Consider the following 57,671-nt stretch of genomic DNA (forward strand, 5'->3'; position numbering starts at 1 on the left):
AGACCAGCACCAGCTGGCCGGTGGAGGTCGCCTCGAACAGCGTCTCGACGGTGCCGGGGTCGTAGTCGGTGAACTCCCGCCACCAGCGGGCGTAGTCCAGCCTTCGGCCGGGAGGTGCCCCCACGCGCCCCTGGACCGGCCGCCCGAGTGCGCTTCAGCCGACGTCCACGCCGTGGGCGCGGGCCAGGCCGGCCAGGCCGTCGGCCCAGCCCTGGCCCACTGCGCGGACCTTCCACACGGCGGGGCCGCGGGCCGCCCGGTAGCGGTAGACCTCGGCGACCAGCATCGCCGAGACCGCCGGGTCCGACGGCGGACGGAACGACCAGCCGGTGCCGTCCCCGGTGTGCAGCAGCAGTTCGGCGTCGGCGAGGTGGGCACAGGTCAGCGGCGAGTCGGCGTCCATGTTGACCGAGACGGCGACCCGGTGGACATCCGCCGGGAGGTCCGCCAGCCGCAGGACGGCCGACTCGCTGCGCCGCCCGTCCGCGACCGCCTTCTCGCCGAGCAGCACCGCCCCGGCCGCGGCGCCCCGCTGGTGGTAGAAGACGAAGTCCTCGTCGCCGCGCACCAGGCCCTCCGCCGTGAGCAGCAGCAGCGTCAGATCGGCGTCCCCGCCCGCGGAGGAGAAGCGGACGGTCAGCGCACCGAGCGCACTCTCCGGCAGCACCGCGTTCTGCCCGGGCCCGAGCACCGTGGGCTCCGGAAGCACCGCCGGCTCCGGGGTCGCCGCCGCCTGCCGCCTGCCGCCGCGGCCCGCCGCCGGCCGCGTGCCGTCCGTGCCGAGCCGGCCCGGCAGGCCGTGCTCGCGGAGCAGTGCCACCAGCATCGGCCCGTCCACCAGGGTCAGCGGCCGGCCCTCCGCCCAGCGCCGCGACCCGGGGCCGAAGCCCGAGGTGGTGACCAGGATGCCGCGGTTGGCGCCGCACCGGGCCATGGTGGCGTCCAGGTCGCGGACGGCGGCCGGCGGCACGGTGTGCCGGTACCGCTTCGCCTGGATGACGATCTGTCCGCCGGTGATCGGGTCGGGGTCCTCCGCGAGGACGTCCACGCCCTCGTCGCCGCTGCGCGCGGTCGTCCGGGTGCGCAGGCCGCGGCGGCGGAACAGTTCGGCGATCAGCTCCTCGAAGGCGATCGGGTCCATGGCGAACAGGTCCGGGCCCTCGCCGTCCGCCGCCACCGACGGCACCGGTGCGGCGGGTGCGGAGACCGGCTGCGGACGGACGGCCTCCGGCTTGTCGGGACGCGCCGACAGCCGTCCGTGCAGCGCCTCCACCAGGCAGTCCACCGCCGAGACCCGTTCCAGGTCGAGCGCCAGGAAGTCGGCCCGCTCGGCGGCCACCGACACCAGGCAGCGGCTCTCCTCCCGCCCGGTCGCCGGGTCGACGGCCTCCACCACGCCGTGCACCACCGCCGAGGCCAGCAGGCCCTCGGCGTCCGCCCGGAACGCCTCCGCGAGCACCCGCAGCGCGCACTGCGCGAGGACCTCCCGGTACAGGGCGCGCCGCTCGCCCACCGGGCGGGCCACCTCGGCGTCCCGGTCGTCGGTCTTCACGTACCGGTGCCGGGCGACCGCCGGCACCACCGAGAAGTCCGGCAGCGGCCACTCCACCACCAGCTGCCGGGCGCCCGCGTCCCACACCGCCTCCGCCGCGTGCGGGAAGCCCTCCGGCCAGTCGCCGCGCCAGCCGAGCGCCGTCTCGAAGTACTCCGCGACGGCCCCGCCGGAGCCCGAGCGCAGCCCGTCGGCGAGCCGGGCGGCCTGCGTCGCGAGCTGCTGCCGCGAGGCCAGCCAGGCGTCGAACTCCGCCCGGTACTCCGCCAGTTGCCGCAGCCGCTGCTGCTCGGCGTCCTGCGCCGCGTACCAGTCCTGCTCGAACCTGGCGCGGGCCTGCGCCGCCTGCTCGTCCCACTCCCGGCGGGCCGCCGGGTTGAACGCCTGCGGTCCTGTCAGCGGCGGTATCAGGTACCAGGACTGGTCCGGCATCGGCACCGGCACCCCCAGCTGCCCCGGGTCGAAGGGGGCGGTGGGCGCCGTCAGGTCCGCGAGGCGGAAGCCGCGCCCGCGCAGGCCCGTCGCCAGCGTCCCGCGCAGCTCCTCGACCCGCGCCTCCAGCTCCGCCGTCCGCCGCGCCGCATCCGCCTCGCGGCTCTGCCGGTACGCGCGCAGCGCCTCCCGCTGGCCCTGCGCCGCCGCCCGCTCGGCGTCCCGCCGGGCCCGCTCGTACTGCCGCTGCGCGGCCGCGTCGGCCCGGCGCTGCGCCTCCTCCCGGCGGTGCTGTTGGCGCTGCGCCTCCGCCAGCATGGCCAGTACTCCGGAAGTGCGACGCCCTGCCACCGTGGTCCTCTCGTGCGGTCCGACTGATGATCAGTCTGGCACGGTGGGGCTCTGCGGTGGCAGGGCGTGCGGGAGCGCGCTCGTGGGCCTCGGCCCGGGGCGTGTCCTACTCGGCGGGCCGGAGCTTCAGCGAGATGCTGTTGATGCAGTAGCGCTGGTCGGTCGGGGTGTCGTAGCCCTCGCCCTCGAAGACGTGGCCGAGGTGGCTGCCGCAACGGGCGCAGCGCACCTCCACCCGGCGCATCCCGAAGGACGTGTCCTGGATGTACTCGACGCGGTCCTCGGCCAGCGGCGCGTAGTAGGAGGGCCAGCCGCAGTGGCTCTCGAACTTCGTCTCGCTGCTGAAGAGCTCGGCGCCGCACGCCCGGCAGCTGTACACGCCGACCGTCTTGGTGTCGGTGTACTCACCGGTGAAGGCGCGCTCGGTGCCGGCCTCGCGGAGCACGTGGTACTCCTCGGGGCTCAGCTCGGCCCGCCACTCGGCGTCGGTCTTCCGGATCTCGTTGGTCACGACAGTCCTCCCATCAGGCTCCGGGTGCAACGTCCGCGAGGCGGGCGAGAATTTCCGGGCCCAGGTTGGTCACGTCGCCGGCGCCCATGGTGAGCACCAGGTCGCCGGACTTGGCCATGGCGGCGAGGCGGGCCGGGGCGGCGGCGAACTCGTGCTCGGCGGCGACGTCGGCGCCGGCCCGGCGGGCGGCGTCGATGATCAGCTCGCTGGTGACGCCGGGGATCGGGTCCTCGCGGGCCGGGTAGATGTCGAGCACCACGGAGGCGTCGGCCATGGCCAGCGCGTCGCCCATCTCCTCGGCGAGCTGCTGGGTGCGGCTGAACAGGTGGGGCTGGAAGACCACCAGTACCCGGCCGGCGCCCGCGGCCTCGCGGATCGCGTCCAGGTCGGCGGCCATCTCGGTGGGGTGGTGCGCGTAGGAGTCGATCACCTGCACGCCCGCGGCCTCGCCCTTCAGCTGCAGGCGGCGGCGCACGCCGGTGTAGCTGCCGAGCGCCTTCGCGAGGTCGGCCGCGGGGACGCCCAGGGCCACGCCGGCGGCGAGCGCGGCGACCGCGTTGTGCGCGTAGTGGCGGCCGGGGACGGAGACGGTGAACGAGAGCTCCTCGCCGCCCAGCAGGACGGTCACCTCGCTGGACATGCCGCGCGCCCTGACCGAGAGGACCCGCACGTCCGCGTCCTCGGCGGCGCCGACGGTGACGGTGTTCAGGTCGGCCCGGCCGGCGACGCGGCGGGTCAGCTCGCGGGCGCCCTCGTGGTCGGCGGAGATCACCAGGGTGCCGCCCGGCACGATCCGGCCCACGAAGGTCTCGAAGGACTCGTGGATCTCCTCGATCGAGGCGTAGTTGGCGTGGTGGTCCAGTTCCACGTTGAGGACGATCGCCACCTCGGGCGCGTACTTGTGGAAGCTGCGGTCGCTCTCGTCGGCCTCCGCGACGAAGATGTCGCCGGTGCCGTGGTGCGCGTTGGAGCCGGGGGCGTCCAGGTCGCCGCCGATCGCGTACGAGGGGTCGAGGCCCAGCTCGCCGAGGCTCACCGCCAGCATGCTGGTGGTGGTGGTCTTGCCGTGGGTGCCGGCGACGGCGAGCGCGCGGCGGCCGCCCATCAGTGCGGCGAGCGCGTCGGACCGGTGCACGACCGGGATCCCGCGTTCCCGGGCGGCGGCGAGCTCCGGGTTGTCGGCGCGGATCGCACTGGAGACGACGACGCTGCTGGTGCCGGCCGGCAGGTTCTCCGCGGCGTGGCCGACGAAGACCCGCGCGCCGAGGGCGCGCAGCGCCAGCACCGTCTCGGACTCCTTGGCGTCGCTGCCGGAGACCTGGGCACCGCGGACCGCGAGGATCTTGGCCAGTCCGGACATGCCGGCGCCGCCGATGCCGATGAAGTGCGGGGCGTGCAGGTCGTGCGCGGCGTCGTTCAAGGGATGCTCCGTACAGCCGGGGACTGGGAGGACGAGAATCGTCCTCGCGGTGGTTCCGCAAGGACGATTCTGCACCACCGGCGGACGGGCTCAGGACTCGCTGGCGAACAGCTTGAGCACCGGAACGCCGACCTTGTGCCGGGCCCGTGAGGCCCAGTCGCGGTGGAAGAACTCCTCGACGAAGTGCGGCGAGGTGAGCACCAGGACCTCGTCCGCGCCGTGCTCCTCCACCACGTCCTTCAGGCTGTCCAGCGGGTTCTCCTCGACCACCCGGCCGGTGGCCTCGGCGCCGGCCGCGCGCAGGTGGCGCAGGCTGTGCTCCAGCGACTCCCCGGCCACCGTGGGCCCCGCCGCCGCGTCGTGCTCGTGCACCGCTCTGTCGAGATGGCCGAGCGCCACGTCGTCGAGCGCTCTCAGCAACTCGTCCTGTCTTCCGCGGGGCTGCATCAGCACCACGAAGGACACCTTCTCGTCACCGTGCAGGGTGGTGACCAGTTCGACGTCCGCGTCGGACAGCGCCTTTTCGATCATCAGTACGGTCTTGAACACGTGAGTCCCTTCGACGGTGCAGGCCCCCGGGTCCGCTTGCCCTCATCTTGCCCGGCGGAAGCTTTCCTCACGCTGCACACGCACCACACGGGCCACGCCCGGGTCCGGCTCGCCACCGGGGCCGCCTCAGCCGGCCGCCGGACCGGGCTCCGCCCGCAGGTACCGGGTGAAGAGGAAACCGTCCTCCTCGATCAGCGACACCAGCTGCATGGGCCGCAGGTCCGCGACGGGCAGGCCGTACGCGATCCGCGGCGCGTCCCCGGCGGTCAGCAGCGGCGCCATCGACAGGCACAGCTCGTCCAGCAGCCCCTCCGCCGCGAGGCCGCCCAGCAGCCGCGGTCCGCCCTCGGTGAGCTGCCGGGTCCAGCCCCGAGCGGTCAGTGCCGCCAGCGCCGCCGGCAGCTCCACCGACCGCTCCCCGGCCACCACCACGTCCGCGACCTCCGCCAGTGCCCGCCGCGCCTCGGCGGGGGAGTCCTCCGTGGTGATCACCACCGTCCGCACCAGCGGCTCGGTGAACAGCGGCGCCGACAGGTCGAAGGACAGCCCCCGGCTCACCACCGCGATCGCCGGCGCCGGCGCCTGGCCCGCCGCCTTCCTGGCCGCAGCGAACTCGGCCCGCGCCCGGCCCGGCCGGTACCCCTCCGCCCGGACGGTCTCCGCACCCACCAGCACCACGTCCGCCAGCGCCCGCAGCACCCCGAAGATCCGCTTGTCCGCGGCGCTCGACAGCCCCTCCGAGAGCCCCTCCAGCCGGGCGGAGCCGTCCAGGCTGGACACCATGTTGGCGCGCAGCCAGGGGCGGCCCGCGGCCACCTGCTCCGGGTACGCGTACAGCGCGGCCAACGACTCCAGCGACGCCGGGTCCGCGACGGGGGCTGTGAGCGGATTCATCAAGAGGTGCATGGTGGCGAGTCTTCCACGGGGCGTACCCTGTACTACCGTGCCCGCAGCCCCCCACGCCGACGCCACCGCCTCCGAGACGGCCGCCGTGACAGCCCTCACCGACCGCCGCCCCGTGGTCCCCGCCGAGCGACTGGTGGCCGAGATGGTCCCGCCGCCGCGGTTCTCCGGCGTCAGCTTCGGCAGCTACATCCCGGACGGCACCCAGCCCAGCCAGTACGAGGCCGTGCAGGTCCTGGAGCAGTTCGCCGCCTCCCTCAACGGCAGCGGCGCCGCCCCGAAGCGCAGCTGGTTCCGCCGCTCCGCCCCCGCCCCGGCCGGCCCCGCCGGCATCTACCTCGACGGCGGGTACGGCGTCGGCAAGACCCATCTGCTCGCCTCGCTCTGGCACGCCACCCCCGGGCCCAAGGCCTTCGGCACCTTCGTCGAGCTCACCAACCTGGTCGGCGCCCTCACCTTCAAGGGCGCGGTGGAGACCCTCTCCGGGCACCGCCTGCTGTGCATCGACGAGTTCGAACTCGACGACCCGGGCGACACCGTCCTCGTCTCCACCCTGCTCAGCCGCCTCGTCGAGAACGGCGTCAAGCTCGCCGCCACCTCCAACACCCTCCCGGACAAGCTCGGCGAGGGCCGCTTCGCCGCCGCCGACTTCCTCCGCGAGATCCAGGGCCTCTCCGCCCACTTCCGGCCCGTCCGGATCGACGGCCAGGACTACCGCCACCGCGGCCTGCCCGAGGCCCCGCCGCCGTACGGCGACGACGAGGTCGCCGCCCGCGCCGCCGCCACCCCCGGCGCCTCCCTCGACGACTTCGACGCCCTGCTGGAGCACCTGAAGGCCGTCCACCCGAGCCGCTACGGCGCCCTCCTCGACGAGGTCCACTCCGTCTTCCTGCGGGGCGTCCGGCAGGTCGACGACCAGTCCACCGCGCTGCGGCTGGTCGTCCTCGCCGACCGCATGTACGACCGCGAACTCCCGATCACCGCCTCCGGCATCCCCTTCGACCAGGTCTTCCCCGAGGAGATGCTCCGCGGCGGCTACCGCAAGAAGTACCTCCGCGCCATCTCCCGCCTCGTCGCCCTCGCCCGCGACAGCGCCCGCTAGCGACCCACTCCGGGCCGGCCGGCTGCGAATTCCTGCCTCGGTTGTCGGTGGGGGGTCGTACGGTGGACCCGTGCGACCCATCACGAGTATCGAGCGGTCAGTGGCGCCCTTCGAGGTCGTCAGCCCCTTCCAGCCGAGCGGCGACCAGCCGGCGGCGATTGCCGAGCTGGAGCGCCGCATCCGGGCGGGCGAGAAGGACGTCGTCCTCCTCGGCGCCACCGGCACCGGCAAGTCCGCGACGACCGCGTGGATGATCGAGAAGCTCCAGCGCCCCACCCTGGTGATGGCGCCGAACAAGACCCTGGCCGCCCAGCTCGCCAACGAGTTCCGCGAGCTGCTGCCCAACAACGCGGTCGAGTACTTCGTCTCGTACTACGACTACTACCAGCCCGAGGCGTACGTCCCGCAGACGGACACCTACATCGAGAAGGACTCCTCGATCAACGAGGAGGTCGAGCGGCTGCGCCACTCCGCGACCAACTCCCTCCTCACCCGCCGCGACGTGGTCGTGGTCGCCTCGGTCTCCTGCATCTACGGCCTCGGCACCCCGCAGGAGTACGTGGACCGGATGGTCCCGCTCAAGGTCGGCGAGGAGATCGACCGCGACGCGCTGCTCCGCCGCTTCGTCGACATCCAGTACACCCGCAACGACCTGGCGTTCACCCGCGGCACCTTCCGCGTCCGCGGCGACACCATCGAGATCTTCCCGGTGTACGAGGAGCTCGCCGTCCGGATCGAGATGTTCGGCGACGAGATCGAGGCGCTGTACACGCTGCACCCGCTGACCGGCGAGATCATCAGCCAGGACGACCGGATCTACGTCTTCCCGGCCTCGCACTACGTCGCCGGCCCGGAGCGCATGGAGCGCGCGGTCAACGACATCGAGAAGGAGCTCGGCGAGCGCCTCGCGGTGCTGGAGAAGCAGGGCAAGCTGCTGGAGGCCCAGCGGCTGCGGATGCGCACCACGTACGACATCGAGATGCTCCGCCAGATCGGCAGCTGCTCCGGCGTCGAGAACTATTCGATGCACTTCGACGGCCGCGAGCCGGGCACCGCACCGAACACGCTGCTCGACTACTTCCCGGAGGACTTCCTCCTGGTCATCGACGAGTCGCACGTGACCGTGCCGCAGATCGGCGCGATGTACGAGGGCGACGCCTCCCGCAAGCGGACGCTGGTCGACCACGGCTTCCGGCTGCCGTCCGCGATGGACAACCGCCCGCTGAAGTGGGAGGAGTTCCTGGGGCGGATCGGCCAGACCGTCTATCTGTCGGCGACCCCGGGCAAGTACGAGCTGTCCCGCGGCGACGGCACGGTCGAGCAGATCATCCGCCCGACCGGCCTGATCGACCCCGAGGTGGTCGTCAAGCCGACCGAGGGCCAGATCGACGACCTGGTGCACGAGGTCCGCACCCGCGTCGAGCGGGACGAGCGCGTCCTGGTCACCACCCTCACCAAGAAGATGGCCGAGGACCTGACCGACTACATGCTCGGCCTCGACATCCGGGTCCGGTACCTGCACAGCGACATCGACACGCTGCGCCGGGTGGAGCTGCTGCGCGAGCTGCGGGCCGGCGAGTACGACGTGCTGGTCGGCATCAACCTGCTCCGCGAGGGCCTGGACCTGCCCGAGGTGTCGCTGGTGGCGATCCTCGACGCGGACAAGGAGGGCTTCCTGCGCTCGGGCACCTCGCTGATCCAGACGATCGGCCGTGCGGCGCGCAACGTCTCCGGCCAGGTCCACATGTACGCGGACCGGATCACCCCGGCGATGGAGCTCGCCATCGACGAGACCAACCGCCGCCGGGCGGTGCAGCAGGCGTACAACGAGGCGAACGGCATCGACCCGCAGCCGCTGCGCAAGAAGATCGGCGACATCCTGGCCACCATGGCGCGGGAGGACGTGGACACCGAGGAGCTGCTCGCCACCGGGTACCGCGGGGCCGGCGGCGGCAAGGCCCGCACACCCGTCCCTGCGCTCGGCGCGGACCGGAAGCCGGCCAAGAGCCTGCCGGCCGCCGAGCTCGCCCAGCTCATCCAGGACCTCACCGACCGGATGCACGCGGCCGCGGCGGAGCTGCAGTTCGAGGTCGCCGCGCGGCTGCGCGACGAGGTGGGGGAGCTGAAGAAGGAGCTCCGGCAGATGCGCGAGGCCGGGATGGCCTGAGCGCCGCCGCAGCCCGGGAACCGGCCCGGGGTGCACCCTGCATGACATGTGCCCGCAGGCCCTAGGCTGGCCTGCGGGCACTTGCCGCCCGCGGCCCGTACGGGGCCGCCGACGGCGGTGCCGGCCGCAGGGCAAGGGGGCCTCAGCCGGGGGACGGCAAGGGGGTGTTCCGTCGTCGCGCCGCGGTGGGACCGCTCCCGCCGGGCTGAGGAGAGAGGCAAGCACCGTGTCGGTGAATCTGGCCAAGGGGCAGAGCGTCAGCCTGCAGAAGAGCTCGGGGGAGTCGCTGTCGGTGGTCCGGATGGGCCTGGGCTGGCGGGCGGCGCCCCGCAGGGGCCTGTTCGGCACCCGCAGCCGCCAGGTCGACCTGGACGCCTCGGCCCTGCTGTACGCCGAGAAGACCCCCTCCGACGTGGTGTTCTTCCGGCACTTGGCGAGCAACGACGGCTCGGTGCAGCACACCGGGGACAACGTGACCGGCGGGGTCGGCTCGGGCGACGACGACGAGGCGATCCTGGTCGACCTGCTGCACGTCCCGGTGCACATCACCCAGATCGTCTTCACGGTCAGCTCGTACACCGGGCAGAGCTTCACCGAGGTGCAGGACGCGCACTGCAGGCTGGTCGACGAGGCCACCGGGCAGGAACTGGCCCGGTACGAGCTGGCCGCGGGCGGTCGGCACACCGGCCAGATCATGGCCAAGGTGTTCCGGGAGCCGGGCGGCGGCTGGGCGATGCAGGCGATCGGCGCACCGGCCCGGGCCAGGACCTTCCAGGACATGCTGCCCGCCATCGAGCCGTTCCTCTGAGGCGCGATCGCGAGCGATCCCCCTGACGGCCCTTTACCTTCTTTACCTTGTCTTGGTGATTCTGTTAGCCTCGGCGGGAGAGCGGAGGGGAGTACTCCCCCGCAGCAGCCCCGTCATCACGGACGTCCGCCCATCGGGTGTCCCGGGGTGCTGGCCCGCGCGCTCCATCGGTGAGCCGCAGGGTGGAAGAGACCTCCGGCAGTGACGATGCCTGTTCGCCTACCTGCCGGAGGAGCAGACGTGGACGTTTCGCTGAGCCTGTGGATCGGGACGATCGGGGTGCTGATCGCCCTGATCGTCGCCGACTTCTTCATCGGCGGCCGCAAGCCGCACGAGGTCTCGATCAAGGAGGCCGGGATCTGGACGACCGTCTGGGTCATCCTGGCGGTCCTGTTCGGCGGCTTCCTGTGGAAGCAGTACGGCTCGCAGCCCGCGAGCGAGTTCTTCGCCGGTTACATCACCGAGAAGTCGCTGAGCGTCGACAACCTGTTCGTGTTCATCCTGATCATGAGCAAGTTCGCGGTGCCGAAGATCTACCAGCAGCGCGTGCTGATGTTCGGTGTGATCATCGCGCTGGTGCTGCGGGCGATCTTCATCGCCGGCGGCGCGGCCCTGGTCTCCACCTTCTCCTGGGTCTTCTACATCTTCGGCGCGTTCCTCATCTGGACGGCCTGGAAGCTCATCCAGGACGCCCGCTCCGACGAGGAGGAGGAGTTCGAGGAGAACCGCCTGCTCAAGTCGATCGAGAAGCGCTTCCCGGCGACCGACAAGTACCACGGCACCAAGCTGTTCATCGTGGAGAACGGCCGCCGGCTGATGACGCCGATGCTGATCGTCATGCTGGCGATCGGCACCACCGACGTCCTGTTCGCGCTGGACTCCATCCCCGCGATCTTCGGCCTGACCCAGGACCCGTACATCGTCTTCACCGCGAACGCCTTCGCGCTGATGGGTCTGCGCCAGCTGTACTTCCTGATCGGCGGCCTGCTGAAGAAGCTGGTCCACCTCGCCTACGGCCTGTCGGTGATCCTCGGCTTCATCGGCGTGAAGCTGGTGCTGCACGCCCTGCACGAGAGCGGGGTGCACGTGCCGGAGATCAGCATCGGCGTCTCGCTGGGCTTCATCGTGGTGGTGCTGGCCGTGACCACGGTGACCAGCCTGATCGCCTCGCGCCGCCAGGAGCGCGAGGAACTGGCGAAGGCGGACGAGCGCGACGGCGCCGACGTCTGACCCGCCCGATCCCGCACGGCGGGGTGCGACCGAGGGGACCGGTCACACCCCGCCGCTGCGCTGTCGTGGGGCGTGGCCGCCCCGCCCGCCGCTCACCAGCCGCGCTCGCGCCACTCGTCGAGGTGCGGGCGCTCGGTGCCGAGCGTGGTGTCGTTGCCGTGGCCGGGGTAGACCCAGGCCTCGTCCGGCAGCACGTCGAAGATCTTCTCGTTGACGTCGCGGAAGAGGCTGGCGAAGGCCTCCGGGTCCTTCCAGGTGTTGCCGACGCCGCCGGGGAAGAGGCAGTCGCCGGTGAACACGTGCGGGTGGCCCTGGGGGTCGTCGTAGATCAGCACGATCGCGCCCGGAGTGTGCCCGACCAGGGTGCGGACGGTGAGCTCGACCTGGCCGACCCGCAGCACGTCGCCGTCGTCCAGCGGCAGCTCGGTGGGGACGTCGATGCCCTCGGCGTCGATCCGGCCGGCCGCCGTGCGGGCGCCGGTGGCGGCCACGACGTCGGCCAGGGCGGCCCAGTGGTCGCGGTGCCGGTGGGTGGTGACGACGGTGGCCAGGCTCTCGCCCACCGTCTCCAGCAGGACGTGGCCGTCGGCCGCCGCGTCGATCAGCAGCTGCTCGTCGGTGGCGCGGCAGCGCAGCAGGTAGGCGTTGTTGTCGTACGGGCCGACCGCCACCTTGGTGACGATGAGGTGGGCGAGCTCCCGCACGTCGGGCGGACCGCCGACCTTGACCGCTCCGTGGTAGGTCATCGCTCTGCTCCTCGATGGTCGTGGCCGGGTACCGGCTGAAAGTCCGTCACCTGCATCATCGCCTGTTCAGTTCAGCGGCGGAAGCGGGGGCAGCACCGACCGCGGCCCGGGCACGGGGACACCGGCCCGGTGCACCTGCAGCCCGTCGCCGTCCGAGCGGCCGGAGAGCCAGGCGGTGAGCCCCCGGACGGGCCCCTCCACGGTCAGTTCGGTGCCCTCCGGGCCGCCGATCCGGGCGCGGGCGCCGGTGTCCTCGGCGACCAGCAGCACGGCCGGCAGGCCCTCCACGTCGGCGAGCCGCCCGGCGAGCCGGGCCAGCTCGGCGGCGGCGAAGGACTCCGGCCAGTGCGCGGGGGTGTAGCCGGCGTCCAGGTCGACGTGGTGGTACTCGACCTCCATCAGCCGCTTCCAGGGCACCTCGCAGGCCGGGAACACGTAGCCGGTGCGGTGCCGCAGCGGGACGTCCCAGGCGGCGTCGGGCAGGGTGGCGGCGGTGGCGGCGAGCCGCTCGGCGGTCTGCTGCAGGTCGGCGAGCTGGACGTCCAGCGGACGTCCTGCGCCGTCCCGGATGCCCTGCTCGCGGGCCTCGGGACCGGCGTACTGCGGGATGTCGACACCGGTGCGGGCGGTCTCCAGCAGGTTGACCAGGGAGTCGGCGTTGCGCGCCAGGTGGGCCAGCACGTGGCCGCGGGTCCAGCCGGGCAGGGCGGAGGGCGCGGCGACGGCCTCCGGGGCGAGCCCGGCGACCGTGCGCAGCAGGTGCGCGGTGCCGTCGGCGACGGCCTTGAGGCTCTCGGCGGCCCTGGCGGCGGGCGCCTCGGGCGGGATGCCTGCGGACTCGGGGGCGGTCATGGGCGGTCTCCCGGTGGTGCGCGGTGCGGTGGCCGGCGTTTCCCGCGGGGGCCACCGGTCGTTGTCACGGCGACGCTACCGCCCGGCCACGGCGCCGAGCTGGCGCTTTTCCCGTCCTGATGATCAACGTGTCGGGAGCGCGTCACTCATTCGGGTGGTCTCCACTGGACAAGGTCGATATTCGAACGCCTGCGCTATAGGCTGACCGTCCCGAGTCGGAAGAAAACGCCCGTCCCGCCGGTTGGTCCCCCTGGGGCATGCCCGCGGCCGCTGCCGCTGCAGCCGCCGCGGAGCCCGCCCGGGGCCGGGCCGCGGTGGACCGGTGGATCACCGACCGCCCTCACGTCCCACGCCCTCGAACCATGCCCCCCCGAAGCCCACCTCCCCCGGAGAAAGGCGCCAGAAGCAGTGGCCGACCGCCTGATCGTCCGCGGTGCTCGCGAGCACAACCTCAAGAACGTCTCGCTCGACCTGCCCCGCGACTCCCTCATCGTCTTCACCGGCCTCTCCGGGTCCGGCAAGTCCTCGCTGGCCTTCGACACGATCTTCGCCGAGGGCCAGCGCCGCTACGTCGAGTCGCTGTCCTCGTACGCGCGGCAGTTCCTCGGGCAGATGGACAAGCCCGACGTCGACTTCATCGAGGGCCTGTCGCCCGCGGTCTCGATCGACCAGAAGTCCACCAGCCGCAACCCGCGGTCCACCGTCGGCACCATCACCGAGGTCTACGACTACCTCCGCCTGCTGTTCGCCCGGATCGGCAAGCCGCACTGCCCGCACTGCTCGCGGCCGATCGCCCGGCAGTCCCCGCAGGCCATCGTCGACCGGGTGCTGGAGCTCGCCGAGGGCACCCGCTTCCAGGTGCTCAGCCCGGTGGTGCGCGAGCGCAAGGGCGAGTTCGTCGACCTCTTCGCCGACCTGCAGTCCAAGGGCTACGCCCGTGCCCGGGTGGACGGCGCGACCGTCCAGCTGACCGAGCCGCCGACGCTGAAGAAGCAGGAGAAGCACACCATCGAGGTGGTCGTCGACCGCCTCACGGTCAAGGAGAGCGCCAAGCGCCGCCTCACCGACTCGGTCGAGACGGCCCTCAAGCTCTCCGGCGGCATGGTGGTGCTCGACTTCGTCGACCTCCCGGACGACGACCCCGAGCGCGAGCGGATGTACTCCGAGCACCTCTACTGCCCGTACGACGACGTCTCCTTCGAGGAGCTGGAGCCGCGCTCCTTCTCCTTCAACTCGCCGTTCGGCGCCTGCCCGGAGTGCTCCGGCCTCGGCAACCGGATGGAGGTCGACCCCGAGCTGGTGATCCCGGACGAGGAGAAGTCGCTCGACGAGGGCGCCATCCACCCGTGGTCCCAGGGCCACACCAAGGAGTACTTCCAGCGCCTGATCGACGCGCTCGCCGGCGAGCTCGGCTTCCGCACCGACATCCCCTGGGCCGGGCTGCCCGCCCGGGCCCGCAAGGCCCTGCTGTACGGGCACCGCACCCAGGTCGAGGTGAAGTACCGCAACCGGTACGGCCGCGACCGCTCGTACACCACCTCCTTCGAGGGCGCGGTGCCGTTCGTGCAGCGCCGCCACTCCGAGGCGGAGAGCGACTCCAGCCGGGAGCGCTTCGAGGGGTACATGCGCGAGGTGCACTGCCCCGCCTGCAACGGCACCCGGCTCAAGCCCGTGGTCCTCGCGGTCACCGTCCAGGACAGGTCGATCGCCGACGTCTCCGCGATGTCGATCAGCGACTGCGCCGAGTTCCTCGGCGCGATGAAGCTGACCGCCCGCGACAAGAAGATCGCCGAGCGGGTCCTCAAGGAGGTCAACGAGCGGCTGCGCTTCCTGGTCGACGTCGGCCTGGACTACCTCTCCCTCAACCGCGCCGCCGGCACCCTCTCCGGCGGCGAGGCCCAGCGCATCCGGCTCGCCACCCAGATCGGCTCCGGTCTGGTCGGCGTGCTCTACGTGCTGGACGAGCCCTCCATCGGCCTGCACCAGCGCGACAACCACCGGCTGATCGAGACGCTGGTGCGGCTGCGCGACATCGGCAACACCCTGATCGTCGTCGAGCACGACGAGGACACCATCAAGACCGCCGACTGGGTCGTCGACATCGGCCCCGGCGCCGGCGAGCACGGCGGCAAGGTGGTGCACTCCGGCTCGCTGAAGGAGCTGCTGGCCAACGACGAGTCGCTGACCGGCCAGTACCTCTCCGGCCGGCGGAGCATCCCCACCCCGACCGTGCGCCGCCCGCGGGACAAGAAGCGCCAGCTCACCGTGCACGGCGCCCGCGAGCACAACCTGCAGGACGTCACCGTCGGCTTCCCGCTCGGCACCTTCACCGCGGTCACCGGCGTCTCCGGCTCCGGCAAGTCCACGCTGGTCAACGACATCCTCTACACCCACCTCGCCCGGGAGCTGAACGGCGCCCGCAGCGTGCCCGGCCGGCACACCCGGATCACCGGCACCGACCTGGTCGACAAGGTGGTGCACGTCGACCAGTCGCCGATCGGCCGCACCCCGCGCTCCAACCCGGCCACCTACACCGGCGTCTTCGACCACGTCCGCAAGCTCTTCGCGGAGACCCAGGAGGCCAAGGTCCGCGGCTACCTGCCCGGCCGGTTCTCCTTCAACGTCAAGGGCGGCCGCTGCGAGAACTGCTCCGGCGACGGCACCATCAAGATCGAGATGAACTTCCTGCCGGACGTCTACGTCCCCTGCGAGGTCTGCCACGGCGCCCGCTACAACCGGGAGACGCTGGAGGTCCACTACAAGGGCAAGTCCATCGCCGAGGTGCTGGACATGCCGATCGAGGAGGCGCTGGCCTTCTTCGAGGCCGTCCCGGCGATCGCCCGGCACCTGCGCACCCTCAACGACGTCGGCCTCGGCTACGTCCGGCTCGGCCAGTCCGCCCCCACCCTCTCCGGCGGCGAGGCCCAGCGCGTCAAGCTCGCCTCCGAGCTGCAGAAGCGCTCCACCGGCCGCACCGTCTACGTGCTCGACGAGCCCACCACCGGCCTGCACTTCGAGGACATCAGCAAGCTCATCAGGGTGCTGGAGGGCCTGGTCGACAAGGGCAACACGGTGATCGTCATCGAGCACAACCTCGATGTCATCAAGACCGCCGACTGGATCGTCGACATGGGCCCCGAGGGCGGCAGCGGCGGCGGCACCGTCGTCGCCGAGGGCACCCCGGAGGAGATCGCGGCGATCACCGCCAGCCACACCGGCAAGTTCCTGCGCGACATCCTCGCCGAGGTCTCCGACGCGGCCGTCCCGGCCGCCCGGCGCGGCGGCAGCCGCACCACGGCGGCCGGCGGCGCCGCCCGCAAGCGGGCCGCCGCCAAGAAGTAGCGGGGCACACACTCACCGAACCTCCCCGGCCCCGTGCCGGCCGGGGAGGTGGTGTGTCAGTACCGCTCGGGCCAACGGCACGCCCAGGTAAGGGGCATAGACTGCGGCCGGTCCGCCCGTACCCGCGTCCGAGGAGCCGCCCGCATGAACGAGCCCGCCGCCACCGCTTCCGCCGCCGAGACCGACCGGGGCCCCGCCGCCTCCCGCCGCACCCTGCTGTGCGGCGCGGCCGCCGTGCTCGCCGCGGGCGGCACCGTCGCGGTCACCGGCTGCTCCTCCTCGTCCCCCTCGGGTTCGTCCGGCTCCACGGGCGGATCCGGCGGCACCCAGACGCAGAACGCGGCCCCGGTCGACCTCGGCCCGGCCGCCGACATCCCGGTCGGCGGCGGCAAGGTCTTCCGCGAGCAGAAGATCGTGGTCACCCAGCCCGCCGCGGGCGAGTACAAGGCGTTCAGCGCCAAGTGCACCCACGCCGGCTGCGTCGTCGACGCGGTCAAGGACAAGCTGATCGACTGCCCCTGCCACGGCAGCCGGTTCTCGATCACCGACGGCGCCGTCGAGGCCGGCCCGGCGCCCAAGCCGCTGCCCTCCTACAAGGTGGCCGTCGTCAACGACAACGTCCAGGTCACACCTGCCTGACCGGTTCGCGGCAGCACCCCGGGAAAGCGCCACGGGCGGTCCTCGGCAGTCGGTACGGTAGGGGCATGGCAGACCCGTCCACCTACCGTCCGGCGCCCGGTGCGATCCCGCTCTCGCCCGGGGTGTACCGCTTCCGCGACGAGCACGGCCGGGTCATCTACGTCGGCAAGGCGAAGAGCCTGCGCCCGCGGCTCTCCTCGTACTTCCAGGACATCGCCGGCCTGCACCCGCGCACCGCGACGATGGTGACCACCGCCGCCTCCGTGGAGTGGACGGTGGTCGGCACCGAGGTCGAGGCGCTGCAGCTGGAGTACTCCTGGATCAAGGAGTTCGACCCCCGGTTCAACGTCAAGTACCGGGACGACAAGAGCTACCCCGAACTGGCGGTCACCCTCAACGAGGAGTTCCCCCGCGTGCAGGTCATGCGGGGAGCGCACAAGAAGGGCGTTCGCTACTTCGGCCCGTACGGGCACGCCTGGGCGATCCGCGAGACCGTCGACCTGCTGCTGCGGGTCTTCCCCGTCCGCACCTGCTCCAACGGCGTCTTCAAGCGCGCCGGCCAGGTCGGCCGGCCCTGCCTGCTCGGCTACATCGGCAAGTGCGCGGCGCCCTGCGTCGGCAAGGTCACCGCCGAGGAGCACCGCGGGCTCGCCGAGGAGTTCTGCGACTTCATGGCCGGTCGCACCGGCGGGTACCTGCGCCGCCTGGAGCAGCAGATGCAGGAGGCCGCCGCCGACATGGAGTACGAGAAGGCGGCCCGGCTCCGTGACGACCTGGGCGCCCTCCGGCGCGCCATGGAGAAGAACGCGGTCGTCCTCGCCGACGGCACCGACGCCGACGTGCTCGCCCTCGCCGAGGACGAGCTGGAGGCCGCCGTCCAGATCTTCCACGTCCGCGGCGGCCGGGTCCGCGGCCAGCGCGGCTGGGTCACCGACCGAGTCGAGGACGTCGACACCCCCGCCCTGGTCGAGCACGCCCTCCAGCAGCTCTACGGCTCCGGCAGCGAGTCGGTGCCCCGCGAGGTCCTCGTCCCCGCCCTGCCCGAGCCGGCCGGCCCCGTCCGCGAGTGGCTCACCGGCCTGCGCGGCGCCCAGGTCGACCTGCGCGTCCCCCAGCGCGGCGACAAGAAGGACCTGATGGCCACCGTGCAGCGCAACGCCCAGCAGGGCCTCGCACTGCACAAGACCAAGCGCGCCTCCGACCTCACCACCCGCAGCCGCGCCCTGCAGGAGATCGCCGACGCCCTGGAGCTGGACTCCGTCCCGCTGCGGATCGAGTGCTTCGACATCTCCCACCTGCAGGGCGAGGACGTGGTCGCCTCGATGGTCGTCTTCGAGGACGGCCTGGCCCGCAAGAGCGAGTACCGCCGCTTCCAGATCAAGGGCTTCTCCGGGCAGGACGACGTCCGCTCGATGCACGAGGTGATCGGCCGCCGCTTCCGCCGCTACCTCCAGGAGCGCGAGCAGACCGGCGAGTGGGCCGTCCCCGAGGGCGGCGCCGACACCGCCGACGCTCCCGACGGAGCGGCCGGCGGCCCGGTCGACCCGGAGACCGGCCGCCCCCGCCGCTTCGCCTACCCGCCGCAGCTCCTCGTCGTCGACGGCGGCGCCCCGCAGGTCGCCGCCGCCCGCCGCGCCCTCGACGAACTCGGCATCGACGACGTCGCCCTCTGCGGCCTCGCCAAGCGCCTGGAGGAGGTCTGGCTGCCCGGCCAGGACGACCCGGTGGTGCTGCCCCGCACCAGCGAGGGCCTCTACCTGCTGCAGCGCGTGCGCGACGAGGCGCACCGCTTCGCCATCGCCTACCAGCGCTCCAAGCGCTCCAAGCGGCTCACCGCCGGCGGGCTGGACGCGGTGCCGGGGCTCGGCGAGACCCGCCGTCAGGCGCTCCTCAAGCACTTCGGCTCGCTGAAGCGCATGCGGGCCGCCACCGTCGACGAACTGTGCGAGGTGCCCGGCATCGGCCGCCGCACGGCGGAAACCGTTGCGGCGGCGTTGGCCTCCCGGACACCTGCTGCACCCGCCGTGAACACCGCCACCGGCGAGATCATTGACGACAGCGCCGCCCCGGCCGGGGCCGGCGCGTCCCTGGAGACGCCATGACGGCCGACGCCGCCCGTCAGCACCGGCGACCTCGGCCCGCCCCCGCAGGCGGGCCCGGGAAGCACGGCACGGCCCGGGGCGTTCTTCCGAAGCGAATCACCGAGAGCGGGGAACCGAAGTGACTGTGTCCGACGTGGGCGAGAACGCACCGGAGCTGGTGATCATCTCCGGGATGTCCGGCGCCGGCCGGAGCACCGCGGCCAAGTGCCTGGAGGACCTCGGCTGGTTCGTGGTGGACAACCTGCCGCCCGCGCTGATCCCGACCATGGTCGACCTCGGCGCCCGCTCCCAGGGCTCCGTCCGGCGGATCGGTGCCGTGGTCGACGTCCGCGGCCGCAGCTTCTTCGACGACCTGCTGACCTCCCTGGAGGAGCTGGAGAAGCGCGGCGTGCTGCTCCGCGTGGTCTTCCTCGACTCCTCCGACGAGGCGCTGGTGCGCCGATTCGAGTCGGTCCGCCGCCCGCACCCGCTGCAGGGCGACGGCCGGATCGTCGACGGCATCGCCCAGGAGCGCGAGCTGCTGCGCGACCTCCGCGGCGAGGCCGACCTGGTGATCGACACCTCCAACCTCAACGTCCACCAGCTCCGCGCCAAGCTCGACGCCCAGTTCGCCGACCACGACGAGCCGGAGCTGCGCGCCACCGTGATGTCCTTCGGCTTCAAGTACGGCCTGCCGGTCGACGCCGACCTGGTGGTGGACTGCCGCTTCCTGCCGAACCCGCACTGGGTCCCCGAGCTGCGGGCCCACACCGGCACCGACAGCGACGTCGCCGACTACGTCTTCAAGCAGCCCGGAGCCCAGGAGTTCCTGGACGGCTACGCCGAGCTGCTGCGGATCGTGACCGAAGGGTATCGCCGCGAAGGCAAGCGCTACATGACTCTTGCCGTAGGCTGCACCGGTGGCAAGCACCGGAGCGTCGCCATGTCCGAACGGCTGACCAGGCGTCTGATCGCGGACGGCGTCGAAACGGTGCTCGTCCACCGCGACATGGGCAGGGAGTGACCGGCCGGCGCTGACCGGGCCGGCCGTTCCCCGCCCGCCCGAGGGATCACGAGACAGGAACGTGGGGTCGGTGTGACGGGATACTCGCCAGCACGGCAGTTCCAGCAGAGGTCTGGCGAGCGAGCCCCGGCCGGAAGCAGTCCGGCTGCCCAGAAGTCCCGCCCCGGCGCCCCCAAGATCACCGCCCTCGGCGGCGGCCAGGGCCTGTCCGCCTCGCTGTCCGCGCTGCGCCGACTCACCAACGAGCTCACCGCCGTCGTCACCGTCGCCGACGACGGCGGCTCCAGCGGCCGGCTCCGCGCCGAGCTCGGCGTGCTGCCCCCCGGCGACCTCCGCAAGGCGCTCGCCGCGCTCTGCGGGGACGACGAGTGGGGCCGCACCTGGTCCGAGGTCATCCAGCAGCGCTTCACCGGCGACGGCGGGCTCGGCGGCCACGCCGTCGGCAACCTGCTGATCGTCGCCCTCTGGGAGAAGCTCGGCGACCCGGTCGAGGCGCTCAACTGGGTCGGCCGGCTGCTCAACGTCCAGGGCCGGGTGCTGCCGATGTCGGCCGTCCCGCTGGACATCGAGGCCGAGGTCCGCGGCCACGACCCGGCGCACCCGCACGAGCTCACCGCCGTCCGCGGCCAGGCCGACGTCGCCGTCACCCCGGGCACCGTGCAGTCCATCCGGCTGCTCCCCGAGGAGCCGCCGGCCGTCCCCGAAGCGGTCTCCGCCGTCCTGGAGGCGGACTGGGTGGTGCTCGGCCCCGGCTCCTGGTTCACCAGCGTGCTGCCGCACCTGCTGGTGCCCGAGCTCGCCAAGGCGCTGGTCGATACCCGCGCGCGCCGGCTGCTCACCCTCAACCTCGCCCCGCAGCCGGGCGAGACCGAGGGCTTCACCCCGCAGCGGCACCTCGACGTGATCGCCGACCACGCCCCCGACCTGGAGGTCGACGCCGTGCTGGTCGACGAGCGGGCGGTCACCGGCGGGGCCTTCGGCCTGGCCGACCTGGCCGGCCTGGAGAAGGCCGCCGAGCGGATGGGTGCCGCACTGGTGCTCGGCAGGGTGGCACGGGCCGACGGCTCGCCGCGACACGACCCGGAGCTCCTGGCGGCTGCGTACGACCGGATTTTCCGGACACATGGAAGGATCGGCCCATGGCGATGACTCCTGCGGTGAAGGACGAAATCTCCCGGCTCCCGGTCACCCGGGCCTGCTGCCGGAAGGCGGAGGTCTCGGCGATCCTGCGGTTCGCCGGCGGCCTGCACATCGTGAGCGGCCGGATCGTGATCGAGGCGGAGCTGGACACGGCCATCGCGGCCCGGCGCCTGCGCAAGGACCTGCTGGAGATCTTCGGGCACTCCTCCGACCTCGTGGTGATGGCGCCCGGCGGCCTGCGCCGCGGCAGCCGCTACGTGGTGCGCGTGGTCAAGGACGGCGACCTGCTCGCCCGGCAGACCGGCCTGGTGGACGGCCGCGGCCGCCCCATCCGCGGCCTGCCCCCGGCGGTCGTCTCCGGGGCGACCTGCGACGCGGAGGCGGCCTGGCGCGGCGCCTTCCTCGCGCACGGCTCGCTGACCGAGCCCGGCCGCTCCTCCTCCCTGGAGATCACCTGCCCCGGCTCCGAGGCGGCCCTCGCCCTGGTCGGCGCGGCCCGCAGGCTCGGCATCCCGGCCAAGGCCCGCGAGGTCCGCGGCGTGGACCGGGTGGTGATCCGGGACGGCGACGCGATCGGCGCGCTGCTGACCCGCCTGGGGGCGCACGAGGCGGTGCTCGCCTGGGAGGAGCGCCGGATGCGGCGCGAGGTCCGGGCCACCGCGAACCGCCTCGCCAACTTCGACGACGCCAACCTGCGCCGCTCGGCGCGCGCGGCGGTCGCGGCCGGCGCACGCGTGCAGCGCGCGCTGGAGATCCTCGGCGAGGAGGTGCCCGAGCACCTGGCCGCCGCCGGCCAGCTGCGCATGCAGCACAAGCAGGCCTCGCTGGAGGAGCTCGGCGCACTCGCCGACCCGCCGCTGACCAAGGACGCCGTGGCCGGCCGCATCCGCCGACTGCTGGCGATGGCCGACAAGCGCGCCGCAGAGCTCGGCCTGCCCAGCACCGAGGCCAGCCTCACCGACGAGATGGCCCTCAACTAACACCCCTCGAAGGGCCCTCAACTAACACCCCTCGAAGCCGGGGCCCGCCGCCGGGTGCGGTCGGGCTGTTCCGGCGTGCCCGGTGTCCGGAATGCGGTGATCCGGGGCGCGATCTGTGCGCGTCCGGCTCTTGCGCGGACGCCGGGGGGCGGGCAGGGCGGTGTGTCGCCCCTTCCGAGTTGCGCCGTTCCCCGCGCGCCCGTCGCGCCGCCTCCGCCGCCCCGCCGACGGCCCTCCCCGTCGACCCGCTCCGAACGCACCTCTCTGACCAGGCACTATGAGTGGAATTCGGCATTTGTCCCGCCCTGGAACGGCCATGTCCGATTGCTTCTGATCGTTTCCGATCGCTCTCTGTGGCGGGCACAGCCGGAGAGGCGATGTGTCCGGCGGAGCCGCAGGGAGGTAGGGTCATGGGTGGTCGGGGACATCCCATTTCCACCCCCGTCGGCATCAGTCCGGCGTACCTAAGAGGAGATCGGTTCGTGACGATCCGGGTAGGCATCAACGGATTCGGCCGCATCGGCCGCAACTTCTTCCGTGCGGTTCAGGCCCAGGGCGCGGACATCGAGATCGTCGGTGTCAACGACCTGACCGACACCAAGACGCTGGCGCACCTGCTCAAGTACGACTCGATCCTCGGCACCCTCCGGTCCGAGGTCTCCCACACCGCCGACAGCATCACGGTGGACGGCAAGACCTTCAAGGTCATCGCCGAGCGCGACCCGGCCAACCTCCCCTGGGGCGAGCTGGGCGTGGACATCGTGATCGAGTCCACCGGCATCTTCACCAAGGCCGACCAGGCCAAGAAGCACGTCACCGCCGGTGCCAAGAAGGTCATCATCTCGGCGCCCGCCACCGACGAGGACGTCACCATCGTGATGGGCGTCAACGACGACAAGTACGACGCCGCCAAGCACACCGTCATCTCCAACGCCTCCTGCACCACCAACTGCGTGGCCCCGCTGGCGAAGGTGCTGAACGAGAACTTCGGCATCGTCAAGGGTCTGATGACCACCGTGCACGCGTTCACCAACGACCAGGTCACGCTGGACTTCCCGCACAAGGACCTGCGCCGTGCCCGTGCCGCGTCGCTGAACATCATCCCGACCTCGACCGGTGCCGCGAAGGCCACCGCCCTGGTCCTGCCCGAGCTCAAGGGCAAGCTGGACGGCACCTCGCTGCGCGTCCCCGTCCCGACCGGCTCGATCACCGACCTGGTCGTCACCCTGGAGCGCGAGGTCACCGTCGAGGAGGTCAACGCGGCCTTCCAGAAGGCGGCCGAGGGCGACCTCAAGGGCATCCTGCAGTACACCGAGGACCCGATCGTCTCCTCCGACATCGTCAACTCGCCGTTCTCCACCATCTTCGACTCCCTGATGACCATGGCCCAGGGCAACCAGGTCAAGGTCTTCGGCTGGTACGACAACGAGTGGGGCTACTCGAACCGCCTCGTCAACCTGACCACGCTCGTCGGCGGCCAGCTCTGACACCCGGCGGGACCTGATTGGACGTGGGGCGCAGGGTCCGGAAGGCTTCGTGCCGTCCGGGCCCTCGCTTCGCGCCCGGCCCTCGTCCGCCGTGTCGCGGGCGGCCCGCTGCCGTGCCGCCGACATGCACCACCACCTCCCGGGGAGACCCAAGACCGTGAAGACGATCGAAGACCTCCAGGTCGCCGGCAAGCGGGTGTTCGTCCGCGCCGACCTCAACGTGCCGCTGTCCGGCGGCGAGATCACCGACGACGGCCGCATCCGCGCCGTCGCGCCGACCATCGCCAAGCTGGTCCAGGCCGGCGCCAAGGTGGTCGTCGCCTCGCACCTGGGACGCCCCAAGGGCGAGCCCGACCCGCAGTTCTCCCTCGCGCCGGTGGCCGTCCGCCTCGGCGAGATCCTCGGGGTCCCGGTGTCCTTCGCCGCCGACACCGTCGGCGAGAGCGCGAAGGCCACCGTCGCCGCCCTGGCCGACGGCGAGGTCACGCTGCTGGAGAACCTGCGCTTCAACGCCGGCGAGACCGCCAAGGACGACGCCGAGCGCGGCGCCTTCGCCGACGAGCTGGCCGCCCTGGCCGACCTCTACGTCGGCGACGGCTTCGGTGCGGTGCACCGCAAGCACGCCTCGGTCTACGACCTGCCGGCCCGCCTGCCGCACGCCGTCGGCGACCTGATCGCCACCGAGGTGGGCGTGCTGAAGCGCCTCACCGACGAGGTCGCCCGCCCCTACGTGGTGGTGCTCGGCGGTTCGAAGGTCTCCGACAAGGTCGGCGTGATCGACAACCTGCTCGGCAAGGCCGACAAGATCCTCATCGGCGGCGGCATGATGTACACCTTCATCGCGGCCCAGGGCCACGGTGTCGGCGCCTCGCTGCTGCAGGAGGACCAGATCCCGGTCGTCCAGGACTACCTGAAGCGCGGTGCCGAGCAGGGCGTGGAGTTCGTGATCCCGGTGGACACCGCGGTGTCCCACTCGTTCCCGGACGTCAAGAACCAGGCCCCGGTGGACGACTTCGCGGTGGTCGACGCGGACGCCATCCCGGACGGCGCGATCGGCCTGGACATCGGCCCGAGGACCGCGCAGCTGTTCGCGGAGAAGATCGCCGACGCGAGGACCGTGTTCTGGAACGGCCCGATGGGCGTGTTCGAGCACCCGGCGTTCGCCGACGGCACCCGGGCCGTGGCCCAGGCACTGCTGGACAGCGACTCGTTCACCGTGGTCGGCGGCGGCGACTCCGCCGCGGCCGTTCGCATCCTGGGCTTCGACGAGACGGAGTTCGGGCACATCTCGACCGGCGGTGGCGCAAGCCTCGAGTACCTGGAGGGCAAGACCCTCCCCGGTCTCGCCGCCCTGGAAGGCTGAGTACATGACTGAGCGTCTCCCGCTGATGGCGGGCAACTGGAAGATGAACCTCAACCACCTCGAGGCCATCCAGCACACCCAGAAGCTGGCCTTCGCGCTGGCCGACAAGGACTACGAGGCCGTCGAGGTCGCCGTCCTGACGCCCTTCACCGACCTCCGTTCGGTGCAGACCCTGGTCGACGGCGACAAGCTGAAGATCAAGTACGGCTCGCAGGACATCTCGGCGCACGACTCCGGTGCCTACACCGGCGAGATCTCGGGCCCGATGCTCTCCAAGCTGAAGTGCACCTACGCGGTGATCGGCCACTCCGAGCGCCGCCAGTACCACGGCGAGAACGAGGAGATCGTCAACGCCAAGGTGAAGGCCGCGTACCGCAGCGGGATCACCCCGATCCTGTGCATCGGCGAGCCGCTGGACATCCGCAAGGCCGGCACCCACGTCGAGTACACCCTGGCGCAGCTGGACGGCGCGCTGGACGGTGTCCCGGCCTCCGACGCCGAGACCATCGTGGTCGCGTACGAGCCGGTCTGGGCGATCGGCACCGGCGAGGTGGCCACCCCGGAGGACGCCCAGGAGGTCTGCGGTGCCATCCGCGCCCGCCTGGCCGAGCTGTACTCGGCGGAGCTGGCCGACAAGGTCCGCGTCCTGTACGGCGGCTCGGTGAAGTCCTCCAGCGCGGCCGGCCTGATGGCCAAGCCGGACATCGACGGCGGCCTGATCGGCGGCGCGTCGCTGGACGCCGACGAGTTCGTCAAGATCGTGCGGTACCGCGAGCAGGCAGTAGGCTAACGCCGCCGCAGCAACGTAGGCTTTGGGGCCGGACCGCTTCCACGCGGCCCGGCCCCTTCGCCGAAGATACGAGAGAGTTGGTCCCGCCGTGGTTCTCGGGTTCTCGATTGCCCTGATCATCTTCAGCCTGCTGATGATCCTCCTGGTGCTGCTGCACAAGGGGAAGGGCGGCGGCCTGTCCGACATGTTCGGCGGTGGCGCGATGTCCACCGGCGGCGGCTCCGCGGTGGCCGAGCGGAACCTCGACCGCATCACCATCATCGTGGGCCTCGCCTGGTTCGCCTGCATCGTGGTGCTGAGCCTGCTGCTCAAGTACCAGAGCTGATGCCGCCTCCGGGTCCGGCCGTGCAGGTCGGGGCCCGGCTCCGTAGGCGGTGGTGGCAGAGCTTTAACTGCCGCTTACACTAGGACGACTTCGCCACCGTCCGCACAGCCGCGGCCGGGCGGCACCAGCACGCAGGGAGTCCAACCGTGGCAAGTGGCAACGCCATCCGAGGAAGCAGAGTCGGCGCAGGCCCGATGGGCGAGGCGGAGCGCGGCGAGTCCGCCCCCCGGACCCGGATCTCCTTCTGGTGCGCGAACAAGCACGAGACGCGCCCCAGCTTCGCCGCCGAGGCGGCGATCCCGGAGACCTGGGACTGCCCGCGCTGCGGGTTCCCGGCCGGCCAGGACGAGCACAACCCCCCGGCCCCGGCCCGCAACGAGCCGTACAAGACCCACCTCGCGTACGTGCGCGAGCGCCGCACCGACGCCGACGGCGAGGCCATCCTCGCCGAGGCGCTGGCCAAGCTCCGCGGCGAGATCTGAGCGGTCGCCGAGGGCGCTGCGGGGCACCCCCCCCGCGGCGCCCCCGGCGTTTTCGCACCGCGGCCGGGAGCACCCCGGAGACGTGACGAGGCCCGGCCCCCGAGCGGGGGCCGGGCCTCGTGCGTGCCGCGCCTCAGGCGGAGGCGGGCGGGTACAGCTGGGGCGGCAGATCGGCCGCCGCGGAGCGGTCGAGCAGCCAGAGGGTCCGGGCGGTGCCGTACGCGCCGGAGGCGGGCGCCTGGAGCTCCCCGGGGCCGCTCAGGGCGAGGGCGACGGCCCCCGCCTTGTCCTCGCCGGCGGCGAGCAGCCACACCTCGCGGGCCGCCCGGATCGCCGGGAGGGTGAGCGAGATCCGCACGGGCGGCGGCTTGGGCGCCCCGCGGACGCCGATCACCGTGCGCCCGGTCTCCCGGACACCGGGGTGCTCCGGGAAGAGCGAGGCGACGTGGGTGTCCGGGCCGACGCCGAGCAGCAGCACGTCGAAGGCCGGCACACCGGCGTGCTCGCCGGGGCCCGCGGCCTTGGCCAGCTCCTCGGCGTACCGGGCGGCGGCCGCCTCGACGTCCGAGCCGTCCACACCGTCCGCGGCCGGCATCTCGTGCACCCGGGCCGGGTCGACCGGGACGCGGTCGAGCAGCTCCGCGCGGGCCTGCACGGCGTTGCGCTCCGGGTCGTCGGCGGCGAGGAAGCGCTCGTCGCCCCACCAGAGGTCGAGCCGAGCCCAGTCCACCGCGTCGCGCGCCGGGGAGGCGGCGATCGCGGCGAGCAGGGCGTTGCCGTTGCGGCCGCCCGTCAGCACCACCGAGGCGCTGCCGCGGGCGGACTGGGCGTCGACGATGCGGGTGATCAGCCGGGCCGCTGCGGCCTGCGCCATCAGCTCCTTGTCCCGGTGGACCACCAGCTGCGGGGTGGCCGCGGTCACGAGGCGCTCCGCTTCTGCGGGGCGGCCTTCTTCGCGGCGGCCTTGCCGGCGGACGCCTTCTTCGCCGGGGCCCCCTCCTCCGCGGCCGCCTCCGGCAGCTTGGCGGTCACCCGCGCCGGGGCCGCGGCCTCGGCCGGGACGGCCTCCGGGGAGGCCGGCGGCTCGGCCTCGGCGAGCCGCTCGCGCAGCCGGTCCACGGGGGTGCGGACGGCGTTCGCGTAGATGTCGTCCGGGTCGAGCCGGCGCAGCTCCTCCGCGATGAGCTCGGCGGTGTCGCGGCGCTTGAGCGCGACCATCCGATCGGGGGCGCCGGGCATGGACAGGGTGCCCATGAGGCCGTCCGGACGGTCGAGGACGACGTCGCCGTCCGTGGTGCGCAGCCGGACGGCGGTGATGCCGGGGCCGCCGGTGACGATCCGCTCGACCGGCACCCGCAGCCGGTTGGTCAGCCACAGGCCGAGGAGCTCGACGCTGGGGTTGTAGGACTCGCCCTCGACGACCGCTCCGGTGATCTTGGTGGGCCGTTGGTCGAGGGCGGCGGCCAGCATGGAGCGCCAGCCGGTGATGCGGGTCCAGGCGAGGTCGGTGTCGCCAGGGGTGTAGCTGGCGGCCCGCTGGGCGAGCTGGCCGACCGGGGACTCGGCGGTGACCGCGTCGGTGATGCGGCGCTGGGCGATCGCACCGAGCGGGTCGTTGGCCGGGTGCAGCGGGGCGTTGTCCGGCCACCAGACCACCACCGGGGCGTCCGGCAGCAGCAGCGGCAGGACGACCGACTGGGCGTGCGAGGCGAGCTCGCCGTGCATGCGCAGGACGACCGTCTCGCCGGAGCCCGCGTCGCTGCCGACCAGGATCTCCGCGTCGAGCCGGGTCTCGGCGCGGGCGCGGGGCGAGCGCCCGGCCCGCTTGATCACCGCCAGGGTGCGGGACGGGTGCTCGCGGGAGGCGTCGTTGGCGGCCTTGAGGGCGTCGTACGCGCTGCCCTCGTCGGTCACGATCACCAGCGTGAGCACCATGCCGGCCGCGGTGGAGCCGCTCGCCCGGCGGGCGTCCATGAGCGCCGCATTGATCTTGCTGGAGGTGGTGTTGGTGAGGTCGATCTTCATGGCCGGCGCCAGCTCCTGCCGTCTCGTGCGAGCATCTCGTCAGCCTCGACGGGGCCCCAGGTGCCCGCCGGGTACTGGGCGGGCTTGCCGTGGGTGTCCCAGTACCGCTCGATCGGGTCGAGGATCTGCCAGGAGAGCTCGACCTCCTGGTGCCGCGGGAAGAGGTTGGCGTCGCCGAGCAGCACGTCGAGGATGAGCCGCTCGTACGCCTCCGGGCTGGACTCGGTGAAGGACTCGCCGTAGGCGAAGTCCATCGTCACGTCGCGGACCTCCAGCGCGGTGCCGGGCACCTTGGAGCCGAACCGCACGGTGACGCCCTCGTCCGGCTGCACCCGGATGACCAGGGCGTTCTGCCCCAGCTCCTCGGTGGCGTAGGAGTCGAACGGCAGGTACGGCGCCCGCTGGAAGACCACCGCGATCTCGGTCACCCGGCGGCCGAGGCGCTTGCCCGTCCGCAGGTAGAACGGGACGCCGGCCCAGCGCCGGTTGTTGATCTGCAGCTTGATGGCGGCGTAGGTGTCGGTGGTGGACTCGGGGTTGATGCCGTCCTCGTCCAGGTAGCCGACGACCTCCTCGCCGCCCTGCCAGCCGGACGCGTACTGGCCGCGCACGGTGTGCTTGCCGAGGTCGGCGGGGAGCTTGACGGCGCTGAGCACCTTGAGCTTCTCGGCGACCAGGGCCTTGGGGTGGAACGAGGCCGGCTCCTCGATGGCGGTGAGCGCCATCAGCTGGAGCAGGTGGTTCTGGATGACGTCGCGGGCCGAGCCGATGCCGTCGTAGTAGCCGGCGCGGCCGCCGATGCCGATGTCCTCGGCCATGGTGATCTGCACGTGGTCGACGTACGACCGGTTCCAGATCGGCTCGAACATCTGGTTGGCGAAGCGGAGCGCCAGGATGTTCTGGACGGTCTCCTTGCCCAGGTAGTGGTCGATCCGGAAGACCTCGTCCCGCGGGAAGACCTCGTGGACGATCCGGTTCAGCTCCTGGGCGCTCTCCAGGTCGTGGCCGAACGGCTTCTCGATCACCGCGCGGCGCCAGGAGCCCTTCGGCGGATCGGTCAGACCGTGCTTCTTGAGCTGCTGGACGACGGTGGGGAAGAACTTCGGCGGCACCGACAGGTAGAAGGCGAAGTTGCCGCCGGTGCCCTGGGCCCGGTCGAGGTCCTCGATGGTCTTCCGCAGGGTGTCGAAGGCGTCGTCGTCGCCGAAGTCGCCCTGGACGAACCGCATGCCCTTGGCGAGCTGCTGCCAGACCTCCTCGCGGAACGGCGTGCGCGCGTGCTCCTTGACCGCGTCGTGCACCTCCCGGGCGAAGTCCTCGTCCTCCCACTCGCGGCGGGCGAAGCCGACGAGCGAGAAGCCCGGGGGCAGCAGGCCGCGGTTGGCCAGGTCGTAGATGGCCGGCATCAGCTTCTTGCGCGACAGGTCGCCGGTGACGCCGAAGATCACCAGGCCGGACGGCCCGGCGATCCTCGGCAGCCGGCGGTCCGCCGGATCGCGCAGCGGGTTGGAGGGCTGCAGGGGATCGCCCTGCCCGACCTCGGCCCCCTCGACATCGGGAAAAGCAGGGGTGGTGCTCACTGGTGTTTTGCTCCGCTCTCCGTGCGCTTGGTCGTGAGCAGTGGTGTCAGTTCTGGTCGCCGTGCGCGGCGAGCGAGGCCGAGACGGTCTCCAGCAGTTCCTTCCAGGAGACCTCGAACTTCTCGACGCCCTCGTCCTCCAGCACCTGGACGACGTCGTCGTAGTCGACGCCGGCCGCGGCGACGGCGTCCATCACGGCCTTGGCGTCGGCGTAGTTCGGGGTGACGGTGTCACCGGTGACCACGCCGTGGTCGTCGGTGGCGTTGAGGGTGGCCTCCGGCATGGTGTTGACGGTGCCCGGGGCGGCCAGCTCGGTCACGTACAGGGTGTCCGGCAGGTTCGGGTCCTTGACGCCGGTGGACGCCCACAGCGGACGCTGCGGCTTGGCGCCGGCGGCCTCCAGGGCCTTCCAGCGGTCCGAGCCGTCGCGCTTGGCGTCGACCGAGCCGAAGACCTCCTCGTACGCCTGGTAGGCGAGGCGGGCGTTGGCCACACCGGCCTTGGAGCGCAGCTCCTTGGCGTCGCCGCCGACCTTGTCGAGGCGCTTGTCGATCTCGGTGTCCACGCGGGAGACGAAGAAGGACGCGACCGACTCGATCTGCGAGAGGTCGAGGCCCGCGGCCTTGGCCTTCTCCAGGCCGGCCAGGTAGGCGTCCATCACGGCGCGGTAGCGCTCCAGCGAGAAGATCAGCGTGACGTTGACGCTGATGCCCCGGCCGATGACCTCGGTGATGGCGGGCAGACCGGCCTTGGTGGCGGGGATCTTGATGAACACGTTCGGGCGGTCCACCAGCCACCACAGCTGCTTGGCCTCGGCGATCGTGGCCGCGGTCTCGTGCGCCAGGCGCGGGTCGACCTCGATCGACACCCGGCCGTCGCGGCCGTTGGAGGCGTCGTAGACCGGGCGCAGCACGTCGGCCGCGTCGCGCACGTCCGAGGTGGTGATCATGCGGACGGCCTCGTCCACGGTGACCTTGCGGACCGCCAGGTCGTTCAGCTGGCCGTCGTACGCGGCGCTGCCGCCGCCGATGGCCTTCTGGAAGATGGTCGGGTTGGTGGTGACACCGACGACGTGCTTCTCCTGCACCAGCTCGGCAAGGTTGCCGCTGTTCAGCCGGTCGCGGCTGAGGTCGTCCAGCCAGATCGCCACGCCTTCGTCGCTGAGGCGCTTCAGAGCGTCAGTCATGGTGCTACATCCTCTTTGTTTCGTACGTCTGCTGTGGGGTCGTCAGACAGGCCGGGCATCCGATGTGCGGTCGGACACCCGGCCCGGGCGCTGCTAGCGGGAGACGGCCTCGACCGTGCGGAGCGAGGCGCGGGCGGCGTTGGCCACGGCGTCGGCGGTCAGGCCGAACTCCTGGAACAGCACCTTGTAGTCGGCGGAGGCACCGAAGTGCTCCAGGCTGATGATCCGGCCGGCGTCGCCGACCAGCTCGCGCCAGCCCTGGGCGATGCCCGCCTCGACGGAGACCCGGGCGCGGACGTTCGGCGGCAGGACGCTGTCGCGGTACGCCTGGTCCTGCTCGTTGAACCACTCGATCGACGGCATGGAGACCACGCGGGTCGGGATGCCGTCCGCCTCCAGGGCCTCGCGGGCCTGGACGGCCAGCTGGACCTCGGAACCGGTGCCGATCAGGATGACCTTCGGCGAGGCGCCCTCGGCCTCGGCCAGCACGTAGCCGCCCTTGGCCGCGCCCTCGGCGGAGCCGAACACCTCGCGGTCGTAGGTGGGCACGCCCTGGCGGGTGAGCGCCAGGCCGACCGGGCCGGGGTGGCTGGTCTGCCGCTCCAGGATGGTGCGCCAGACGACGGCCGTCTCGTTGGCGTCGCCGGGGCGGACCACCGAGAGGCCGGGGATGGCGCGCAGCGCGGCCAGGTGCTCGACCGGCTGGTGGGTGGGGCCGTCCTCGCCGAGGCCGATGGAGTCGTGCGTCCACACGTAGGTGACGGGGATCTTCATCAGGGCGGCGAGGCGGACGGCCGGGCGCATGTAGTCGGAGAACACCAGGAAGGTGCCGCCGTAGACGCGGGTGCGGCCGTGCAGCGCGATGCCGTTCATGATCGCGCCCATGGCGTGCTCGCGGATGCCGAAGTGGATCGTCCGGCCGTACGGCGAGGCGGTCTTCAGCGGGTTGCTCGCCGGGAGGAAGGACGACTCCTCGTCGATGGTGGTGAGGTTGGACTCGGCGAGGTCCGCCGAACCGCCCCACAGCTCCGGGATGTGCTTGCCGACGGCCTTCAGCGTGTCGCCGGAGGCCTTGCGGGTCGCGACGTCCTTGCCGGCGGGGAAGACCGGGAGGGCCTTCTCCCAGCCGTCGGGCAGCTCGCCGATCTGGATGCGGTCGAACTCGGCGGCGCGCTCCGGGTTGGCGGCGCGCCACGCGTGGAAGGAGGCCTCCCACTCGGCGCGGGCGGCCTTGCCGCGGTGCACGACCTGGCGGGCGTGCTCGACGACCTGCTCGGTGACCTCGAAGGTCTTCTCCGGCGAGAAGCCGAGGACCTTCTTGGTGGCGGCGATCTCGGCGTCGCCGAGCGCGGAGCCGTGCGCCTTCGCGGTGTCCTGGGCGTTCGGCGCCGGCCAGGCGATGATGGTGCGCATCGCGATGATGGACGGGCGCTCGGTCTCCGCCTTGGCGGCCGCGAGCGCGGTGGCCAGCGCGTGCACGTCGACGTCGCCGTCGGACTTCGGCGTGATCCGCTGGACGTGCCAGCCGTACGCCTCGTAGCGGGCGAGGACGTCCTCGGAGAAGGCCGTCTCGGTGTCGCCCTCGATGGAGATGTGGTTGTCGTCGTAGAGCGCGACCAGGTTGCCCAGCTTCTGGTGGCCGGCCAGCGAGGACGCCTCGGCGGAGACGCCCTCCTCCAGGTCGCCGTCGGAGACGATCGCCCAGATCGTGTGGTCGAAGGGGGACTCGCCCGCCGGGGACTCCGGGTCGAACAGGCCGCGCTCGTAGCGGGCGGCCATCGCCATGCCCACCGCGTTGGCGATGCCCTGGCCGAGCGGGCCGGTGGTGGTCTCGACACCGGCGGTGTGGCCGTGCTCCGGGTGGCCCGGGGTGCGGCTGCCGGCGACCCGGAAGGCCTTCAGGTCGTCCAGGGACAGGCCGTAGCCCGACAGGTACAGCTGGGTGTAGAGAGTCAGCGACGTGTGGCCGGGGGAGAGGACGAAGCGGTCACGGCCGACCCAGGCCGGGTCGGTGGGGTCGTGCCGCAGGAAACGCTGGAAGATCACGTACGCGGCCGGGGCCAGCGACATCGCGGTGCCCGGGTGGCCGTTGCCCACCTTCTGCACGGCGTCCATCGCGAGGACCCGGGCCGTGTCGACGGTCCGCTGGTCCAGTTCGGTCCATTCGAAAGCGTTCGTCGGCGTGGTGCTCACCCTGTCTCAGGGCTCCTTCCTGGTGGTGAAGAGTGACCCCGTGAAGGGGACCGGGTCGGCCCACGTCGCTGTGGTCCTGACGTTCGCTGGTGCCGGTCACGGAGGGTTGATCCCGCTTCTCTGTGCGAGCCTACCGCCCGGGAGGGCCCTCACCCTGCGTGCCGGGACAACCGGGGTGGCGGTATCGGCATTCCCGAAGGGCTGTGCAGTCCCCTGTCCTACCCTCACGCGGATGCGAACGGTCCGCTCGTCCGAGGGGCAAGACGCGCGGAGCGCCCGCGCCCGGCGTCATCTGCGGCGATTCACCCGCGGGTGTGCGGCTCCGGCTCGCCGGGGCACCCCGGGGCCGGACGGGACATATGGAGCGTCTAAGGTGGCGTGGTACGCGCAGCGCGGACGCACCGGAGCCCACGGGCCCAGAGGACGCCTGTGGAAGTTCATCGTGAGTTGGGGTGTTCGTGACCGCCGTCGAAACCCGCCCTGCCGGGGCGGTCGGGGCGACGCCTGCGCACCGGCCGTTCGGGGCCCGTGTCGGGGCATTCGTCGCACTGACCAAGCCTCGGATCATCGAGCTGCTGCTGATCACCACCGTGCCGGTGATGTTCCTCGCGCAGCAGGGTGTACCGGACCCGTGGCTGGTCGTCAAGGTCGTGATCGGCGGTTACCTCTCCGCGGGCGGCGCCAACGCACTCAACATGTACATCGACCGCGACATCGACGCGGTGATGTCGCGGACCGAGCGCCGGCCGATCGTCACCGGCATGGTGTCGCCGCGCGAGGCGCTGGTCTTCGGCATCGCCCTCGCGATCGGCTCCACGGTCTGGCTGGGCGTCCTGGTCAACGCGCTGTCCTCGGCGCTCGCCCTCGCGGCACTCCTCTTCTACGTCTTCGTCTACACGCTCGGCCTCAAGCGCCGGACGGCCCAGAACATCGTCTGGGGCGGCATCGCCGGCTGCATGCCGGTGTTCGTCGGCTGGGCGGCGGTGACCGACTCGCTCTCCTGGTCCGCGCTGGTCCTCTTCCTGGTCATCTTCTTCTGGACGCCGCCGCACTACTGGCCGCTGTCGATGAAGGTCCGCGAGGACTACGCCAAGGCCGGCGTCCCGATGCTCCCGGTGATCAAGGGCAACCTCGCGGTCGCCCGCCAGATCGTGGCCTACTCCTGGGTGATGGTGGCCGTCTCGCTGGCCCTGTGGCCGCTCGGCCACACCAGCTGGCTGTACCCGGTCTCCGCGGTCGTCCTCGGCGGCTTCTGGCTGAAGGAGGCGCACGGCCTGCACGCCCGCGCCAAGGCCGGGGTCGTGGGCGCCAAGCTCAAGGAGATGCGCCTCTTCCACTGGTCCATCACCTACCTGACCCTGCTCTTCGTGGTCATCGCGGTGGACCCGTTCGTCAAGTGACGGCGACCGACCCGAACGCACCGGAGCCCCGGGGCCTGCGCCCCGGGGCTCCGTCGTTCCCGCGTCCGCCGGCCGCGCCGGTCAGAGGCTGCTGAACCAGCCCGCCATGTCGGCGATCATGTCGACCGTGCCGGCGTAGTTGTCGAAGTGCACGCACTCGGGTGCGACGGTCGTCACCGCGTTCGCGACCGTGCGGCCCGCGGTGTAGTTGAGGTGGGACACCGTGGGGGCGCGCCGGGCCGGGTTCTTGTCCACCACGTCCGTGCCCCAGACCGAGGCGAAGCTCGCCTGCGAAGGGTTGGTGGCGGTCACGTTCAGCGCCACGTCGGTGACCCCGAACGGCGGGACTCCGTTCCGCCAGCTGTTGGCGCGGACGCAGACGTAGTTGTAGCCGGGGCCCACCTTGCCGCTGTGGCCGATGCCGGACCGGGTGTCGAGGATCCGGGTCGGACCGGTCGGGACGAAGACCGATCCCTCGTCCGAGTACCAGCCGCTGATGTCGGCGAGGACGTCGACGGTGCCGGCGTGGTTGTAGAGGTCGACGGTGCCGTCCGGGCCGACCGGGACGGTGACCTGGTTGGGGACGGTCTGCCCGGGGGTGAAGTTGAGGTTGGAGGCGGTCGGGCGGGCGGTGCCGTGCGGGTGGGCGGTGAGGAAGCCCGCTGCGGTGGGGTTGGTGGCCGTGACGTTGAGGACCACGGCGGTGACGCCGCTCTCCGGGACGCCGCCCCGGCCGGCGACCTTCAGGTTCACCGTGCCCCCGGGGCCGACCGGGCCCTTGGGCGCACCCGTCCCCGACCGCGTGTCCAGCAGCCGCACGGGCGCGGTGGGCACGAAGGTGCTGGGGGTGCCGAGCCGGACCGTCCCGCCGTTGCCGACCACGTTGATCCCGACGTTGGCCTCGGTCGCGGCGCCGCGGGAGGCGTCGACCAGCTCGACCTTGCCCGCCAGGGCGAAGGTGCGCTTCATGGAGGCTGCGGACATCTCGATGTCCAGCGCGAGGCCCGACACCGGTATGCCCCCGACTTCCTGAACCGGAAGGTCGAAGGGCGGGATGTCGAGCGTGAGCGAGCCGTCGCCGTTGACGATCCAGCGGCGGGCCGTCCAGGTCTGGTCGCCCGAGTGCGCGGTCGTCGTCCGCACGGCCAGCAACCGGGCCAGCTCCGCCGGTGCGAAACCGGACGCCGCCACCGACGGGGCCGAGAGCGTCAGCTTGAGCTTCACCCCGGAGTACCGGCACCGGGGCCGTGGATCGTGATGCGGCACACCGGCATCCGGTGGTCGCCGGCGATGACGGAGGTCCGGTCCTCACCGGCCCGGAGGGTGACCGGGGACTCGTTCCACTGCCACCAGGTCTCCGACGAGTAGTCGTAGCAGTCCTGGTGCATGGAGACACGGGTCTCGTCGGCATGGGCCGACGGGAAGGGCAGCAGGCCCGTCACCGCCATCGAGCCGACGACGGCGGCGACCGCCCTGCGCGTGGGTCTCAAGGTGTCCGTACCCCCTCTGCCGCGGCTGCGCGGCGCTGTCGACCGCGGCGGCCGGGACGTGTACGGCCGTGCGGGCAGGCCTGACCTGCGACGGGGATGATAGCCAGTCAGAGGACCTCTCCGTACGAAAGGTTCCGTCCTGCGGACGACCGGTGCGGGGTACGGCCTACCGGCCGAGGACGGCCATGGCGGCGTTGTGGCCGGGGATGCCGCTGACGCCGCCGCCGCGGACGGCGCCGGCGCCGCAGAGCAGGACGTTCGGCCGGCCGGTGGCCACGCCCCAGCGGTCCGCGGGGTCGTCGCCGTACGGGAAGGCGAGGTCCCGGTGGAAGATGTTGCCGCCGGGCAGGCCGAGGTCGGCCTCCAGGTCGAGCGGGCTCTTGGCCTCGATGCAGGGGCGGCCGTCGGCGTCCACGGCCAGGCAGTCCTCCAGCGGCTCGTCGAGGGCGTCCTGCAGCGGGCGCAGCACCGCCTCCAGGGCGGCCGCCCGGGCGCCCTCCGGATCGCCGGCGAAGAGCCGGGCGGGCTGGTGCACGCCGAACAGGGTCAGCGTGTGGAAGCCCTGTGCGGCCAGGTCGGGTCCGAGGATCGACGGATCGGTCAGCGAGTGGCAGTAGATCTCCGACGGCGCCGGGGAGGGCAGCCTGCCGTCGGCGGCCTGCCGGTGGGCGGTCTCCAGCTCGGTGTAGGACTCGGCGAGGTGCAGCGTGCCGGCGAAGGCGTCGCGCGGGTCCACCGAGGTGTCCCGGAGCCGGGGCAGCCGCCGCAGCAGCATGTTCACCTTCAGCTGGGAGCCGACCGGGGCGGGCTCCGGCGGTGCCTCGCCGAGCAGGGCGGCGAGGGTGTGCGGGGCTGCGTTGCACAGCACCGTCCCGGCACCCACCCGGTGCTCGCCCGCCGCGTCGCGGTAGGAGACCTCGGCGGCTCCGCCCGGGCTGCCCGGGTCGACCGCCGTCGCCTCGCAGCCGGTGAGGATCTCCGCGCCGGCGGTCCGCGCAGCGTCGGCGAGGGCGTCGGTGAGGGCGCCCATGCCGCCCACCGGCACGTTCCAGTCGCCGGTGCCCCCGCCGATCACGTGGTAGAGGAAGCAGCGGTTCTGCCGCAGCGAGGGGTCGTGGGCGTGCGTGAAGGTGCCGATCAGGGCGTCCGTCAGCACCACGCCGCGCACCAGGTCGTCGGTGAGCGAGGCCTCCACGGCCTCGCCGATCGGCCGCTCGAACAGCGCCTCCCAGGCCGCCGGGTCGTCGATCCGCCGGCGCAGCTCGTCCCGGGTGGGCAGGGGTTCGGTCAGCGAGGGGAAGACCCGCTCGGCGACCCGGCCGGTCCTCGCGTAGAACTCCTGCCAGGCCGTGAAGTCCCGGTCGGAGCCGGTGAGGCCGCGGAAGGAGGCGGCGGTGCGGGCCCCGTCCGCCTGGTCGACCAGCAGGCCGGTCGGCTTCCCGTCCCGGACGGCCGGCGTGTACGAGGAGATCCGCCGCCGGCGCACCTCGAACCGCAGCCCCAGCTCGTCGACGATCTTCTGCGGCAGCAGGCTCACCAGGTACGAGTACCGGGACAGCCGGGCCGCCATCCCCGGGAACGCCTCGGTGGAGACCGCCGCGCCGCCCGTTCTGTCCAGCCGCTCCAGGACGAGCACGCTCCGCCCGGCACGCGCCAGGTAGGCGGCGGCGACCAGGCCGTTGTGGCCGCCGCCGACCACGACCACGTCGTAGCGGCCGCGGGCAGGGGTACGGGGGGAGGGCGCGTCACCTCGAACGGGCTGCATGCGGCAGTCCTACCAGAGGCGGCGCGGGGCGGCCAGAGTGCGGACAGGAGTGTCGTAAGGGTGCGCGGATGTCGGGCGGACGTCAGCGCGGCGGCAGCTCGCTGGGGCCGACGTGGCCGTCCAGCCAGTCCTTGAGCGGCCGGGACGCCCGCAGGAAGCCGGCGATCCGGTCGTACGCCTCCGCGGTGCCCAGCCAGGGCTCCGGCTCCCACTCCTGCCAGGCGATCAGGCCCTTGTTGCGCAGCAGCCCGATCCGCGGGTGGTCCTTCGGGTAGCCGCGCGGCGCGGACTTCAGCGGGTCGCGGCCGACCACCGACGGCCCGGCCTTCTCGACGGCGGCGATCACCCGCTCCAGCTCGGCGCCGGTGACGTCCTCCGCGACCGCCTCCCGGTAGCGGGCCAGCTGGTCGGGGGCGAGCCGGTACATGCCGTTGCCGCAGGCCAGACCGTCCGCGGAGAGCTGGACGTAGCCGCCGGCCTCCAGGAACCCGCCGATGTGCGTCTTGTACGGCGACTTGTCGGCGCTGAACCGGACGTCCCGGTTGGGCCGGAAGATCTTGCCGGGGCCGAACTCGTCCTCCAGGGCGTCCAGCAGGTCGGCCATGGGTGCACGCACGGTCCGCTCGTACCGGTCCTTGTGGGCCGTCCAGAAGCTCTTGGAGTTGTCCGCCTCCAGCTGCTCGTAGAACTCGAGCGCCTCGGCGGGCCAGCCATCGAAGGTCATCCCCACACCCTAGGGCGCGGCGGTGTGGCCCGCTGCACACCTTGCTGACATCGCCAGCATGTCTACCGCTCGGTAGCATGCGGGCATGACCAGCGCAGAGACCGCCACCCCCGCCGCGCAGGACGCCCGCGCCGAGCGCCGCGCCAAGCGCATCGCCAAGCACATCACCGCCTTCGCCGCGCAGCACGGCGGCAGCGCGGACGGCGTCGTCGAGTACGTCGGCCACACCGCCACCCGGATCGTCCTCGTCGGGGCGGACGGTGCGTGGGGCGACCAGGTCGCCCCGACCTACGCCATCGGGCAGCGCGCCGCCCAGCTGGCCGGCGTCACCCTGCACGACACCTTCGAGGGCGAGCTCGGCCTCAAGGTGAAGACCGGCGCCTACGAGTGGAAGCGCATGGCGGGCATCCAGATCTGAGGCGAACCACGCAGGGGCGCGGGGAACTGCGCGAATCGGAAGGGGCGGCAAGCTGCCCTTCCGATTCGCGCAGTTCCCCGCGCCCCTGTTCCGTGCTCGCCCCGGGGGCCCGGCCTCAGGTGGCCTGGACGAGTTGGGCGGGGACGGGGGCCGGGTCGAGGGCGGGGCGGGTGCGGAGCGCCAGCGGGATGCGGACGGCGGCGGCCCAGGTGAGGGCGGCGCCGAACATGTGCAGGCCGACCATGAGCTCGGGGGCGTCGGTGAAGTACTGGACGAAGCCGAGGACGCCCTGCAGCAGCAGCAGGACCAGCAGGTCCCGGACCCGGGCGCGGGCCGCCTTCGGGGCCTTCACCGCGGCGAGGACGAACACCGCCGCGAGCGCCAGGCCGACCGAGAGGAAGGCCAGGTCGGCGTGGGCCTGGGCGAGGCGGTCGTAGTCGACCGGGATGCGCCAGACGTCGCTGGAGGAGCCCGGGTGGTGGCCCGCGCCGGTGACCAGGGTGCCGGCGGCGACCAGCAGGCCGACCACCGCCACCAGCAGGTACGAGAGCTGGTGCAGCGGCCGCGGGACGAGGAGCTCGGGTGCGCCGTCGCCCTCCCCGGTGCGCTCCCACTGCAGCACCGCGACCCAGACCAGGCCCATCGCGGCGACCATGTGCACCGCCACCACGTACGGGTTGAGCCCGGTGAGCACGGTGATGCCGCCGATCACGGCGTTGCTCATCACCAGCCAGAACTGGGCCCAGCCGAGCCGGGTGAGCGAGCGCCGCCACGGCTTGGCGCAGCGGGCGGCCAGGGTGGCCCAGGCGATCGCCGCGCACAGCACGTAGGTGAGCATCCGGTTGGTGAACTCGATGACGCCGTGCACGCCCATTTCGGGCGTCGGCGTCAGGCTCTCGCCGGTGCAGCGGGGCCAGGTCGTGCAGCCGAGGCCGGAGGCGGTGAGGCGGACGGCGCCGCCAGTGACCACGATGACCACGCTCATCACCAGCGCGGACAGCGCCGCACGGCGGACGGTCGCGGCCGACGGGTGCCAGCGGTCGGCGAGGAGGGCGGTGGGGGTGAACACCGCTTCATCCTAGATTGCCCTTATCCGATCACCGACCGCGGGCCGTCACCGGGACGGAGCCGGGTGACGGCCCGCCGCCGTCAGACCGCCGCCCGCCGCTTTCCGCCGGGGCGGCGCCGCGGGTACGGGAAGAGCCGGAGCGGGCGCTTGGCGGCGAGGTCCTCGACCCAGCCGAAGGAGGCCACGCAGAGCGTGATCAGCAGGACGGTCACGGTGAGGGCGAACCAGTCGCTGTCGATCAGCCACGGTGTGTTGTCCACCACCAGGTCCACCGTCCACAGCTTCTGGATCATTCCGACGGCGAAGGTCAGGGTGATGTTGTGCCAGAGGTAGATGGTCACCGCGCGGGAGTTGAGCAGGCTGATGATGCCGTTGAAGCGTTCCAGCCGCGGCGGCCACTGCTCCCAGGAGGGGCTCAGGTACAGCAGGAGCAGGACGCAGCCGAAGGACCAGACGGCCTGCGCGGTCGGCACACCGTCGAGTTCGAGCGGGACGCCGGGATCCTCCTCGGGCAGCGAGAGGAAGTACCACATGCCCGCGACCATCACCAGCGGCGCGATCGAGGGGATGACGTACTGCGGGATGCGGGCCATCAGGCCCTCCTGGCGGGCCATGCCGAGCATCCAGCAGGAGCCGTAGGTGGTGATGTCGACGAGGACGTCCCAGAAGCGGCCGCCCTCGTCGAAGCCGGTGAGGGCGAAGGTGATCGACACGGCGACCGGCACGAGCACGGCCGGCCAGCCGAACCGGTGGATCGCCTTCCGCAGCAGCGGGGAGATCAGCACGAACCAGAGGTAGGCGCGCAGGTACCAGAGCGGTTCGACCGCGGGCGAACCCCAGCTCGTCTCCAGGACGCCGTGGAACCCGTGCAGCGTGTGCGCGAACGGCGGGTCGCTGAACGGCACGATCCAGAAGGCGAGCTCCGCCCACCAGGTCGTCTCGTGGTTCGGCGTGGGGCGCCACCCGTCCAGGACCATGCCGGTGATGGCGATCGCGCCGAACAGCCACATCGGCGGCAGCAGGCGGCGCAGACGGCCGCGGATGACACCCAGGGCGGGGCGGCTCAGCGACCGCGCCATCAGGGATCCCGCCAGCGCGAACATCACGCCCATCGACGGGAAGAGCAGCGGCATCCAGGCCCAGCCGAACAGGTGGTAGAGGACGACGCGGACGATCGCCAGGGCGCGCAGCAGGTCGAGGTAGCGGTCGCGGCCGCCGCCGCGGCGGGCGGGCTTGGCCTCCTCGGCCTCCTCGGCCTCGTGCGCGGCCTCCTCGTCGGGCTCGCCCGGCGGGCGGGCGTACTGGGCGTCGAAGGCCTTGGCGAGTGCCGCCAGCTCGTCCGGGACGCGCAGCTTGAGGGTCTCCTCGTGCCGGGGCACGGTGCTGCGGCCCGTGGCGGAGGTCCAGTCGGGCTCCGGTGCGGCGGGCTTCTCGAAGGAGGGCCGTTCGGTGGTGCGCTGTGCGGTCGGCGCCGGCGCCGACCGCGCCTCGGTGCGTTCCGGGGCACGCCGGGGGCCGGGCAGGTTCGCGGCGTCCGGGGTGCGTCGCTGCGACGTCGCGCCGGCGTGGGAGCCGGGCGGCGGCGGGACGCGCAGGGCCATGGTCTCGTCGGGGGAGAAGCCGTTGCGAGCGCTGCGATCGGGCCCACCGGGGCGCTCGGGCGCGCGGTGCGGCGGGGTCTGCGGGTGCGGTGCGCGGCCCTCGGGGCCGCGCGGGACGTCGGCGGTGCCGGGTCGCTGCGGAGGACGCGGCCGGCTTCCGGCGTCCGCTCCCGGGGCACGGTTCGGACCGCCCGGTGCCTGCCGGGGCCGGCCGTTCGCGTGCGGCGGCTGCAGTCGGCCCGGGCCGTTCGACGGGTCGGCGTCCTCGGCGGGCCGGGGACGCTTGCGCGGGACGAAGAAGCTGTCGGCGGGCTCGGTGGGTTCGGGCACGGTCAGACCTCCACGATCGGAGCGGAGACCTCGCCGGTGCGCCGCAGCTTCTGCCAGCGCAGCCGTCCGCCGGTGAGTGCGGTGATCGAGGACTGCAGCAGCACGAGGTACATGAGCTGCCGGTAGACGAGTTGCTGGACCGGCAGGGTGATCAGATGGGAGGGCTTCTCGCGGTCCAGACGGAAGGCGTAGTAGGCGAGCAGGCCCTGGACGGCGAGGACACCGGCCCACGCGGTGAGCGTCCTGGGGGCGTCGACGAACAGGACGCCGTAGAGCAGGAAGAGGTCGATCACCGGGGCGAGCAGCGGTGCCAGGACGCCGAAGAGGACGACCAGCGGCAGACCGATCCGGCCGAAGCGGCCGCCGGGGCCGCGCTCGACGAGGGCGTGCCGGTGCTTCCACATCGCCTGCATGGTGCCGTAGCTCCAGCGGTAGCGCTGGGACCACAGCTGACCCATGCTCGCCGGGGCCTCCGTCCAGGCGCGGGCCTTCTCGGCGTAGACGATCCGCCAGCCGTCGCGGAGCAGCGCCATGGTGACGTCGGTGTCCTCGGCGAGGGTGTCCTCGCTCATGCCGCCGACGCGCTCCAGGGCGGAGCGGCGGAAGGCGCCGACCGCGCCGGGGATGGTCGGCATGATGTTGAGGACGTCGTACATCCGGCGGTCCAGGTTGAAGCCCATCACGTACTCGATGTGCTGCCAGGCACCGATCAGGCTGTTGCGGTTGCCGACCTTGGCGTTGCCCGCCACCGCGCCGATGGTGGGATCGCCGAAGGGCTGGACGAGCTCGTGGACGGTGGAGGGCTCGAAGACGGTGTCGCCGTCCATCATCACGACGATCTCGTGCGAGGCGTTGGCGATGCCGGTGTTGAGGGCCTGCGGCTTGCCGCCGTTGGGCTTGGTGATCAGGCGGACGCCGGGCAGGTCGAGCTCGCGGACGATCTTCGAGGTGTCGTCGCTGGAGCCGTCGTCGATGACGATCACTTCGATCGGGTGATCGCCGGCCATCAGCGAGTTCAGGGTGTTGGCGATGCACTCCTGCTCGTTGTAGGCGGGCACCAGCACGGTGACCGGCTCGGTGACCGGTGCTCCCCAGCTGAAGTCGGCCTTGCGGGTGCGTCGGACGTGCAGGGTGGCGAGCACCAGCATCAGGGCGAACCGGCCGAAGACCAGGCCGCCGACGACGGCGAGCAGCGAGATCAGGAAGGGCAGCAGGTTCACCGAGAACTGGGTGGCCCAGATGTAGGCCTTGCCGGCCCACAGCTGGTAGCCGTGCACCTTGACCATGGTGTCCGAACTGCCGAGCGCCTCGGCGGTGGTGGCGAAGCGGTAGTTGCGCTTCTCCAGGGTGTCGATGAGCTTGCCGACGGCCGCGACGGTCTGCGAGCGGTCGCCACCGGCGTCGTGCATCAGCACCATCGCACCCTCGCCGTCCTTCTTCGGGGTGGCGGCCTCGACGATGGCGTCCACGCCGGGGCGCTGCCAGTCCTCGGTGTCGGTGTCGATGAAGGTGGTGAGGTAGCCGCGGGCGCCGACCTCCTTGATCACCGGCCAGGTCCAGTCGTCCAGGGCGGCGGAGGTGGAGGAGTACGGCGGCCGGAAGAGCGAGCTGTGGACGCCGGCGACGCCGGCCAGCGCGAGCTGGGTCTGGCTCAGTTCGAAGGTCAGCCGGGCCTTGGACTGCAGGGTGAGGTCGGGGTGGGTGAAGGTGTGCAGGCCGATCTCGTGGCCCTCGTCGACCATGCGCCGGACGATGTCGGGGTGCTGGGCGGTCATCGAGCCGGTGACGAAGAAGCTGGCGTGCACCCCGCGGTCCTTGAGGACGTCGAGGAGCTTCGGGGTCCAGGTGGGGTCCGGGCCGTCGTCGAAGCTCAGCACGATGGTGCGGTCGGGGATCCGGTAGCTGACCGGCTCGTCGTTCTTGTCGCCGCGGGCGTCGACGACCGGGCCGCCGGTGAGCAGGTTCTCCGGGACGGTGTCGATGTCCGTCGACTCGGTCTTGCGCTCGTCGTGGAACACCTCGTTGGTGGCCATGCCGCGGAGCACCATCAGGCCCAGCAGGCAGACCAGGAGGGTCACCGGCAGGAAGAATCTCAGCGGTGGGGCGGCGACCCGGCGGGGTCGGAGGACCGACTGCCGACGGTGCTGACTGCGGGACATTGGCTTTCCTGGTGACCGGTACAGGTGACGGACGGCGGGGACGGCTCAGCGGCGCACGGTGGTGGTGGTCGTGCCGGCGGTGGCGGTGCCGGGTTTGGGAGTGGTCGTCGTCTTCGTCGTACCGGTCCGGGTCGTGGTCGCCTTGGTGCTGCCGGACGGGCGGGCGGTGCCGGACTTCGCGGCGGACCCGCTCGGCTTGGCGGACGCGCTGCCCGAGTGGTGGGACGCGCTCGGCCCGGCGGACGCCGACGGGGAGGCGGAGGGCGACGGCGAGGGGCTCGGCGAGGCCTCGGCGGCGGGCGAGCCGAGGGAGGCCGGGAGCTCCAGCGGAGGGGCCTGGGCGACGGCGCCGAAGAGGCTGACGACCATGCCGACGGCGAAGAGCAGGCCGCCGCCGCCGACCAGCCAGCCCAGGTGGCGCAGCCGGCGCCCGCGGGTTCCGGACTGGTCGACGAAGACCGGTGCCGGCTCGGCTCCGGCGGGTATGACCGGTCGGTCGTCGGTCTGCAGTTGGGAGATGGGCATCGAGCTCCGGGCCCTCCAGGTCGGCGCGTGCGGGCAGAACCGCCGCGTGCCAGACCGTAGTGCACCCGGTAGACCTGAATCGGAGTCAATGTCCGATACGGGGAGATATGCGGTGAGCTTGTGACCGTATCGAGACGTGGGCCAGGCGGCTTTGGGCCGGCCCGTGACCACCTCGTAGGATGCCCGGACACGCCGACCGATCCGCCCGGCCGGCCCTCGTCCAGAACCCCCTCGGTACAGGAGCGGACGGCCCGTGATGAGACGAATCCCGGCACGCGGCCGCGCCGCCGCCCCGGCCCGCGTGCTCGCCGCACTGCTGTTGCCGCTGCTGCTGGTGGCGACCGGTTGCTCCAGTGAGCGGCTGGTGCCGGACGCGGTGCCCGCCGGGGCGAAGCCGAAGGGCGGCCACGGCGACGACGCAGGGGACGGCGGGGACGGCGGGGAGTCCGCGGCACCCGCGGCCGCCGGCGAGCTGTACGACGTGTCCGCGCTGCGCTCCCCGCAGGGGCGGATGCTCGGCGTGGCCTCCGAGGGCGGGCCCGGCGACCTGGCTCCGGTCAAGGCCTTCGCGGCGAAGGCGGGGAAGGCGCCCGACCTGCGGGAGTACTACCTGCTCTGGGGCGCCGCCTTCGACCCGGCGGGCAACGCCGCGCTGTGGGCGAACGGGCAGCTCCCACTGGTGTCCTGGGTGCCGGGCGACACCAGGCTCACCGAGATCGCCGACGGCAGTCAGGACGAGTACCTGTCGGACTTCGCCGGCAAGGTTGCGCAGTACGGCGGCCCGCTCGCGCTGGCCCTCGCGCCCGAAATGAACAGCGGCTGGAACTCCTGGGGCGCGGAGCGGGCCACCCCGGCCGACTTCGTCGCGGCCTGGAAGCACGTCCACGACCTCTTCAAGGCCCGGGGCGTCACCAACGTGCTCTGGGTGTGGGCGCCGCACGTGTCCGACCAGCACTCCTCGGTCGCCCCGCGCCCGTACTACCCGGGCGACGACTACGTGGACTGGGTCGGCGTGGTCGGCTACTACGGCCCGGAGGACGGCAGCGCCTACAGCGGCCTGTTCGCGCCGATGGTGAAGAACGTCCGCGGGTTCACCGAGAAGCCGCTGCTGATCTCGGAAACCGGGGTGGCCGAGGGGCCGCAGAAGGTGCAGCAGGTCGACGACCTCTTCCGCGGCGCGGCCGGCACCCAGGGGTTGATCGGGCTGGTCTGGTTCGACCTGCAGAAGACCTGGCCGGGCAGCAAGTACCGGACCGACTGGCGGATCGACAGCTCGTCGCCGGCCGCCGCCGCGGTCGGCAAGGCGGTCGGTGCGCATTCCTTCGGCCACCCGGTGCCGCGCGGCTGACGGGGCGCCGGCCGGATCGGGAACCGGGGCCGGAGCCTCGGCACGGCCATCCTCTACGGCGGGTCCGCCGAGGGCGACGCCGACTTCCGGGGCGGCTTCTCGATCGGCAACGAACTGACGGGCGCCCAGGTCGCCGCCCTGCCCGGCGGCAACGCGCTGACCCTCACCGGCACCGACTCCGGCCTCAACGCCTTCGTCCTGACGGCGGCCCAGCTCCGAGGCGCCAAGGAGGTCCACCTGCACGTGCCCGCGGGGAAGTACGTCCTGGACGACAAGACGCAGACCGCCGAGGGCGGCGGCATCGTCCTCGCCGTGCGACGCCGCCGCGCCCGACCGGCCCCGGACGCACCGGTGCCCCCGTACCCGGAAGGTACGGGGGCACCGGCGCGCCGGGGGTCACTCCCAGCGGAAGAACCGCGCCGCCGCGGCCAGCCCCAGCACCGACCAGACGGCCAGCACACCGAGGTCCGACCAGGGCACCCCGGCGCCGTACTGCAGCACCGAGCGCAGCCCGTCCGACAGGGCGCTGATCGGCAGCAGCTCCAGCACCGGCCGGACGGCCTCCGGGAAGCGCGACAGCGGCACGACCACACCGCCGACCAGCAGCAGCAGGACGAACACCAGGTTCGCCGCGGCCAGGGTGGCCTCAGCCTTCAGCGTGCCCGCCATCAGCAGGCCGAGGCCCGAGAAGGCCGCGGTGCCGAGCACCAGCAGCCCCGCCACGGTCAGCGGGCTGCCCTGCGGCGACCAGCCGAGCGCCAGCGCGATCACCGTCAGCAGCGCCACCTGCAGCACCTCGGTGACCAGCACGCAGCCGGTCTTCGCGGTGAGTAGCGCCCAGCGCGGCAGCGGGGTGGCGCCGAGCCGCTTCAGCACGCCGTAGCGGCGTTCGAACCCGGTGGCGATGGCCTGCCCGGTGAAGGCGGTGGACATCACGGCCAGCGCCAGCAGCCCGGGCGCCAGGAAGTCGACCCGCTTGCCGGGGCCGTCCGCGGCGACGATGTCCACGGCGCTGAACAGCACCAGCAGCACGGTCGGGATGATCACGGTCAGCAGCAGCTGCTCGCCGTTGCGCAGCAGCATCCGGGTCTCCAGCGCGGTCTGCGCCAGCAGCATCCGGCCGACCGGGGCGGCGCCCGGCCGCGGCGAGTAGTCGGTCACGAGCGCAGCTCCCGTCCGGTCAGCTCCAGGAAGACGTCCTCCAGGCTGCGCCGCCCGACGGCCAGCCCCTCCGGCATCACGCCGGCCTCCGCGCACCAGGCGGTGACGGCGGCGAGCAGCTGCGGGTCGACCGGGGCGTCCACCCGGTACGCGCCGGGGGCGTGCTCGACGGCGACCGCGCCGGCCGGCAGCACGGCCCGCAGGCCGGCCAGGTCGAGCCCGCCGGGCGCGCCGAAGCGCACCCCGGCCTCGGCGCGGCACAGCTCCTCGGGTGTGCCGGTGGCGACGACCCTGCCGTGGTCGACGATGGCGACCTCGTCGGCGAGCTCCTCGGCCTCGTCCATGTGGTGGGTGGTGGCGACCACGGTCACGCCGTCGCGGCGCAGCTCGCGGACCAGCTCCCAGGTGGCGCGGCGGGCCTGCGGGTCCAGGCCGGCGGTGGGCTCGTCCAGGAAGACCAGCTCGGGGCGGCCGACCACGGCCATGGCGAGGGCGAGCCGCTGCTGCTGGCCGCCGGAGAGCCGGCGGTAGGCGGTGCGCCCGCAGGAGCCGAGGCCGAGGCGCTCGACCAGGTCGGGGACGTCCAGCGGGTCGGCGTACAGCTTCGCGGTGTGCTGCAGCATCTCGACGGCGCGGGCGCCCGGGTAGACGCCGCCGGCCTGGAGCATGACGCCGATCTGCGGGCGCAGTGCCGCGGCGTCGGCGACCGGGTCGAGGCCGAGCACCCGGACGGTGCCGGCGTCGGCGCGGCGGTAGCCCTCGCAGGTCTCGATCGTGGTGGTCTTGCCGGCGCCGTTCGGGCCGAGCACGGCGGTGACGGTGCCGCGGGCGATGGTGAGGTCGAGGCCGTCGACGGCCGTCTTCTCGCCGTACCGTTTGACCAGCCCGGCCACCTCTACGGCGGGTTCGAGTCGCATACCGGCGAGTGTAAGAGGCGGCCCACCGGGCCCCGGACACCGGGCCGTCGACCCCGTCGGCGCAGGTCAGGTAAGCCTTACCTGCGTGATTGAGGACACCGCTGAGGCGTGGATCACGGCTTGTTCCGCCGGAACGAATTACGCAACAATGGTGTTGTGAAAAACATGCGCGAGCGCTCAGCACAGGACGGGGCGGCCGAGACGGCCCCCGGCTGCGCCGTGCCCGCGACGGCGGCGGAGGTCCTGCTGGAGGGCCATCGGGCGACCCGGGACCGGGTCGCCCGCTCGATCCTCGACCACGGTCCGTCCTCGGCCGCCGACCTGGCCAGCCGCCTCGGCCTGACCGCTGCGGCGGTCCGCCGCCACCTCGACTCGCTGGCCGCCTCCGGCCTGGTCGAGTCCCGTGAGCAGCGCGTGTACGGCAGCCGCGGCCGCGGCCGTCCGGCGAAGGTGTTCGCCCTCACCGAATCCGGCCGGGACGCCTTCTACCAGGCGTACGACCAGATCGCCGCCGACGCCCTGCGCTGGATCTCGGAGTCGGTGGGCGGCGGCAAGGCGGGCGAGGAGGCGGTCGCCGCCTTCGCCCGGGCCCGCTTCGCCAAGCAGGGCCAGAAGTACCTGAGCAGCCTGGAACAGGCCGCGGCCGGCCACCGTGCCGAGGCGCTGGCCGAGGCGCTGAGCGCCGACGGGTACGCTGCGACGGTGCGGCGCGTGCCCTCCGCCGCGGCGGCGAAAGCCCCGGCGGGCGCCCAGCTCTGCCAGCACCACTGCCCGGTCGCGCACATCGCCGAGCAGTTCCCGCAGCTCTGCGAGGCCGAGACCGAGGTCTTCTCGCAGCTCCTGGGCACCCATGTGCAACGGCTGGCCACGATCGCCCACGGCGACGGGGTCTGCACCACCTATGTGCCGGCATCCGGTGCCGCACCGTCGTCCGCCGAGCGGGCGCCCGGTGCCGTGCCGACTGCCGGTACGTCCCCCAATGAAACGGCTCGTCCGCGCGGAGGAAATTCGCATGACTGACATCGCACACCCCGAGCTCGAGGGCCTGGGCACCTACGAGTACGGCTGGGCCGACTCCGACGAGGCCGGCGCGGTCGCCAAGCGCGGTCTCAGCGAGGAGGTCGTGCGCGACATCTCGGCGAAGAAGAACGAGTCCGAGTGGATGCTCAACCTGCGTCTCAAGGGCCTGAAGCTCTTCGGCAAGAAGCCCATGCCGACCTGGGGCTCCGACCTGTCGGGCATCGACTTCGACAACATCAAGTACTTCGTGCGCTCCACCGAGAAGCAGGCCGAGTCCTGGGAGGACCTGCCCGCCGACATCAAGGCGACGTACGACAAGCTGGGCATCCCGGAGGCGGAGAAGCAGCGCCTGGTCGCCGGTGTCGCCGCCCAGTACGAGTCCGAGGTCGTCTACCACCAGATCCGCGAGGACCTGGAGCAGCAGGGCGTCATCTTCCTGGACACCGACACCGCCCTGAGGGAGCACCCGGAGCTCTTCAAGGAGTACTTCGGCACCGTCATCCCCGCGGGTGACAACAAGTTCGCCGCGCTGAACACCGCGGTGTGGTCCGGCGGCTCGTTCATCTACGTGCCGAAGGGCGTGCACGTCGACATCCCGCTGCAGGCCTACTTCCGGATCAACACCGAGAACATGGGCCAGTTCGAGCGGACGCTGATCATCGTCGACGAGGACGCCTACGTCCACTACGTCGAGGGCTGCACCGCGCCGATCTACTCCTCGGACTCGCTGCACTCCGCGGTCGTCGAGATCATCGTCAAGAAGGGCGGCCGCTGCCGCTACACGACCATCCAGAACTGGTCGAACAACGTCTACAACCTGGTCACCAAGCGCGCCGTGGCGTACGAGGGCGCGACCATGGAGTGGGTCGACGGCAACATCGGCTCCAAGGTCACCATGAAGTACCCGGCCGTCTACCTGATGGGCGAGCACGCCAAGGGCGAGACCCTGTCCATCGCCTTCGCCGGCGAGGGCCAGCACCAGGACGCCGGCGCCAAGATGGTGCACATGGCGCCGAACACCTCGTCGTCCATCGTCTCCAAGTCGGTGGCCCGCGGCGGCGGCCGCACCTCGTACCGCGGCCTGATCGAGATCGGCGAGGGCTCGCACGGCGCCAAGTCCAACGTGCTCTGCGACGCGCTGCTGGTCGACACCATCTCCCGCTCCGACACCTACCCCTACGTCGACGTCCGCGAGGACGACGTCTCCATGGGCCACGAGGCGACGGTCTCCAAGGTCAGCGAGGACCAGCTCTTCTACCTGATGAGCCGCGGCCTGGGCGAGACCGAGGCGATGGCGATGATCGTCCGCGGCTTCGTCGAGCCGATCGCGCGCGAGCTGCCGATGGAGTACGCGCTGGAGCTCAACCGGCTGATCGAGCTGCAGATGGAAGGTGCGGTGGGCTGACGCCGCCCCGCCGCCCCCGTCCGTCCCGTTTCCCAGGAAGAGAGCACTACGACAGCCATGGCTGACGTCAACACCCCTAGCGGTGCCACCACCGCCGGTTCGATCGAGGTCGGCACCGCCGGCGCCGGCGCGCAGCTGGCCGGCCCCGGCACCGGCCGCAGCACCGCCGTGCAGCAGCCGATCGACGCCCGCGTCTCGGTCGAGCCGTCCTACGACGTGAACGACTTCCCCGTGCCGCACGGCCGCGAGGAGGACTGGCGGTTCACCCCGCTGCACCGCCTGAACGGCCTGCACGACGGCACCGCCGCCGAGGGCGCCACCGGCCAGGACAAGCTGGAGCTGGTCCTGCCGGACGGCGTCACCGCCGAGACGGTCGGCCGCGACGACGCCCGCCTGGGCACCGCCGGCAAGCCGGTCGACCGGGTCGCCGCGCAGGCGTTCAGCGCCTTCGAGCAGGCCCTGGTGGTGACCGTCCCCAAGGAGGCGGTGCTCACCGAGCCGGTGAAGATCGACGTGCACGGCGAGGGCGGCGTCCGCTTCGCCCACGTGGTGGTCGACGTCAAGCCGTTCGCCGAGGCCGTCGTGGTGATCAACCACACCGGCACCGGCACCCGCGCCGCCAACGTCGAGCTGCTCGTCGGCGAGGGCGCGAAGCTGACCTTCGTCTCCGTCCAGGACTGGGAGCGCGACGCGGTGCACGCCGCCCAGCACACCGCCCTGGTCGGCCGCGACGCCACCTTCAAGTCCGTCGCGGTCACCTTCGGCGGCGACCTGGTCCGCCTCCACCCCCGGGTGACCTACGCGGCCCCCGGCGGCGAGGCCGAGCTGTTCGGCCTGTACTTCGCCGACGCCGGCCAGCACCTGGAGCACCGTCTGGTCATCGACCACGACACCCCGCACTGCCGCTCCAACGTGGTGTACAAGGGCGCCCTGCAGGGCCAGGACGCGCACGCGGTCTGGGTCGGCGACGTGCTGATCCGCGCCGCCGCCGTCGGCACCGACACCTACGAGCACAACCGCAACCTGGTGCTCACCGACGGCGCCCGGGTCGACTCGATCCCGAACCTGGAGATCGAGACCGGCGAGATCGTCGGCGCCGGCCACGCCTCCGCGACCGGCCGCTTCGACGACGAGCAGCTGTTCTACCTGCAGGCCCGCGGCATCCCGGCCGAGGAGGCCCGCCGCCTGGTGGTCCGCGGCTTCTTCGCCGAACTCGTCCAGCAGATCGGCGTCGCCGAGATCCAGGAGCACCTCATGGAGAAGATCGAGGCCGAGCTGGAAGCGACCGTCGCATGAGTTTCCTCCGTGCGTGCTCGCTGAGCGACCTGGCCGAGGACGTCCCCCGCCGGGTCGAGCTCAACGGCGTCCCGGTCTCGGTGGTCCGCACCGACGAGGGCGTGTTCGCCATCAACGACACCTGCTCGCACGCCAACGTCTCGCTGTCCGAGGGCGAGGTCGACGACTGCATGATCGAGTGCTGGCTGCACGGATCGAGCTTCGACCTGCGCACCGGCAAGCCGTCCGGGCTGCCCGCCACCAAGCCGGTCGCCGTCTACCCCGTAAAGATCGAAGGGGACGATGTGCTCGTCTCCGTCAACCAGGAGTCCTGAGTACACATGGCAACGCTTGAAATCCGCGACCTGCACGTCTCCGTCGAGGCCGAGTCCGGCCCGCGCGAGATCCTCCGCGGCGTCGACCTGACCGTGAAGCAGGGCGAGACCCACGCCATCATGGGCCCCAACGGCTCCGGCAAGTCCACCCTCGCCTACTCGCTGGCCGGGCACCCGAAGTACACCGTGACCGGCGGCTCGGTGCTGCTGGACGGCGAGGACGTGCTGGCGATGTCCGTCGACGAGCGGGCCCGCGCGGGCGTCTTCCTGGCCATGCAGTACCCGGTCGAGGTCCCCGGCGTCTCCGTCTCCAACTTCCTGCGCACCGCCGCCACCGCGATCCGCGGCGAGGCCCCCAAGCTGCGCACTTGGGTGAAGGAGGTCAAGGAGGCCATGGCCGCGCTCCAGATGGACCCGTCCTTCGCCGAGCGCAACGTCAACGAGGGCTTCTCCGGCGGTGAGAAGAAGCGGCACGAGATCCTCCAGCTGGAGCTCCTCAAGCCGAAGATCGCGATCCTCGACGAGACCGACTCCGGCCTCGACGTCGACGCGCTGCGCATCGTCTCCGAGGGCATCAACCGGGTCCGCTCGACCGGCGAGGTCGGCACCCTGCTGGTCACCCACTACACCCGCATCCTGCGGTACATCAAGCCCGACCACGTCCACGTCTTCGCGGCAGGCCGCATCGTCGAGTCCGGCGGTGCGGAGCTGGCCGACAAGCTGGAGGAAGAGGGCTACGAGAGCTACGTGAAGGGCGGCGCTTCCGAGTGACGACGACTCATACCGGCTCGGCGCTGACCGGGCTCCTCGACACCGACGCGATCCGCAAGGACTTCCCCGTCCTGCAGCGCCTGCTGCACGACGAGAAGCCGCTGGTCTACCTGGACAACGCGGCCACCTCGCAGAAGCCGCGCCAGGTGCTGGAGGCGCTGAACGCGTACTACGAGCGGCACAACGCCAACGTGCACCGCGGTGTGCACGTGCTGGCCGAGGAGGCCACGGCGCTGTACGAGGGCGCCCGCGACAAGGTCGCGGCCTTCGTCAACGCGCCGAGCCGGGACGAGGTGATCTTCACCAAGAACGCCTCGGAGTCGCTCAACCTGGTCGCCAACATGCTCGGCTGGGCCGACGAGCCCTACCGCGTCGACGCGGACGCCGAGATCGTGATCACCGAGATGGAGCACCACTCCAACATCGTCCCGTGGCAGCTGCTCTCGCAGCGCACCGGCGCGAAGCTGAAGTGGTTCGGGCTGACCGACGAGGGCCGGCTCGACCTGTCGAACATCGACGAGCTGATCACCGAGCAGACCAAGGTGGTCTCCTTCACCCTGGTCTCCAACCTGCTGGGCACGCTCAACCCGGTCGAGACCATCGTCCGCAAGGCCCAGTCGGTCGGTGCGCTGGTCGTGATCGACGCCTCGCAGGCCGCCCCGCACATGGTGCTGGACGTGCAGGCGCTGGAGGCCGACTTCGTCGCCTTCACCGGCCACAAGATGCTGGCCCCGACCGGCATCGGCGTGCTGTGGGGCCGCCAGGAGCTGCTGGAGGACCTCCCGCCGTTCCTCGGCGGCGGCGAGATGATCGAGACCGTCACCATGGGCTCGTCCACCTACGCCCCGGCGCCGCACAAGTTCGAGGCCGGCACCCCGCCGATCGCCCAGGCGGTCGGCCTCGGCGCGGCCGTCGACTACCTGTCGGCCATCGGCATGGACAAGATCGCCGCGCACGAGCACGCGATCACCGAGTACGCGATCGAGCGCCTGCTGGACGTCCCCGACCTGCGGATCATCGGCCCGCGCACGGCCGTGGACCGCGGTGCCGCGATCTCCTTCACGCTCGGCGACATCCACCCGCACGACGTGGGCCAGGTGCTCGACGAGCAGGGCATCGCGGTGCGCGTCGGCCACCACTGCGCGCGGCCGGTCTGCCTGCGGTACGGAATTCCGGCGACCACCAGGGCGTCGTTCTACCTGTACTCGACGCCGGGCGAGGTCGACGCACTGATCGACGGTCTGCACCACGTCCGCAACTTCTTCGGCTGAGGTGACGGGATGAAGCTCGACTCGATGTACCAGGAGATCATCCTGGACCACTACCGCAACCCCCACGGCAAGGGGCTGCGGGAGGGCGACGCCGAGGTGCACCACGTCAACCCGACCTGCGGCGACGAGATCACCCTGCGGGTGAAGCTCGACGGCGCCACCGTGGCGGACGTCAGCTACGAGTCGCAGGGCTGCTCGATCAGCCAGGCCAGCGCCTCGGTGCTGAACGACCTGGTGGTCGGCAAGACCGTCGGCGAGGCCCAGGCCGTCCAGGAGGCCTTCCTGGAGCTGATGCAGAGCAAGGGCCAGGGCGAGGGCGACGAGGAGGTGCTGGAGGACGCGGTCGCGTTCGCCGGCGTCTCCAAGTACCCGGCCCGGGTCAAGTGCGCACTGCTCAGCTGGATGGCCTGGAAGGACGCCACCGCCAAGGCCCTGGGCGAGCAGCCCGCCATCAACGACTGAAACGGACGGACTCCCATGAGTGACACCGAGACCCCGGCCGAGCAGGCCGCCGAGCCCCAGGCCGACACCCCGGTCGCCTTCACCAGCGCCGGCACGGTGTCCGTCGAGGACCTCCACGAGGCCCTGATGGACGTCGTCGACCCCGAGCTCGGCATCGACGTGGTCAACCTCGGCCTGATCTACGGCATCCACATCGACGAGGACGACACGGCGACCGTCGACATGACGCTCACCTCGGCGGCCTGCCCGCTGACCGACGTCATCGAGGACCAGGCGAAGACCGCCACCGACGGCCTCGTCAAGGACCTGCGGATCAACTGGGTCTGGATGCCGCCGTGGGGCCCGGACAAGATCACCGACGAGGGCCGCGACCAGCTCCGCGCGCTCGGCTTCAACGTCTGAGTCCCGCGCCGCCGTGCGGTGAACGCCGCCGCCCCCGCCCACCAGGGCCGGGGGCGGCGGCGTTCCTGCTCCCGGGCTTTGGGCCGTACGGGTCCGGGCAGGTGTCGCCGCCCGTGCCGACCGGGAATGTCATCCAGGGCGTGTCTTACGGATCTTGTCGGATCAGCCTGCGGCGTCCGGGTGCGTGCATCGCAAGGCGGAGGAGGGAGCCGATGCGGAGCATCGGCGATCGACGACAACGCGGCGAGGTGCGTGCCCGGGGGGCGCGGGCCCGGCAAGATCCGTAAGACACGCCCCAGTCCGCACCGGTCGACGTACAGGGAGCACACCGTGACGACGGGCAGTTGGCAGGTCCCCCAGGGCGTCGGCCCGACGGAGTTCCTCCCCGAGCTGGACATCCCCAAGGCCGCACCGCAGCGCCGGTGGACGATTCTGCTGCGCTGGCTGCTGCTGATCCCGCAGTTCATCGTGGTGTGGGTGCTGTCGGTGCTGGCGATCCCGGCCGTCATCGTCGGCTGGTTCGGCGCGCTGTTCATCGGTCGGCTGCCCGACCCGATCGAGGAGTACCTCTCCGGCTTCGTCGGCTGGGACACCCGGGTGCGGGCCTCCGCCATGCTGCTGGTCGACGACTACCCGCCGTTCGCCTGGCGGCCCGAGGAGTACCCCGTCCGGGTGGAGCTGCGGCCCGGCGAGCTGAACCGGCTCGCCGTGTTCTTCCGCCTGATCCTGATGATCCCCGCGGCGATCGTGCAGAGCCTGGTGCTCAGCGGCTGGTACGCCATCGCCTTCGTCATCTGGCTGATCGCGCTGATCCTCGGCCGGATGCCCGAGCCGCTGTTCGGCGCGACCGCCGCCACCCTGCGCTACGCGATGCGCTTCAGCGCCTACGTACTGATGCTCACCGCCGCCTACCCCAAGCGGCTCTTCGGCGACGACGGGCTGCCGCCGGTGGCGGCAGCCCGTTCCGCGACCCGGCCGCTGATCCTCTCCGGCGGCGCCAAGGCGCTGGTCGTGGTCTTCCTGGTGCTCGGCCTGGTCTCGGGCAGCGTCCGGGCCTTCGTCGACTACGACGACGACGACTACTACGGCCTGCGCGCACCCCGCGGGAGCAGCACCGCGCCCGCCAGCCCGATGCAGACCGCCGCCGCCACCGCGGCGAACCCGCTCACCGCGGGCAGCAGGCCGTAGCGCTGGGTCAGCCAGCCGACCAGCACGATCGGCAGCGAACTGCCCAGGTAGACGATCACCCAGAGCGCCGACATCTCGCTGCCCCGGCGCTCCGGGTCCATCGCGGCCACCGCCGAGGTGAACAGCGACCGGAACGCCACCCCCTGGCAGGCCCCGCCCAGCACGCTGCCGATGAACAGCAGCGCCGGGGTGCCCGAGTACCCGGCGGCCACCACCAGCGCCAGCCCGGCCGCCAGGCCGGTCAGACCCAGTGCGATCACCGGCCGGTCCGCGGTCGGCGGCACCAGCAGCTGCGCGGCCGCCGAGGAACCCAGCAGCAGCGCCGCCACCACCGCACCGGTCAGGTGCGAGTCCGAGTGCAGCAGCCGGGCCGCGAAGGCCGGCGCCAGCGACAGGTACACCCCGAACACCGCGTACGAGACGAAGCCCGCGCCGGCCGCCAGCAGGAAGGTGCGGCGGCCCCGGCGCGGCAGCCGCAGCCGCTGCGGGCGCAGGTGGGCCGGGGTGGTGATGCGCGGCGGCGAGGCCGGCGGGCGCTCCCGGCCGGGCATCCGCGGGTGCACCACGGCCAGCGGCACGCACAGCGCCAGCAGCGCCAGCGCGTGCAGCAGGAAGGGCGCCGGCAGCGGGTCCGCGCCGGTCGACAGGGCGGCGCCGACCACCGGGCCGGCCGCCACGCCGCCCGCCGAACAGGCCAGGGTCAGCTTCGCGGCCAGCGAGGGGCGGTCCGGCAGCAGGTCGCCGAGGGCGGCGCCGGCCGCACCGGTCGCCAGGGCCACCGCGACACCCTGCACGGCCCGGCCGGCCACCAGCAGGGCGAACCCCTGCGCGTTCGCGAAGAGCAGGTCGCCGATCGCGGCGAGCGCCACCGCCGGCAGGATCAGCGCCCGCCGGCCCAGGTGGTCCGACCAGTGGCCGACCACCGCCAGCACCGGGACGATCGCGAAGACGTACACCGTGAACAGCACGGTGGTGTGCAGCGGGGTGAGCCCGAGCCGCTGCTGCAGCAGCGGGTAGATCGGCGTGGCCAGGTTGGCGCCGATCAGCAGGAGCAGCAGGGCGCCGGCCACCAGGCCGATGCGGATGCCGCGCAGCGCGTTCCAGCGGCTGATCGCGGAGAGCCGGAGCTGCGCGCGGGGGGCGAGTTCCGGGGGGAGCAGGGCCTCCGACAGTCGGCGCCCGGGGAACTGCGCGGAGCGCAGGCCGGGGCCGGCGGGGGAGAGGTCCGCCATGGCAGGGGTCTCCTGTGGCAAGGCACCACCGGGACCGACGTGGCCAGGGGTGGCGGCCGCGGCACGGAGCCCGGGGAGCGGTGGGCATGCTGGCCCTCCGGCCCGGAGCCGGGAGCGGAGGGAAGGGGGGCTTCGTTGCCCGG

Annotated in this window: 50 protein-coding genes; 27 read left to right on the forward strand and 23 right to left on the reverse strand. The window is 72.3% G+C overall.

All coding sequences use genetic code 11. The annotated features are described in order from the left end of the window. Positions 1-154: 154 nt before the first annotated feature. The 5 genes from AB0M03_RS16950 to AB0M03_RS16970 all read right to left on the reverse strand — a co-directional run bounded on the left by AB0M03_RS16950 (position 155) and on the right by AB0M03_RS16970 (position 5,721). On the reverse strand, positions 155-2,335 hold the full coding sequence (locus AB0M03_RS16950) for a restriction endonuclease (RefSeq protein WP_363492301.1): 2,181 nt from the start codon (positions 2,333-2,335) through the stop codon (positions 155-157). A 106-nt stretch (positions 2,336-2,441) separates the two neighbouring features. Beyond that, on the reverse strand, positions 2,442-2,846 hold the full coding sequence (msrB, locus tag AB0M03_RS16955) for a peptide-methionine (R)-S-oxide reductase MsrB (protein ID WP_363492302.1): 405 nt from the start codon (positions 2,844-2,846) through the stop codon (positions 2,442-2,444). A 13-nt stretch (positions 2,847-2,859) separates the two neighbouring features. Further along, positions 2,860-4,266: a UDP-N-acetylmuramate--L-alanine ligase gene (gene murC, locus AB0M03_RS16960; RefSeq protein ID WP_363492303.1), complete on the reverse strand. Its 1,407-nt coding sequence runs from the start codon at positions 4,264-4,266 to the stop codon at positions 2,860-2,862. A 90-nt stretch (positions 4,267-4,356) separates the two neighbouring features. Further along, positions 4,357-4,815, reverse strand: coding sequence for an indole-3-glycerol phosphate synthase (locus AB0M03_RS16965; protein WP_363492304.1), 459 nt, complete (start codon positions 4,813-4,815; stop codon positions 4,357-4,359). Between the two features lie 126 nt (positions 4,816-4,941). Continuing rightward, positions 4,942-5,721 carry a pyrimidine reductase family protein gene (locus tag AB0M03_RS16970; RefSeq protein ID WP_363492305.1) on the reverse strand — a complete coding sequence of 260 codons (780 nt, stop codon included), beginning with the start codon at positions 5,719-5,721 and terminating at the stop codon, positions 4,942-4,944. 37 nt (positions 5,722-5,758) lie between these two features. Between AB0M03_RS16970 and zapE the strand changes: the two genes are divergently transcribed. From zapE to AB0M03_RS16990, 4 genes are all read left to right on the forward strand, one after another. Beyond that, the gene (gene zapE, locus AB0M03_RS16975) at positions 5,759-6,820 is read left to right on the forward strand and encodes a cell division protein ZapE (protein ID WP_363492306.1); all 1,062 of its coding nucleotides are present in this window, start codon (positions 5,759-5,761) and stop codon (positions 6,818-6,820) included. A gap of 70 nt (positions 6,821-6,890) precedes the next feature. Beyond that, a complete protein-coding gene (gene uvrB / locus AB0M03_RS16980; protein ID WP_363492307.1) occupies positions 6,891-8,987 on the forward strand; it encodes an excinuclease ABC subunit UvrB in 2,097 nt (698 codons plus the stop codon). Between the two features lie 226 nt (positions 8,988-9,213). Further along, a complete protein-coding gene (locus tag AB0M03_RS16985; protein WP_363492308.1) occupies positions 9,214-9,795 on the forward strand; it encodes a TerD family protein in 582 nt (193 codons plus the stop codon). A 240-nt stretch (positions 9,796-10,035) separates the two neighbouring features. After that, complete coding sequence (locus AB0M03_RS16990) at positions 10,036-11,025, forward strand: TerC family protein (protein WP_363492309.1); 990 nt, start codon at positions 10,036-10,038, stop codon at positions 11,023-11,025. Positions 11,026-11,117: 92 nt separating this feature from the next. On the opposite strand, the gene AB0M03_RS16995 is transcribed toward AB0M03_RS16990, so the two are convergent. Both AB0M03_RS16995 and AB0M03_RS17000 read right to left on the reverse strand, forming a co-directional pair. Then, the gene (locus AB0M03_RS16995) at positions 11,118-11,771 is read right to left on the reverse strand and encodes an MBL fold metallo-hydrolase (protein WP_363492310.1); all 654 of its coding nucleotides are present in this window, start codon (positions 11,769-11,771) and stop codon (positions 11,118-11,120) included. A 66-nt stretch (positions 11,772-11,837) separates the two neighbouring features. Beyond that, positions 11,838-12,623: a maleylpyruvate isomerase family mycothiol-dependent enzyme gene (locus tag AB0M03_RS17000; protein ID WP_363492311.1), complete on the reverse strand. Its 786-nt coding sequence runs from the start codon at positions 12,621-12,623 to the stop codon at positions 11,838-11,840. Between the two features lie 408 nt (positions 12,624-13,031). Between AB0M03_RS17000 and uvrA the strand changes: the two genes are divergently transcribed. From uvrA to AB0M03_RS17055, 11 genes are all read left to right on the forward strand, one after another. Then, positions 13,032-15,965, forward strand: coding sequence for an excinuclease ABC subunit UvrA (uvrA, locus tag AB0M03_RS17005; protein WP_363492312.1), 2,934 nt, complete (start codon positions 13,032-13,034; stop codon positions 15,963-15,965). Between the two features lie 144 nt (positions 15,966-16,109). Continuing rightward, entirely contained in the window at positions 16,110-16,604 is a 495-nt protein-coding gene (locus tag AB0M03_RS17010; protein WP_363492313.1) for a Rieske (2Fe-2S) protein, read from the forward strand. Between the two features lie 65 nt (positions 16,605-16,669). Then, positions 16,670-18,706 (forward strand): excinuclease ABC subunit UvrC, encoded by a 2,037-nt coding sequence (gene uvrC / locus AB0M03_RS17015; RefSeq protein ID WP_363492314.1) that lies wholly within the window; start codon positions 16,670-16,672, stop codon positions 18,704-18,706. Between the two features lie 124 nt (positions 18,707-18,830). Then, positions 18,831-19,709 (forward strand): RNase adapter RapZ, encoded by an 879-nt coding sequence (rapZ, locus tag AB0M03_RS17020; RefSeq protein ID WP_363492403.1) that lies wholly within the window; start codon positions 18,831-18,833, stop codon positions 19,707-19,709. A 177-nt stretch (positions 19,710-19,886) separates the two neighbouring features. Further along, a complete protein-coding gene (gene yvcK, locus AB0M03_RS17025) occupies positions 19,887-20,858 on the forward strand; it encodes a uridine diphosphate-N-acetylglucosamine-binding protein YvcK (protein ID WP_363492404.1) in 972 nt (323 codons plus the stop codon). Then, the gene (whiA, locus tag AB0M03_RS17030) at positions 20,849-21,829 is read left to right on the forward strand and encodes a DNA-binding protein WhiA (RefSeq protein ID WP_363492315.1); all 981 of its coding nucleotides are present in this window, start codon (positions 20,849-20,851) and stop codon (positions 21,827-21,829) included. Before yvcK ends, whiA begins: the two co-directional genes overlap by 10 nt. Before the next feature lie 482 nt (positions 21,830-22,311). After that, positions 22,312-23,316: a type I glyceraldehyde-3-phosphate dehydrogenase gene (gene gap / locus AB0M03_RS17035; protein WP_363492316.1), complete on the forward strand. Its 1,005-nt coding sequence runs from the start codon at positions 22,312-22,314 to the stop codon at positions 23,314-23,316. A 157-nt stretch (positions 23,317-23,473) separates the two neighbouring features. After that, the gene (locus AB0M03_RS17040; RefSeq protein WP_363492317.1) at positions 23,474-24,679 is read left to right on the forward strand and encodes a phosphoglycerate kinase; all 1,206 of its coding nucleotides are present in this window, start codon (positions 23,474-23,476) and stop codon (positions 24,677-24,679) included. Between the two features lie 4 nt (positions 24,680-24,683). After that, positions 24,684-25,469 (forward strand): triose-phosphate isomerase, encoded by a 786-nt coding sequence (gene tpiA, locus AB0M03_RS17045; RefSeq protein WP_363492318.1) that lies wholly within the window; start codon positions 24,684-24,686, stop codon positions 25,467-25,469. An 88-nt stretch (positions 25,470-25,557) separates the two neighbouring features. Then, on the forward strand, positions 25,558-25,794 hold the full coding sequence (gene secG, locus AB0M03_RS17050; RefSeq protein WP_363492319.1) for a preprotein translocase subunit SecG: 237 nt from the start codon (positions 25,558-25,560) through the stop codon (positions 25,792-25,794). Between the two features lie 194 nt (positions 25,795-25,988). After that, complete coding sequence (locus tag AB0M03_RS17055) at positions 25,989-26,276, forward strand: RNA polymerase-binding protein RbpA (RefSeq protein WP_030266405.1); 288 nt, start codon at positions 25,989-25,991, stop codon at positions 26,274-26,276. A gap of 133 nt (positions 26,277-26,409) precedes the next feature. Here AB0M03_RS17055 and pgl read toward each other — a convergent pair whose 3' ends face one another. The 5 genes from pgl to tkt form a co-directional block, all read right to left on the reverse strand. Next, entirely contained in the window at positions 26,410-27,198 is a 789-nt protein-coding gene (gene pgl / locus AB0M03_RS17060) for a 6-phosphogluconolactonase (protein ID WP_363492320.1), read from the reverse strand. Then, positions 27,195-28,301: a glucose-6-phosphate dehydrogenase assembly protein OpcA gene (opcA, locus tag AB0M03_RS17065; RefSeq protein ID WP_363492321.1), complete on the reverse strand. Its 1,107-nt coding sequence runs from the start codon at positions 28,299-28,301 to the stop codon at positions 27,195-27,197. Before opcA ends, pgl begins: the two co-directional genes overlap by 4 nt. Next, complete coding sequence (zwf, locus tag AB0M03_RS17070) at positions 28,298-29,821, reverse strand: glucose-6-phosphate dehydrogenase (protein WP_363492405.1); 1,524 nt, start codon at positions 29,819-29,821, stop codon at positions 28,298-28,300. The genes opcA and zwf overlap by 4 nt, the downstream gene beginning before the upstream one ends. 106 nt (positions 29,822-29,927) lie before the next feature. Next, positions 29,928-31,067, reverse strand: coding sequence for a transaldolase (gene tal, locus AB0M03_RS17075; protein WP_363492322.1), 1,140 nt, complete (start codon positions 31,065-31,067; stop codon positions 29,928-29,930). Between the two features lie 93 nt (positions 31,068-31,160). Then, entirely contained in the window at positions 31,161-33,260 is a 2,100-nt protein-coding gene (tkt, locus tag AB0M03_RS17080; protein ID WP_363492323.1) for a transketolase, read from the reverse strand. 458 nt (positions 33,261-33,718) lie between these two features. On the opposite strand from tkt, the gene AB0M03_RS17085 reads away from it, so the two are divergent. Then, the gene (locus AB0M03_RS17085; protein WP_363492324.1) at positions 33,719-34,660 is read left to right on the forward strand and encodes a heme o synthase; all 942 of its coding nucleotides are present in this window, start codon (positions 33,719-33,721) and stop codon (positions 34,658-34,660) included. A gap of 81 nt (positions 34,661-34,741) precedes the next feature. Here AB0M03_RS17085 and AB0M03_RS17090 read toward each other — a convergent pair whose 3' ends face one another. From AB0M03_RS17090 to AB0M03_RS17105, 4 genes are all read right to left on the reverse strand, one after another. Further along, entirely contained in the window at positions 34,742-35,884 is a 1,143-nt protein-coding gene (locus tag AB0M03_RS17090; RefSeq protein WP_363492325.1) for a hypothetical protein, read from the reverse strand. Beyond that, positions 35,881-36,150 carry a hypothetical protein gene (locus AB0M03_RS17095; RefSeq protein WP_363492326.1) on the reverse strand — a complete coding sequence of 90 codons (270 nt, stop codon included), beginning with the start codon at positions 36,148-36,150 and terminating at the stop codon, positions 35,881-35,883. Before AB0M03_RS17095 ends, AB0M03_RS17090 begins: the two co-directional genes overlap by 4 nt. A gap of 166 nt (positions 36,151-36,316) precedes the next feature. Further along, a complete protein-coding gene (locus AB0M03_RS17100; RefSeq protein WP_363492327.1) occupies positions 36,317-37,915 on the reverse strand; it encodes an NAD(P)/FAD-dependent oxidoreductase in 1,599 nt (532 codons plus the stop codon). Positions 37,916-37,997: 82 nt separating this feature from the next. Next, positions 37,998-38,639 carry a DUF2461 domain-containing protein gene (locus AB0M03_RS17105; protein WP_363492328.1) on the reverse strand — a complete coding sequence of 214 codons (642 nt, stop codon included), beginning with the start codon at positions 38,637-38,639 and terminating at the stop codon, positions 37,998-38,000. Positions 38,640-38,724: 85 nt separating this feature from the next. Here AB0M03_RS17105 and AB0M03_RS17110 point away from each other — a divergent pair, with 85 nt between their 5' ends. After that, positions 38,725-39,057 (forward strand): hypothetical protein, encoded by a 333-nt coding sequence (locus AB0M03_RS17110; protein WP_363492329.1) that lies wholly within the window; start codon positions 38,725-38,727, stop codon positions 39,055-39,057. Between the two features lie 115 nt (positions 39,058-39,172). On the opposite strand, the gene AB0M03_RS17115 is transcribed toward AB0M03_RS17110, so the two are convergent. From AB0M03_RS17115 to AB0M03_RS17130, 4 genes are all read right to left on the reverse strand, one after another. After that, positions 39,173-40,126, reverse strand: coding sequence for a COX15/CtaA family protein (locus tag AB0M03_RS17115; RefSeq protein ID WP_363492330.1), 954 nt, complete (start codon positions 40,124-40,126; stop codon positions 39,173-39,175). An 80-nt stretch (positions 40,127-40,206) separates the two neighbouring features. Further along, positions 40,207-42,057 (reverse strand): acyltransferase family protein, encoded by a 1,851-nt coding sequence (locus tag AB0M03_RS17120; RefSeq protein WP_363492331.1) that lies wholly within the window; start codon positions 42,055-42,057, stop codon positions 40,207-40,209. Between the two features lie 2 nt (positions 42,058-42,059). Beyond that, on the reverse strand, positions 42,060-44,216 hold the full coding sequence (locus AB0M03_RS17125) for a bifunctional polysaccharide deacetylase/glycosyltransferase family 2 protein (protein WP_363492332.1): 2,157 nt from the start codon (positions 44,214-44,216) through the stop codon (positions 42,060-42,062). A 45-nt stretch (positions 44,217-44,261) separates the two neighbouring features. After that, complete coding sequence (locus AB0M03_RS17130; RefSeq protein WP_363492333.1) at positions 44,262-44,741, reverse strand: hypothetical protein; 480 nt, start codon at positions 44,739-44,741, stop codon at positions 44,262-44,264. A 256-nt stretch (positions 44,742-44,997) separates the two neighbouring features. On the opposite strand from AB0M03_RS17130, the gene AB0M03_RS17135 reads away from it, so the two are divergent. Then, on the forward strand, positions 44,998-46,089 hold the full coding sequence (locus AB0M03_RS17135; RefSeq protein ID WP_363492334.1) for a glycosyl hydrolase: 1,092 nt from the start codon (positions 44,998-45,000) through the stop codon (positions 46,087-46,089). A 396-nt stretch (positions 46,090-46,485) separates the two neighbouring features. On the opposite strand, the gene AB0M03_RS17140 is transcribed toward AB0M03_RS17135, so the two are convergent. Together AB0M03_RS17140 and AB0M03_RS17145 are read right to left on the reverse strand one after the other, a co-directional pair. Then, positions 46,486-47,205 carry an ABC transporter permease gene (locus AB0M03_RS17140; RefSeq protein WP_363492406.1) on the reverse strand — a complete coding sequence of 240 codons (720 nt, stop codon included), beginning with the start codon at positions 47,203-47,205 and terminating at the stop codon, positions 46,486-46,488. Positions 47,206-47,246: 41 nt separating this feature from the next. Beyond that, positions 47,247-48,167 (reverse strand): ABC transporter ATP-binding protein, encoded by a 921-nt coding sequence (locus AB0M03_RS17145; protein ID WP_363492335.1) that lies wholly within the window; start codon positions 48,165-48,167, stop codon positions 47,247-47,249. Between the two features lie 165 nt (positions 48,168-48,332). Between AB0M03_RS17145 and AB0M03_RS17150 the strand changes: the two genes are divergently transcribed. The 9 genes from AB0M03_RS17150 (at position 48,333) to AB0M03_RS17190 (ending at position 56,296) form a co-directional block, all read left to right on the forward strand. Further along, positions 48,333-49,187 (forward strand): MarR family transcriptional regulator, encoded by an 855-nt coding sequence (locus tag AB0M03_RS17150; RefSeq protein WP_363492336.1) that lies wholly within the window; start codon positions 48,333-48,335, stop codon positions 49,185-49,187. Next, the gene (gene sufB, locus AB0M03_RS17155; protein WP_363492338.1) at positions 49,180-50,592 is read left to right on the forward strand and encodes a Fe-S cluster assembly protein SufB; all 1,413 of its coding nucleotides are present in this window, start codon (positions 49,180-49,182) and stop codon (positions 50,590-50,592) included. Before AB0M03_RS17150 ends, sufB begins: the two co-directional genes overlap by 8 nt. Before the next feature lie 57 nt (positions 50,593-50,649). After that, positions 50,650-51,888: a Fe-S cluster assembly protein SufD gene (gene sufD, locus AB0M03_RS17160; protein WP_363492339.1), complete on the forward strand. Its 1,239-nt coding sequence runs from the start codon at positions 50,650-50,652 to the stop codon at positions 51,886-51,888. Further along, complete coding sequence (locus tag AB0M03_RS17165) at positions 51,885-52,202, forward strand: bifunctional 3-phenylpropionate/cinnamic acid dioxygenase ferredoxin subunit (protein WP_363492340.1); 318 nt, start codon at positions 51,885-51,887, stop codon at positions 52,200-52,202. Before sufD ends, AB0M03_RS17165 begins: the two co-directional genes overlap by 4 nt. Before the next feature lie 6 nt (positions 52,203-52,208). Continuing rightward, positions 52,209-52,973 (forward strand): Fe-S cluster assembly ATPase SufC, encoded by a 765-nt coding sequence (gene sufC / locus AB0M03_RS17170; protein WP_363492341.1) that lies wholly within the window; start codon positions 52,209-52,211, stop codon positions 52,971-52,973. Further along, the gene (locus tag AB0M03_RS17175) at positions 52,970-54,244 is read left to right on the forward strand and encodes a cysteine desulfurase (protein WP_363492342.1); all 1,275 of its coding nucleotides are present in this window, start codon (positions 52,970-52,972) and stop codon (positions 54,242-54,244) included. Before sufC ends, AB0M03_RS17175 begins: the two co-directional genes overlap by 4 nt. A gap of 9 nt (positions 54,245-54,253) precedes the next feature. Further along, positions 54,254-54,706 carry a Fe-S cluster assembly sulfur transfer protein SufU gene (gene sufU / locus AB0M03_RS17180; protein WP_359980863.1) on the forward strand — a complete coding sequence of 151 codons (453 nt, stop codon included), beginning with the start codon at positions 54,254-54,256 and terminating at the stop codon, positions 54,704-54,706. 15 nt (positions 54,707-54,721) lie between these two features. Then, positions 54,722-55,108, forward strand: coding sequence for a metal-sulfur cluster assembly factor (locus AB0M03_RS17185; protein ID WP_363492343.1), 387 nt, complete (start codon positions 54,722-54,724; stop codon positions 55,106-55,108). A gap of 330 nt (positions 55,109-55,438) precedes the next feature. Continuing rightward, positions 55,439-56,296: a DUF4389 domain-containing protein gene (locus AB0M03_RS17190; protein ID WP_363492345.1), complete on the forward strand. Its 858-nt coding sequence runs from the start codon at positions 55,439-55,441 to the stop codon at positions 56,294-56,296. On the opposite strand, the gene AB0M03_RS17195 is transcribed toward AB0M03_RS17190, so the two are convergent. Further along, positions 56,191-57,528 carry an MFS transporter gene (locus AB0M03_RS17195; RefSeq protein WP_363492346.1) on the reverse strand — a complete coding sequence of 446 codons (1,338 nt, stop codon included), beginning with the start codon at positions 57,526-57,528 and terminating at the stop codon, positions 56,191-56,193. The two genes, AB0M03_RS17190 and AB0M03_RS17195, sit on opposite strands and share 106 nt — an antisense overlap. Between the last annotated feature and the right edge of the window lie 143 nt (positions 57,529-57,671).

The organism is Kitasatospora sp. NPDC051914, from assembly GCF_040680995.1.
Taxonomy (GTDB): Bacteria; Actinomycetota; Actinomycetes; order Streptomycetales; family Streptomycetaceae; genus Kitasatospora.

What these genes read in the sequence shown, in the direction of transcription:
- opcA (WP_363492321.1), bottom strand. Translation starts at nt 28,301, where the DNA reads ATGAAGATCGACCTCACCAACACCACCTCCAGCAAGATCAATGCGGCG.
- whiA (WP_363492315.1), top strand. Translation starts at nt 20,849, where the DNA reads ATGGCGATGACTCCTGCGGTGAAGGACGAAATCTCCCGGCTCCCGGTC.
- AB0M03_RS17145 (WP_363492335.1), bottom strand. Translation starts at nt 48,167, where the DNA reads ATGCGACTCGAACCCGCCGTAGAGGTGGCCGGGCTGGTCAAACGGTAC.
- AB0M03_RS17000 (WP_363492311.1), bottom strand. Translation starts at nt 12,623, where the DNA reads ATGACCGCCCCCGAGTCCGCAGGCATCCCGCCCGAGGCGCCCGCCGCC.
- AB0M03_RS17110 (WP_363492329.1), top strand. Translation starts at nt 38,725, where the DNA reads ATGACCAGCGCAGAGACCGCCACCCCCGCCGCGCAGGACGCCCGCGCC.
- AB0M03_RS17165 (WP_363492340.1), top strand. Translation starts at nt 51,885, where the DNA reads ATGAGTTTCCTCCGTGCGTGCTCGCTGAGCGACCTGGCCGAGGACGTC.
- sufU (WP_359980863.1), top strand. Translation starts at nt 54,254, where the DNA reads ATGAAGCTCGACTCGATGTACCAGGAGATCATCCTGGACCACTACCGC.
- AB0M03_RS17010 (WP_363492313.1), top strand. Translation starts at nt 16,110, where the DNA reads ATGAACGAGCCCGCCGCCACCGCTTCCGCCGCCGAGACCGACCGGGGC.
- AB0M03_RS17055 (WP_030266405.1), top strand. Translation starts at nt 25,989, where the DNA reads ATGGGCGAGGCGGAGCGCGGCGAGTCCGCCCCCCGGACCCGGATCTCC.
- AB0M03_RS17140 (WP_363492406.1), bottom strand. Translation starts at nt 47,205, where the DNA reads ATGCTGCTGGCGCAGACCGCGCTGGAGACCCGGATGCTGCTGCGCAAC.
- AB0M03_RS17125 (WP_363492332.1), bottom strand. Translation starts at nt 44,216, where the DNA reads ATGTCCCGCAGTCAGCACCGTCGGCAGTCGGTCCTCCGACCCCGCCGG.
- AB0M03_RS17195 (WP_363492346.1), bottom strand. Translation starts at nt 57,528, where the DNA reads ATGGCGGACCTCTCCCCCGCCGGCCCCGGCCTGCGCTCCGCGCAGTTC.
- tpiA (WP_363492318.1), top strand. Translation starts at nt 24,684, where the DNA reads ATGACTGAGCGTCTCCCGCTGATGGCGGGCAACTGGAAGATGAACCTC.
- AB0M03_RS16995 (WP_363492310.1), bottom strand. Translation starts at nt 11,771, where the DNA reads ATGACCTACCACGGAGCGGTCAAGGTCGGCGGTCCGCCCGACGTGCGG.
- sufD (WP_363492339.1), top strand. Translation starts at nt 50,650, where the DNA reads ATGGCTGACGTCAACACCCCTAGCGGTGCCACCACCGCCGGTTCGATC.
- AB0M03_RS17100 (WP_363492327.1), bottom strand. Translation starts at nt 37,915, where the DNA reads ATGCAGCCCGTTCGAGGTGACGCGCCCTCCCCCCGTACCCCTGCCCGC.
- sufC (WP_363492341.1), top strand. Translation starts at nt 52,209, where the DNA reads ATGGCAACGCTTGAAATCCGCGACCTGCACGTCTCCGTCGAGGCCGAG.
- AB0M03_RS16970 (WP_363492305.1), bottom strand. Translation starts at nt 5,721, where the DNA reads ATGCACCTCTTGATGAATCCGCTCACAGCCCCCGTCGCGGACCCGGCG.
- AB0M03_RS17185 (WP_363492343.1), top strand. Translation starts at nt 54,722, where the DNA reads ATGAGTGACACCGAGACCCCGGCCGAGCAGGCCGCCGAGCCCCAGGCC.
- AB0M03_RS17150 (WP_363492336.1), top strand. Translation starts at nt 48,333, where the DNA reads ATGCGCGAGCGCTCAGCACAGGACGGGGCGGCCGAGACGGCCCCCGGC.
- AB0M03_RS17130 (WP_363492333.1), bottom strand. Translation starts at nt 44,741, where the DNA reads ATGCCCATCTCCCAACTGCAGACCGACGACCGACCGGTCATACCCGCC.
- uvrC (WP_363492314.1), top strand. Translation starts at nt 16,670, where the DNA reads ATGGCAGACCCGTCCACCTACCGTCCGGCGCCCGGTGCGATCCCGCTC.
- tal (WP_363492322.1), bottom strand. Translation starts at nt 31,067, where the DNA reads ATGACTGACGCTCTGAAGCGCCTCAGCGACGAAGGCGTGGCGATCTGG.
- AB0M03_RS17105 (WP_363492328.1), bottom strand. Translation starts at nt 38,639, where the DNA reads ATGACCTTCGATGGCTGGCCCGCCGAGGCGCTCGAGTTCTACGAGCAG.
- sufB (WP_363492338.1), top strand. Translation starts at nt 49,180, where the DNA reads ATGACTGACATCGCACACCCCGAGCTCGAGGGCCTGGGCACCTACGAG.
- AB0M03_RS17135 (WP_363492334.1), top strand. Translation starts at nt 44,998, where the DNA reads ATGAGACGAATCCCGGCACGCGGCCGCGCCGCCGCCCCGGCCCGCGTG.